General features: G+C 65.6%; 58 protein-coding genes, 2 tRNA genes, 2 rRNA genes and 2 pseudogenes (1 of these 64 cut by a window edge). 35 read left to right on the top strand and 29 right to left on the bottom strand.

Annotated elements, in window-relative coordinates:
* Both MU521_RS19135 and MU521_RS21950 read right to left on the bottom strand, forming a co-directional pair.
* Positions 1-357, bottom strand: the start of a protein-coding gene (locus MU521_RS19135; protein WP_092694859.1) for a DUF5794 domain-containing protein. Its footprint begins 495 nt before the window's first position; 357 of the gene's 852 nt are visible here — the first part of the coding sequence; it begins with the start codon at positions 355-357; the stop codon falls past the left edge of the window.
* Positions 358-555: a DUF8099 family protein gene (locus MU521_RS21950; protein WP_490166458.1), complete on the bottom strand. Its 198-nt coding sequence runs from the start codon at positions 553-555 to the stop codon at positions 358-360. It abuts the gene before it with no gap.
* A 239-nt stretch (positions 556-794) separates the two neighbouring features.
* On the opposite strand from MU521_RS21950, the gene guaB reads away from it, so the two are divergent.
* Entirely contained in the window at positions 795-2,276 is a 1,482-nt protein-coding gene (gene guaB, locus MU521_RS19130) for an IMP dehydrogenase (protein WP_092694857.1), read from the top strand.
* Positions 2,277-2,333: 57 nt separating this feature from the next.
* Here the strand turns inward: guaB and MU521_RS21530 are convergent, their stop codons facing one another.
* The gene (locus MU521_RS21530; RefSeq protein WP_281187067.1) at positions 2,334-2,462 is read right to left on the bottom strand and encodes a hypothetical protein; all 129 of its coding nucleotides are present in this window, start codon (positions 2,460-2,462) and stop codon (positions 2,334-2,336) included.
* Positions 2,463-2,588: 126 nt separating this feature from the next.
* Here MU521_RS21530 and MU521_RS19125 point away from each other — a divergent pair, with 126 nt between their 5' ends.
* Both MU521_RS19125 and MU521_RS19120 read left to right on the top strand, forming a co-directional pair.
* A complete protein-coding gene (locus MU521_RS19125; protein WP_175452929.1) occupies positions 2,589-3,032 on the top strand; it encodes a hypothetical protein in 444 nt (147 codons plus the stop codon).
* Between the two features lie 27 nt (positions 3,033-3,059).
* Positions 3,060-3,533, top strand: a pseudogene (locus MU521_RS19120) (sensor histidine kinase); the annotation flags it as partial.
* 122 nt (positions 3,534-3,655) lie between these two features.
* Here MU521_RS19120 and MU521_RS19115 read toward each other — a convergent pair.
* The 3 genes from MU521_RS19115 to MU521_RS19105 form a co-directional block, all read right to left on the bottom strand.
* Complete coding sequence (locus MU521_RS19115; RefSeq protein WP_092694851.1) at positions 3,656-4,969, bottom strand: PQQ-dependent sugar dehydrogenase; 1,314 nt, start codon at positions 4,967-4,969, stop codon at positions 3,656-3,658.
* A 44-nt stretch (positions 4,970-5,013) separates the two neighbouring features.
* Entirely contained in the window at positions 5,014-6,138 is a 1,125-nt protein-coding gene (locus MU521_RS19110) for a DUF7978 family protein (protein WP_139171176.1), read from the bottom strand.
* A gap of 431 nt (positions 6,139-6,569) precedes the next feature.
* Positions 6,570-6,643, bottom strand: a tRNA-Lys gene (locus MU521_RS19105).
* Between the two features lie 135 nt (positions 6,644-6,778).
* Here MU521_RS19105 and MU521_RS19100 point away from each other — a divergent pair.
* Entirely contained in the window at positions 6,779-8,233 is a 1,455-nt protein-coding gene (locus MU521_RS19100; RefSeq protein WP_092694846.1) for a DHH family phosphoesterase, read from the top strand.
* 6 nt (positions 8,234-8,239) lie between these two features.
* Here MU521_RS19100 and MU521_RS19095 read toward each other — a convergent pair whose 3' ends face one another.
* On the bottom strand, positions 8,240-8,536 hold the full coding sequence (locus tag MU521_RS19095) for a PRC-barrel domain-containing protein (protein WP_092694844.1): 297 nt from the start codon (positions 8,534-8,536) through the stop codon (positions 8,240-8,242).
* 135 nt (positions 8,537-8,671) lie between these two features.
* Here MU521_RS19095 and MU521_RS19090 point away from each other — a divergent pair, with 135 nt between their 5' ends.
* On the top strand, positions 8,672-9,190 hold the full coding sequence (locus MU521_RS19090) for a metalloprotease family protein (RefSeq protein ID WP_092694841.1): 519 nt from the start codon (positions 8,672-8,674) through the stop codon (positions 9,188-9,190).
* Between the two features lie 12 nt (positions 9,191-9,202).
* Here MU521_RS19090 and MU521_RS19085 read toward each other — a convergent pair whose 3' ends face one another.
* The 3 genes from MU521_RS19085 to MU521_RS19075 are packed head-to-tail and all read right to left on the bottom strand — an operon-like array spanning position 9,203 to position 13,275.
* The gene (locus MU521_RS19085; RefSeq protein ID WP_092694838.1) at positions 9,203-10,537 is read right to left on the bottom strand and encodes a metallophosphoesterase; all 1,335 of its coding nucleotides are present in this window, start codon (positions 10,535-10,537) and stop codon (positions 9,203-9,205) included.
* A 48-nt stretch (positions 10,538-10,585) separates the two neighbouring features.
* Positions 10,586-12,781, bottom strand: coding sequence for an LUD domain-containing protein (locus tag MU521_RS19080; RefSeq protein WP_092694836.1), 2,196 nt, complete (start codon positions 12,779-12,781; stop codon positions 10,586-10,588).
* Positions 12,778-13,275 carry a LutC/YkgG family protein gene (locus tag MU521_RS19075; RefSeq protein WP_092694834.1) on the bottom strand — a complete coding sequence of 166 codons (498 nt, stop codon included), beginning with the start codon at positions 13,273-13,275 and terminating at the stop codon, positions 12,778-12,780. The genes MU521_RS19080 and MU521_RS19075 overlap by 4 nt, the downstream gene beginning before the upstream one ends.
* Positions 13,276-13,403: 128 nt before the next feature.
* Between MU521_RS19075 and MU521_RS19070 the strand changes: the two genes are divergently transcribed.
* Both MU521_RS19070 and trxA read left to right on the top strand, forming a co-directional pair.
* Positions 13,404-13,697 (top strand): HalOD1 output domain-containing protein, encoded by a 294-nt coding sequence (locus tag MU521_RS19070; RefSeq protein ID WP_092694832.1) that lies wholly within the window; start codon positions 13,404-13,406, stop codon positions 13,695-13,697.
* A 127-nt stretch (positions 13,698-13,824) separates the two neighbouring features.
* A complete protein-coding gene (trxA, locus tag MU521_RS19065) occupies positions 13,825-14,229 on the top strand; it encodes a thioredoxin (protein WP_092694830.1) in 405 nt (134 codons plus the stop codon).
* Here the strand turns inward: trxA and MU521_RS19060 are convergent.
* From MU521_RS19060 to MU521_RS19045, 4 genes are all read right to left on the bottom strand, one after another.
* Positions 14,226-14,762, bottom strand: coding sequence for a DUF7504 family protein (locus MU521_RS19060; protein WP_092694828.1), 537 nt, complete (start codon positions 14,760-14,762; stop codon positions 14,226-14,228). The two genes, trxA and MU521_RS19060, sit on opposite strands and share 4 nt — an antisense overlap.
* A gap of 79 nt (positions 14,763-14,841) precedes the next feature.
* Positions 14,842-15,276, bottom strand: a complete 435-nt coding sequence (locus MU521_RS19055) for a hypothetical protein (protein ID WP_092694826.1) — start codon at positions 15,274-15,276, stop codon at positions 14,842-14,844.
* Positions 15,273-15,566, bottom strand: a complete 294-nt coding sequence (locus tag MU521_RS19050) for a hypothetical protein (RefSeq protein ID WP_139171175.1) — start codon at positions 15,564-15,566, stop codon at positions 15,273-15,275. Before MU521_RS19050 ends, MU521_RS19055 begins: the two co-directional genes overlap by 4 nt.
* Before the next feature lie 61 nt (positions 15,567-15,627).
* Entirely contained in the window at positions 15,628-16,386 is a 759-nt protein-coding gene (locus MU521_RS19045; protein ID WP_092694821.1) for a sensor domain-containing protein, read from the bottom strand.
* Between the two features lie 160 nt (positions 16,387-16,546).
* Between MU521_RS19045 and MU521_RS19040 the strand changes: the two genes are divergently transcribed.
* From MU521_RS19040 to bioD, 8 genes are all read left to right on the top strand, one after another.
* Positions 16,547-16,843, top strand: a complete 297-nt coding sequence (locus MU521_RS19040) for a winged helix-turn-helix domain-containing protein (protein WP_092694819.1) — start codon at positions 16,547-16,549, stop codon at positions 16,841-16,843.
* A complete protein-coding gene (locus MU521_RS19035) occupies positions 16,840-17,169 on the top strand; it encodes a hypothetical protein (RefSeq protein ID WP_217630189.1) in 330 nt (109 codons plus the stop codon). The genes MU521_RS19040 and MU521_RS19035 overlap by 4 nt, the downstream gene beginning before the upstream one ends.
* Positions 17,166-17,435: a DUF7521 family protein gene (locus MU521_RS19030; protein ID WP_092694817.1), complete on the top strand. Its 270-nt coding sequence runs from the start codon at positions 17,166-17,168 to the stop codon at positions 17,433-17,435. Before MU521_RS19035 ends, MU521_RS19030 begins: the two co-directional genes overlap by 4 nt.
* 85 nt (positions 17,436-17,520) lie before the next feature.
* Positions 17,521-18,252 carry a sensor domain-containing protein gene (locus MU521_RS19025; RefSeq protein ID WP_092694815.1) on the top strand — a complete coding sequence of 244 codons (732 nt, stop codon included), beginning with the start codon at positions 17,521-17,523 and terminating at the stop codon, positions 18,250-18,252.
* A 108-nt stretch (positions 18,253-18,360) separates the two neighbouring features.
* Positions 18,361-19,488 (top strand): biotin synthase BioB, encoded by a 1,128-nt coding sequence (gene bioB / locus MU521_RS19020; protein ID WP_092694813.1) that lies wholly within the window; start codon positions 18,361-18,363, stop codon positions 19,486-19,488.
* A gap of 11 nt (positions 19,489-19,499) precedes the next feature.
* Positions 19,500-20,618: a (S)-8-amino-7-oxononanoate synthase BioU gene (bioU, locus tag MU521_RS19015; protein ID WP_092694811.1), complete on the top strand. Its 1,119-nt coding sequence runs from the start codon at positions 19,500-19,502 to the stop codon at positions 20,616-20,618.
* Positions 20,618-21,871 carry an aminotransferase class I/II-fold pyridoxal phosphate-dependent enzyme gene (locus MU521_RS19010; protein ID WP_092694809.1) on the top strand — a complete coding sequence of 418 codons (1,254 nt, stop codon included), beginning with the start codon at positions 20,618-20,620 and terminating at the stop codon, positions 21,869-21,871. Before bioU ends, MU521_RS19010 begins: the two co-directional genes overlap by 1 nt.
* Entirely contained in the window at positions 21,868-22,554 is a 687-nt protein-coding gene (gene bioD, locus MU521_RS19005) for a dethiobiotin synthase (protein WP_092694807.1), read from the top strand. The genes MU521_RS19010 and bioD overlap by 4 nt, the downstream gene beginning before the upstream one ends.
* 161 nt (positions 22,555-22,715) lie before the next feature.
* On the opposite strand, the gene MU521_RS19000 is transcribed toward bioD, so the two are convergent.
* The 3 genes from MU521_RS19000 to MU521_RS18990 form a co-directional block, all read right to left on the bottom strand.
* The gene (locus MU521_RS19000) at positions 22,716-23,783 is read right to left on the bottom strand and encodes a phosphotransacetylase family protein (RefSeq protein ID WP_092694805.1); all 1,068 of its coding nucleotides are present in this window, start codon (positions 23,781-23,783) and stop codon (positions 22,716-22,718) included.
* The gene (locus tag MU521_RS18995; RefSeq protein WP_092694879.1) at positions 23,780-25,885 is read right to left on the bottom strand and encodes an acetate--CoA ligase family protein; all 2,106 of its coding nucleotides are present in this window, start codon (positions 25,883-25,885) and stop codon (positions 23,780-23,782) included. The genes MU521_RS19000 and MU521_RS18995 overlap by 4 nt, the downstream gene beginning before the upstream one ends.
* An 81-nt stretch (positions 25,886-25,966) precedes the next feature.
* Positions 25,967-26,560 (bottom strand): protein sorting system archaetidylserine decarboxylase, encoded by a 594-nt coding sequence (locus MU521_RS18990; protein WP_092694803.1) that lies wholly within the window; start codon positions 26,558-26,560, stop codon positions 25,967-25,969.
* Positions 26,561-26,642: 82 nt separating this feature from the next.
* On the opposite strand from MU521_RS18990, the gene MU521_RS18985 reads away from it, so the two are divergent.
* On the top strand, positions 26,643-27,014 hold the full coding sequence (locus tag MU521_RS18985) for a DUF8048 family protein (RefSeq protein WP_092694801.1): 372 nt from the start codon (positions 26,643-26,645) through the stop codon (positions 27,012-27,014).
* Positions 27,015-27,116: 102 nt separating this feature from the next.
* On the top strand, positions 27,117-27,662 hold the full coding sequence (gene dpsA / locus MU521_RS18980; RefSeq protein WP_092694799.1) for a DNA starvation/stationary phase protection protein DpsA: 546 nt from the start codon (positions 27,117-27,119) through the stop codon (positions 27,660-27,662).
* A 48-nt stretch (positions 27,663-27,710) separates the two neighbouring features.
* On the opposite strand, the gene MU521_RS18975 is transcribed toward dpsA, so the two are convergent.
* Together MU521_RS18975 and MU521_RS18970 are read right to left on the bottom strand one after the other, a co-directional pair.
* A complete protein-coding gene (locus MU521_RS18975; protein WP_175452928.1) occupies positions 27,711-27,881 on the bottom strand; it encodes a DUF7331 family protein in 171 nt (56 codons plus the stop codon).
* A gap of 40 nt (positions 27,882-27,921) precedes the next feature.
* A complete protein-coding gene (locus tag MU521_RS18970; RefSeq protein ID WP_092694797.1) occupies positions 27,922-28,506 on the bottom strand; it encodes a DUF7504 family protein in 585 nt (194 codons plus the stop codon).
* Between the two features lie 137 nt (positions 28,507-28,643).
* On the opposite strand from MU521_RS18970, the gene MU521_RS18965 reads away from it, so the two are divergent.
* The 3 genes and pseudogenes from MU521_RS18965 to MU521_RS21885 all read left to right on the top strand — a co-directional run bounded on the left by MU521_RS18965 (position 28,644) and on the right by MU521_RS21885 (position 30,406).
* The gene (locus MU521_RS18965; protein ID WP_092694795.1) at positions 28,644-29,216 is read left to right on the top strand and encodes a DUF7547 family protein; all 573 of its coding nucleotides are present in this window, start codon (positions 28,644-28,646) and stop codon (positions 29,214-29,216) included.
* 117 nt (positions 29,217-29,333) lie between these two features.
* Positions 29,334-29,834 (top strand): HTH domain-containing protein, encoded by a 501-nt coding sequence (locus MU521_RS18960; RefSeq protein WP_092694793.1) that lies wholly within the window; start codon positions 29,334-29,336, stop codon positions 29,832-29,834.
* 90 nt (positions 29,835-29,924) lie between these two features.
* Positions 29,925-30,406, top strand: a pseudogene (locus MU521_RS21885) (HTH domain-containing protein).
* Here MU521_RS21885 and MU521_RS18955 read toward each other — a convergent pair.
* Both MU521_RS18955 and MU521_RS18950 read right to left on the bottom strand, forming a co-directional pair.
* Positions 30,348-30,719 (bottom strand): Zn-ribbon domain-containing OB-fold protein, encoded by a 372-nt coding sequence (locus tag MU521_RS18955; protein ID WP_092694790.1) that lies wholly within the window; start codon positions 30,717-30,719, stop codon positions 30,348-30,350. The pseudogene MU521_RS21885 and the gene MU521_RS18955 sit on opposite strands and share 59 nt — an antisense overlap.
* Positions 30,719-31,873 carry a thiolase family protein gene (locus tag MU521_RS18950; protein WP_092694788.1) on the bottom strand — a complete coding sequence of 385 codons (1,155 nt, stop codon included), beginning with the start codon at positions 31,871-31,873 and terminating at the stop codon, positions 30,719-30,721. Before MU521_RS18950 ends, MU521_RS18955 begins: the two co-directional genes overlap by 1 nt.
* A 120-nt stretch (positions 31,874-31,993) precedes the next feature.
* On the opposite strand from MU521_RS18950, the gene MU521_RS18945 reads away from it, so the two are divergent.
* From MU521_RS18945 to MU521_RS18935, 3 genes are read left to right on the top strand one after another with little or no spacing between them, the layout of a single operon-like run.
* Positions 31,994-32,458 carry an MOSC domain-containing protein gene (locus MU521_RS18945; RefSeq protein WP_092694786.1) on the top strand — a complete coding sequence of 155 codons (465 nt, stop codon included), beginning with the start codon at positions 31,994-31,996 and terminating at the stop codon, positions 32,456-32,458.
* A 44-nt stretch (positions 32,459-32,502) separates the two neighbouring features.
* The gene (locus MU521_RS18940) at positions 32,503-33,312 is read left to right on the top strand and encodes a YqcI/YcgG family protein (RefSeq protein WP_092694784.1); all 810 of its coding nucleotides are present in this window, start codon (positions 32,503-32,505) and stop codon (positions 33,310-33,312) included.
* Positions 33,299-33,874, top strand: a complete 576-nt coding sequence (locus tag MU521_RS18935) for a cysteine hydrolase family protein (protein WP_092694782.1) — start codon at positions 33,299-33,301, stop codon at positions 33,872-33,874. The genes MU521_RS18940 and MU521_RS18935 overlap by 14 nt, the downstream gene beginning before the upstream one ends.
* Before the next feature lie 30 nt (positions 33,875-33,904).
* On the opposite strand, the gene MU521_RS18930 is transcribed toward MU521_RS18935, so the two are convergent.
* Genes MU521_RS18930 through MU521_RS18915 form a run of 4 tightly spaced genes read right to left on the bottom strand, consistent with a single transcriptional unit; the run spans position 33,905 to position 36,721 of the window.
* Positions 33,905-34,081 carry a hypothetical protein gene (locus MU521_RS18930; protein ID WP_175452927.1) on the bottom strand — a complete coding sequence of 59 codons (177 nt, stop codon included), beginning with the start codon at positions 34,079-34,081 and terminating at the stop codon, positions 33,905-33,907.
* A gap of 3 nt (positions 34,082-34,084) precedes the next feature.
* Positions 34,085-34,399, bottom strand: coding sequence for a DUF8022 family protein (locus MU521_RS18925; protein WP_245681222.1), 315 nt, complete (start codon positions 34,397-34,399; stop codon positions 34,085-34,087).
* A complete protein-coding gene (locus tag MU521_RS18920) occupies positions 34,396-35,979 on the bottom strand; it encodes an acyl-CoA carboxylase subunit beta (RefSeq protein ID WP_092694780.1) in 1,584 nt (527 codons plus the stop codon). The genes MU521_RS18925 and MU521_RS18920 overlap by 4 nt, the downstream gene beginning before the upstream one ends.
* 1 nt (position 35,980) lies before the next feature.
* Positions 35,981-36,721 (bottom strand): beta-ketoacyl-ACP reductase, encoded by a 741-nt coding sequence (locus MU521_RS18915; protein WP_092694778.1) that lies wholly within the window; start codon positions 36,719-36,721, stop codon positions 35,981-35,983.
* Between the two features lie 231 nt (positions 36,722-36,952).
* Here MU521_RS18915 and MU521_RS18910 point away from each other — a divergent pair, with 231 nt between their 5' ends.
* The 6 genes from MU521_RS18910 to MU521_RS18885 are packed head-to-tail and all read left to right on the top strand — an operon-like array spanning position 36,953 to position 44,790.
* Complete coding sequence (locus tag MU521_RS18910; RefSeq protein WP_092694776.1) at positions 36,953-38,116, top strand: alpha-1 4-glucan-protein synthase; 1,164 nt, start codon at positions 36,953-36,955, stop codon at positions 38,114-38,116.
* Between the two features lie 42 nt (positions 38,117-38,158).
* Complete coding sequence (locus tag MU521_RS18905) at positions 38,159-39,367, top strand: extracellular solute-binding protein (protein WP_092694774.1); 1,209 nt, start codon at positions 38,159-38,161, stop codon at positions 39,365-39,367.
* A 23-nt stretch (positions 39,368-39,390) separates the two neighbouring features.
* Positions 39,391-41,016 carry an ABC transporter permease gene (locus tag MU521_RS18900; RefSeq protein WP_349356965.1) on the top strand — a complete coding sequence of 542 codons (1,626 nt, stop codon included), beginning with the start codon at positions 39,391-39,393 and terminating at the stop codon, positions 41,014-41,016.
* On the top strand, positions 41,016-42,173 hold the full coding sequence (locus MU521_RS18895) for an ABC transporter ATP-binding protein (RefSeq protein ID WP_092694875.1): 1,158 nt from the start codon (positions 41,016-41,018) through the stop codon (positions 42,171-42,173). Before MU521_RS18900 ends, MU521_RS18895 begins: the two co-directional genes overlap by 1 nt.
* A complete protein-coding gene (locus MU521_RS18890) occupies positions 42,154-44,184 on the top strand; it encodes an ArnT family glycosyltransferase (protein WP_092694770.1) in 2,031 nt (676 codons plus the stop codon). Before MU521_RS18895 ends, MU521_RS18890 begins: the two co-directional genes overlap by 20 nt.
* Before the next feature lie 24 nt (positions 44,185-44,208).
* Positions 44,209-44,790 (top strand): twin-arginine translocation signal domain-containing protein, encoded by a 582-nt coding sequence (locus tag MU521_RS18885; protein ID WP_092694767.1) that lies wholly within the window; start codon positions 44,209-44,211, stop codon positions 44,788-44,790.
* A gap of 6 nt (positions 44,791-44,796) precedes the next feature.
* Here MU521_RS18885 and MU521_RS18880 read toward each other — a convergent pair whose 3' ends face one another.
* Positions 44,797-45,507 carry a dolichyl-phosphate hexose transferase gene (locus MU521_RS18880; protein ID WP_092694765.1) on the bottom strand — a complete coding sequence of 237 codons (711 nt, stop codon included), beginning with the start codon at positions 45,505-45,507 and terminating at the stop codon, positions 44,797-44,799.
* A gap of 121 nt (positions 45,508-45,628) precedes the next feature.
* Between MU521_RS18880 and MU521_RS21880 the strand changes: the two genes are divergently transcribed.
* On the top strand, positions 45,629-45,730 hold the full coding sequence (locus MU521_RS21880) for an ArsA-related P-loop ATPase (protein WP_394327231.1): 102 nt from the start codon (positions 45,629-45,631) through the stop codon (positions 45,728-45,730).
* Between the two features lie 20 nt (positions 45,731-45,750).
* Here the strand turns inward: MU521_RS21880 and MU521_RS18870 are convergent, their stop codons facing one another.
* Positions 45,751-46,182, bottom strand: coding sequence for a universal stress protein (locus MU521_RS18870; protein WP_092694763.1), 432 nt, complete (start codon positions 46,180-46,182; stop codon positions 45,751-45,753).
* 169 nt (positions 46,183-46,351) lie between these two features.
* Here MU521_RS18870 and MU521_RS18865 point away from each other — a divergent pair, with 169 nt between their 5' ends.
* Together MU521_RS18865 and budC are read left to right on the top strand one after the other, a co-directional pair.
* Positions 46,352-46,606, top strand: coding sequence for a CBS domain-containing protein (locus MU521_RS18865; RefSeq protein WP_217630188.1), 255 nt, complete (start codon positions 46,352-46,354; stop codon positions 46,604-46,606).
* A gap of 113 nt (positions 46,607-46,719) precedes the next feature.
* Positions 46,720-47,451, top strand: a complete 732-nt coding sequence (gene budC, locus MU521_RS18860; RefSeq protein ID WP_092694760.1) for a meso-2,3-butanediol dehydrogenase — start codon at positions 46,720-46,722, stop codon at positions 47,449-47,451.
* Positions 47,452-47,482: 31 nt separating this feature from the next.
* Here the strand turns inward: budC and MU521_RS18855 are convergent, their stop codons facing one another.
* Both MU521_RS18855 and MU521_RS18850 read right to left on the bottom strand, forming a co-directional pair.
* Complete coding sequence (locus tag MU521_RS18855; RefSeq protein ID WP_092694757.1) at positions 47,483-48,955, bottom strand: protein kinase family protein; 1,473 nt, start codon at positions 48,953-48,955, stop codon at positions 47,483-47,485.
* A 401-nt stretch (positions 48,956-49,356) separates the two neighbouring features.
* Positions 49,357-50,301: a PfkB family carbohydrate kinase gene (locus MU521_RS18850; protein WP_092694755.1), complete on the bottom strand. Its 945-nt coding sequence runs from the start codon at positions 50,299-50,301 to the stop codon at positions 49,357-49,359.
* A gap of 502 nt (positions 50,302-50,803) precedes the next feature.
* Here MU521_RS18850 and MU521_RS18845 point away from each other — a divergent pair.
* From MU521_RS18845 to MU521_RS18835, 3 genes are all read left to right on the top strand, one after another.
* Positions 50,804-52,276: ribosomal RNA gene (locus MU521_RS18845) — 16S ribosomal RNA — on the top strand.
* Positions 52,277-52,395: 119 nt separating this feature from the next.
* A tRNA-OTHER gene (locus tag MU521_RS18840) sits at positions 52,396-52,460 on the top strand.
* Between the two features lie 170 nt (positions 52,461-52,630).
* Positions 52,631-55,222: ribosomal RNA gene (locus tag MU521_RS18835) — 23S ribosomal RNA — on the top strand; the annotation flags it as partial.

Below are 55,222 nucleotides of genomic sequence, written 5' to 3'. Positions count from 1 at the left end.
GAGGCCGGCGAACCGCTCGAACACCGCGAGGTCGAGAAACCCGGCGATGGTCGGGGCCAGCGCCGCCTCGACGACGGCACCGACCACGACGACACTCCCGACGAGCAGGACGGATTTGGCCTGCTCCCGGGGGCTTCCGTCCATGTCGGCCAGGACGACCGCGACGGTCGCGCTCCCGCCGAAGATCAACAGGCCGACCTCCAGAATGCCAGTCGGTTCGGACAGCGCACCGGCGAGCACGAGCGCCGGGAAGATACCGTCCAGTAGCGGGAGACACATGACGGTCGCGAGCAGGCGCGTCGCACCGCCGACGCGCTGCTCGATGCGGAGCGCGACCGGATGCTGAGACTGGCTCATTCAGTGCGAACGGCCCTCTCCCGTGGCCATCGGGTGGTGTACACGATATACCGGGGCGCGTCGGCGCGGGTCGCCGTCGCCCGCCGTGGCCGATTTCCCCGCCAGATTGAATGTGCGACCGTCGCAGAATGTGTTGTCGCCACTCGCTGGCGACGGCTCGCTCGCGACACGCACGTTCGATTGGCTGGCGGAGTCCATACTCGTAACAAGTATTGTCGGAGACATAAGCGTTGTGTGGTATACGACCCCATACCCCGCGAATCGTCCAGTCTTGCAGTCGGGAACTGTGCGGTCGTATCACTTCTTGCTCATTGCCGAGACGAACACTCACTTCTGGCCGGGCACGCGGCCAGACCGTGACGAGTCGGCCGGTGTGACCCGGCCACGAAGACGGGCCGTCTCGCAACGTTTTTCCCCGGCCCGGTTCCACGGTTTACATGGCGAACGACAACGAGTTTTTCTCGGAGAAACTCCGGGTTCCAGAGGCGCTGACGTTCGACGACGTACTCCTCCGACCCAAGGAGAGCCGCGTCGAACCGGACGAAGCCGACACGACGACACGCGTCTCGAAAAACGTCGAACTCACGGTGCCGGTCCTCTCGGCAGCGATGGACACCGTCACGGAGAGCGACATGGCCATCGCGATGGCTCGACAGGGCGGACTGGGTGTCCTTCACCAGAACATGACCATCGACGAGATGGTGACCGAGATCGAGCGTATCAAGCGCGCCGACGAACTCATCATCCGCGACGTGGTCACGGCCAACCCCGAGCAGACGGTCAGGGACGTCGACGAGATGATGGAGCGTGCAGGCGTCTCCGGTGCCCCCGTCGTCGACGACGACGAGAAGGTCCTCGGCATCATCTCCGGCACCGACATCCGGCCGTACCTGGAGGTCGGCGACCGCGACGAGGTCAAGGAGGCCATGACCGACGAAGTCATCACGGCCCCCGAGGACGTGACCGCCCGCGAAGCGCTCGAACTGATGTACGACCACAAGATCGAGCGCGTCCCCATCGTCGACGCGGAGGACCGCCTCGTCGGCCTCGTGACGATGCAGGGCATCCTCCAGCGCCGCGAATACGACGACGCCGCCCGCGACGAAGCCGGCAAGCTCCGCGCCGGCGTCGCGGTCGGTCCCCACGATACCGAGCGTGCGACCGCCGCCGACGACGCCGGTGCCGACGTACTCTTCATCGACTGCGCCCACGCCCACAACCGCAACGTCATCGAGAGCGCCCGCGACATCAAAAACCGCGTCGAGGCCGACGTGGTCGTTGGCAACATCGGCACCCGCGAGGCCGCCGAGGCCGTCGTCGACTTCGCCGACGGCGTCAAGGTCGGGATCGGCCCGGGTTCGATCTGTACCACCCGCGTCGTCACCGGTGCGGGGATGCCACAGATCACCGCCGTCGCGCAGGTCGCCGACGTGGCCAGCCAGCACGACGTGCCCGTCATCGCAGACGGTGGCATCCGTTACTCCGGCGATGCGATCAAGGCCATCGCGGCTGGTGCCGACGCAGTGATGCTCGGCTCGTACTTCGCCGGCACCGCCGAGGCTCCGGGCCGGGTCATCACCATGAACGGCAAGAAGTACAAGCAGTACCGCGGGATGGGGAGCGTCGGCGCGATGAAGTCCGGCGGCGGCGAACGCTACATGAAGGAGGAAGACGAAGACGATAATCTCGTTCCCGAAGGCGTCGAGGCCGCCACGCCGTATCAGGGGCCGCTCGAAGACGAAGTCCACCAGCTCGTCGGCGGCATGCAGAGCGGCATGGGGTACGTCGGTGCCGAGACGATTCCGGAGTTCAAAGAACGCGCCGAGTTCGTCCGTGTCTCCTCGGCCGGCCAGCAGGAGAGTCACCCCCACGACGTGGTCATCACAGACGAAGCGCCCAACTACAGTCCCGAGGAGTAACTGGTGAAAAATGCGACGTGGGCCGATGTGCGATTCCGGTTCGCCCGCTACCGACAGCTATCGGAGTCCCTTCCCGTCGGTTTCACAGGCTGGACTGCAGTACGTGTTCGCTGCGGCGTTCGAGCTCGGGTGCGCACTGAACTCCTCGTTACAGCTGTCACAGGTGTAGGTCTCGAACTCCGACATCACTACACACTGTACGAGGCCGACAGAAGAAGCCTTCGGACAGTCAGAACACATATCCCGGTCCGGACCCGCTGTGGAGCCACAGTTGGCGACGGCACGGCTCCGGTCGACAGGTTCGTCGAGGCAGTGCCACCAGCGATTGCCGTCTACGCGCTCGCGCTCTTGTTGCTCGCGATCTCCGTGATGAATTTGATCCGCGAAATCGGTACCATCGGGCTCGGACTCGGTCCCGTCTTCGCGGTCTCGATCAACGCAGCGCTCTCCCTGGGTGTCTGTCAAGCGGGCCAGAGGCTCTCGACGTCGTCGCTCGCTCCGGGTCGAAAGCCAGTCGTCGCGATGTGGTGTCTCGGGGGCACGGGGACGGCCGTCCTCGTCGTCTGGTTCACCGTCTTCGTCCGTGAACTCGAAGGCCGGACCGAACCGGAGTCAGTGTTCGCGCTGGTCGTCATCACCGCCCTCGGAGGCCTGTTCGGCGGCCGGATCGGGTTTCTCTACGAGAGCCAGAGAGAAGAGGTAGCCCGAGCCAGCGAGGTGCGTGACACGATGGCCTTCACCAACAGCCTGCTCTGACACGACGTGCTCAACGGACTCCAGATCATGCAGGGCCACGCCGAAATCGTCGAAGCGACCGACGACGACCTCGTCAGCGAGTCCGGCCGAGCCCTGACGAAACAGGTCGACACGCTCACCGAACTCCTCGAAGAAGTCCGTGCCGTCTCGAACGTCCTCCTCGACGAGGCCGAACCAGAGCCAATCGACCTGCTGCCGGTGCTCGACGACGCGGTCGAGACTGCCAACGAATCGCTACTCGACGCGACCGTCGAGACTGACCTCCCGGACACCCTCGAAGCCGTTGACACCCTCGCGCTCAAACCGGTCTTCACGACCCTCCTGAACAACGCGGTACAACACTCCGCCGACGATCCGACAATTCGTGTCACCGGCCACCGCGACGGCGACCGGGTCGTGGTCACTGTCGCCGACGACGGCCCCGGCGTCCTGCCGGTCGAGCGCGACCGTATCTTCGAGCGTGGCGTCACGTCGGACGGTGGCGACGGCGGCCTCGCCTCCACATCGTCGCGACGATTCTCGGCTGTACCGACGGTGCCATCCACATCGAAGACAGCGATCTCGGCGGCGCGGCCTTCGTCGTCTCGCTCCCCGCCGGCGAAAACTGACCGACTCGTCGCCGCCTACACTGCTACGAGCCGGTGTACTGCGCCGGAGGCCCCCTCCGGCCCGCCCGATCCGGTCGTCAACACGTACAACCGGCCCTCGGTGTCTCGCCCGAACGCGAGCAGATTCGGGCCCGGTGGATCACCGCTGGCCGTCTCCAGATTCACGCGCGAGAGATTCCACAGTCCGCCGTCGTCGGGTTCACTCGCCGTGAAGATCGTCCCCTCCGCCCGGTAATCACCGAAGACGTACCGACCCGCGAGCGGCCCGATCCCACCGGTATAGTAGTACCCGCCGATGACCGAGATTCCGCTCACGCCGTCGCCGTCGTGGGGATACTCCACGATTGGCTCCTGCAGAGGCGTCCCGTCGTCGGTCTCGGTGGGACAACTCTCCGGCGGTGCCCCCGGGTCGTCCGTACTGAAACAGTGGGCCCCTTCCCGGACGTTCCAGCCGTAGTTCCCGCCGCGGTCGACGATGCTGACCTCCTCGAATCGGTTTTGTCCCACGTCCGCGACGAACAACCGGCCATCGGTGAAGGAAAACCGCCACGGATTCCGGAACCCCCACGCGTAGTGTTCGTCCAGTCCCCCGCGCCCGACCAGGGGATTGTCGTCGGGGATTCCGTACGCCCGGCCGTTCCCGCCAGCACCCTCGCGCACGTCGATGCGGAGGATACTCCCGAGCAGGTTCTCGGTCACGTCCTGGCCGTTCCCGCCGTCGTTGCGGTCGTACCAGTCCGAGACGTGCCCCCGTCCCACGTCGTTGCCGCCCCCGCCGTCGCCCACGCCGACGTAGAGGAAGCCGTCCGGCCCGAACGTGATCGATCCGGCGTTGTGGTTGGCCTGTGGCTCCGCGATCTCCAGGACGATCCGCTCGCTCGACGGATCCGCCTGGAAGCTCTCGTCCACGGCAAACGACGAGAGGACGAAGGTGTGACTGTACCCGTCGGGCATCCCCGGCCGGAGCGGCGCGCTGTACCGGACGAACAACCGCCGGCGCTCGGCGAAGTTCGGCCCGACTGCGATCCCGAGCAACCCGCGCTCGTCGTAGCCCGGGTTCAGGGTCACCATCCGGTCCCGCAGGTCGAGGACCGGCCGTGACCGCTGGCCATCGGCGTCGACCTGGTACACCTGTCCGGACTGGTCCGCGATCAGGAATCGACCGTCGCCCACCGTCTCCATCCCGAGCGGCGCAGTGAACCCCGTCGCCACCGGCTCGGTCCCGACCGACTCGGAGGGTTGCGTCCCGCTCTCCAAGAACGAACACCCCGCAAGCGCCCCGCCGACCGCCACCGCACCGGTCCGGAGGACGTCCCGTCTGCGTGTCATGGCCGCTCTATGGACGGCCCCCTGATAGGCGTTTGTCCGTTGGGTCACCGCCGGACCGTCGCGACGACGGCCCCGGCCGAACCGAACAGGATCGGATACGCAAGCCCCGCCAGCAGGACGCTCGACGTGAACTCCGGCGCGGCGGCGAGCGTGTATGTCCCCCCGGCGAGTCCGGCCCGGCGCACCGTGTACTCGAAGGAGAAGACCGACTGCCCGACGACAGTGAGCAAAAGGTACCCCGCCGACAGCGTCGCCCCGAGCGCCACACCGGCCGCCGTTCCGCTGACGCCGGTCCCAGCATCTTCGGCGTTGCCGACCAGCAGGTACCCCGCGCCGGCGAGGACGATCACCGGCACGAGGTGGTAGACGATCCCGGGCACCGTCAGGGCCAGTCCGTCGAACGGAGAGGGGCTCCCGAACACTTCGAGCGTCCGCGTCGCCGACACCCCCTGGCGCGCGCCCGACGCTTCCAGCGGGACGGTGTGTGTCCCGTAGAACACCCAGCCGTTGGCGCGAAACGGCGTAATCCCGCCGGGATACTCGTAGTTGTCGAGCATACCGAGGAGAAAGACCACGAGGTACCCGAGTACCCACGCCCCCGCGCCGTGGAGCCCCCCACGCGTCAGGTTCCCCCGGACGACCTCGACGATCCCCGAGGACTGCACCGCTGTCCCGTCGCCACCGCTTGGTTCGGCTCGCTCTGCGCCGGTCACCGCTGGCGTCGCGTCCGGGTCGTCCGATTCGGTCGGTGCCGTCGACTCTTTGTCCGGAAAAGAGAGGTCGTCGACGGCACCCTCGTCCAGTTCGGACCCGCCGCGAACGTCCTCGCCGTCGATCAGTCGAATCCCGTGTTCGGCACAGAGGTCCTCGATACCGTCGTCGGTCCCGTTCCGGGCGTGGGCGAACGCCACGTCGGCGTCGTACTTCCGAACCGCCTTCCGGAGATACTTCACGTGTTCCCGACCGAGTTCGTCGCCGGCACCGGTGGCGACGATGACGACGCCGCGGCGGTCGGTGCCGTCGTTGGCCGTGGTCGTCCCGCCGAACAAAAATACCGTCTCGGCCACCTGGGTCAGATCGAGCGTCCATCCGCGTGTCGTCAGGTAGTCTTGCACGTCGGCCAGATACTCCTGTGGCGACGCGTCGTCGTCACCACTGGGCGTCGACATACTCGTATCTGCGAGGACGACCATTTCAAACTATTGTGAGTTTCACTTGCTCGATGTTCCGAACCGGAATCGCCAGGCGGTACTCGCGGTGTCATTCATCAGAGAAGCGGGCCGAAAGGGATTTGAACCACGGTCGTTCCGCTACGCTCCACTCCCTGATTCAAATCTCTTCGGTCGCATACCCAGCGCTCACGGGTTGTGAGCGCCGTGAGAGACGGGCCGAAAGGGATTTGAACCACGGTCGTTCCGCTACGCTCCACTCCCTGATTCAAATCTCTTCGGTCGCATACCCAGCGCTCACGGATTGTGAGCGCCGTGAGAGACGGGCCGAAAGGGATTTGAACCACGGTCGTTCCGCTACGCTCCACTCCCTGATTCAAATCTCTTCGGTCGCATACCCAGCGCTCACGGATTGTGAGCGCCGTGAGAGACGGGCCGAAAGGGATTTGAACCCTTGACCGACGGCTTAAGAGGCCGTCGCTCTGCCGGACTGAGCTATCGGCCCTCGCGGCGACTCAACGTAACGGGGTGGTATTAAAATACGTTTCCTTTCCCTCGTCGTGCGGTTTCCGATCACCCCAGTTCGAAGACGTGACGGGAAGGTGTGTTATAAGTAGCTCCCGGCACGAGCGCCTCTAGCATGAGCAGCGCCATTACGATGGCCTCGATGTCTACGTATGCGATTCTCGGGTGCGGGAGTGTGGGCCACGCGGTCGCGGAAGAACTCGAAACGGAGGGCAAAGACGTTCTCATTCTCGACAAGGACGAGGGCCGCGTCGAAGCTCTCCGCGACCAGGACCTCGACGCTCGCACCGCCGACATTCGCGAGTCGACGACCGCCGAGGCAATCGAGGACCGGGACGTCCTCCTGATCCTCTCCTCGGACGTGGAGGCCAACATGGCCGCCGTCCAGAACGTCCGGGACCGCGGCGGCGAACAGTTCATCGTGGCCCGGGCCTCCGACCCCGTCTCCGCCGACGAACTCACCGAGGCCGGGGCCGACGTGGTCATCAACCCGTCGGCCGTCATCGCCGACTCCGCGCTCCGGGCGCTGGAAACCGGCGAACTGGAGTACAAGGCCACCCAGCTCGCCGAGGTCATCGGCGACACCGACGAGCGCATGGCCATCCTCATCCACCGCAGTCCGGACCCCGACTCCATCGCCAGCGCCGCCGCCCTCCAGTTGATCGCCGACAGCCTCGACGTGGACGCCGACATCATCTATCAGGGCGAAATCGGCCATCAAGAGAACCGGGCGTTCGTCAACCTCCTGGGGATCGAACTCCAGCAGCGGACCGACGTGGACCTCGAAGGCTACGACACCTTCGCGATGGTCGATCACGCCAAGGGCGGCGAACCCGAAGTCGAACACGAGGTCGACGTGGTGATCGACCACTTCGAGCCCGAACACGACCACGACGCCGCCTTCGTCGACGTGCGCCCCAACGTCTCCGCGACTTCCACGATCCTCACCAAGTACATCCAGGAACTCGACCTGAGCCTCGACGGCAACGTCGCGACCGCGCTGCTCTACGGCATCCGCGCCGAAACGCTCGATTTCAAACGCGACACGACACCCGCCGATCTGACCGCCGCCGCATACCTCTACCCCTTCGCCGACCACGACACGCTCGAACAGGTCGAGTCGCCCTCGATGTCGCCCGAGACGCTGGACGTGCTCGCCGAGGCCATCCGGAACCGCGAGGTCAAGGGGTCCCATCTCATCTCCAACGCCGGCTTCATCCGCGACCGCGACGCGCTCTCACAGGCCGCCCAGCACCTCCTCAATCTGGAGGGGATCACCACGACCGCCGTGTTCGCGCTGGCCGACGACACGATCTATCTGGCCGCGCGCTCGAAGGACATCCGGATGGACATCGGTGCAGTGCTCGAAGACGCCTTCGACGAGATCGGCGAGACCGCAGGTCACTCCACGGACGCCAGCGCGGAGATCCCGCTGGGCATCTTCACCGGCATCGAGACCAACGAGGACAACCGGGACACGCTGCTGGAACTGACCGAACAGGCCGTCAAGCAGAAGCTCTTTCAGGCGATGGGCGTCGACGGCAGTGAAGGCGGTAGTAACGGGAGTTAGAGAGCGTCAGGCCGTAATCTCTTCTTCCTGCTCTTCCTCGGGGGTGCGGAGCCGTTCGATGATGTCGCTGACCAGCACGACATCGCCGACGGCCTGCACCCAGTCGTACGGGAGGATGATGCCGCGATTGCCGCGGGCCCGCTCGCCGAACAGGTCGTGGTTGACCTCGTGCAGGGCAAGCCCGGTCACCTGCACGTCGTCCAGGTCCAGTCGCACGTCTTCGACTTCGCCGACGAAGACACCGTTGCTCGAATACACTTCACGCCCCACCAGCGCGGTAATTTCCTGCGTTGGTCCGTCCATACGAACCCCCAACACAGCCTCCCTCTTAACTTTTGGCAGGTGTCTGACGTACGTCAGCCGGTGAGCTGTCAGAACCCGGCGCTCGCGTCGTGACCGATGGACATACGGCGTCTGCACCCGCAGTAGTCACACTGCGTGTCCGACCGTTGGCCCTCCCTCGCGGCCCTGTACTACGCCGCCGAGACCGCCCTGATCGCCCCCGGCATCGTCAGCCACGAAGCCGCCCACCTGCTGGCCTGTCGGCTGGCCGGCGTCGAGGTGGTTGGGGCCTCGATACTGAATCCATTCGCCGCCGACGCGTCTCTCGACCACGAGCGCGTCACGTCGTTTCCCGCCGATCTGCTGATCGCCGTCGCACCACTTCTGCTCAACACGGCGCTCGCGCTTGGCGCGCTCGCTCTGGCTCCGGCCGCCGGCACACCGATCCTGTCGATCCCGCTGTACTGGCTGGGAGCCTGCTTCGCGCTGACGGCCTTCCCGAGCGTCGGTGACACCGAGACGCTGTTCGAGACGGCCGACGCCCTCCCCCGCTCGCTTCGCCCCGTCGGCTATCTGCTCGCTGCGCCAGTTCGCGCGTTCACTGTCGTCCCAGGGTCCGCGGGCGTGGCCGGGTTCTTCCTGCTCCTCGTCCTGTTCGGATTGACCCAATCCTGATCCCGCTCCGGATCACTCCGCCGGCTCGGGAGGTGTCGCGGATCGCCCGTTCGGAATCTCCGCTCGGTCCGGGAGTTCGGGGTCCGGTTTCCGGCCCAGCGTGAGTAGTCGCTCGGTGAGCGTGAGTTCCTCCGTACTCGGACTCGGTTTCCGGATCTCCTCGAACTCGACGGCCACGCTGTCGGCTTCGGCGGCGATCCGGACGGCACAGAGCTGGTAGGAGGGGTAGAACACGGGCGGGAGAACGCCGATGGCACCGTCGCGGCGGTGGAGCCGCTTGAGCCACGTTCCGCTGTTGACGAGGACCCCACCGTCGACCTCGGAGAGTGCCGGTCGGTGGGTGTGTCCGTAGCAGTAGATGGCCGTCTCCTCGTCGGCGGCGAAGCGTTCGCGTGCGGCCTTCTCGTACGGTTCCTCGGCGTCGACCGTGAGTGTGGTCTCGAAGACGCCGAACCGGTCGATGGTCTTCCGTACGTCCCGCCGGAGGAAGTAGAGTGGGATACCCACGAGCAAGAGGAGGCCGGCGATGGCGACGTTCACGGCGAGCAGGAACCAGAGCGCCGTGCCGGCGGCCCCGAACTGGCCGAGAAACGCCGTCCCCTCCTCGACCGGCGTGGACCAGATGTCGGCCAGGGATAACCCCGCGAGAACCGCGAGGACGGCACTGACGTTGAACAGCAGGAGGAACGGGACCAGCGCGTACCGCAAGAGCGGGTTCATCTCGCGGTAGAAGTACTTCGAGAGCAGCCACACGGGCATCCGCTCGGTCGGCGTGACGGCCTGGACGTCCTTCAACCAGTTGTACCGACCCCGGTCCGAGAGCTGGCCCGCACGGCTGGTGACGAGCGTGTTGTAGTAGTAGCCCAGCGGCGAGGCGTCGGGGTTCCCCCAGTCCTCGATCCGGTTGTTCGGGTCCTGCTGGTGGCCGTGCTCGAAGTACACGACGCGGTCGCCGACCCGTCTGGTGAACGAGTCGTCCTGTACCAGAGTCACGTTGTACGCCGCGAATCGATCGACGTACTCGTCGTAGGCCGCGAGTTCGTGGTCGTGGTTGCCCGGCAACAGCGTGATCGTGACGTCATCACCGGTCGTGCGCAACTGCTCGAACAGTCGGGGATACGTGTCGGTGAGGTAGTCGAATTTGTCCGTCCCCTCGACGCTGGTAATCTCCCAGAGCCCGAACGCGTCGCCGTTGATTATCAGTTCCGCGTTCTCGTCGGTCCGCTCCAGTCGCTCCAGGAAGGCGAGGAGTTCCGGCAACGCCTCGACCTCGCCCAGTTGCTCGTCGCCGCCGACGTGCAGGTCGCTGATCACGTAGTACACGCGGTCGTCGGCGTCTGTCGGCACTGTCACCGTGTGACGGCCCAGTTGGCATAGGCCTTGTTCTTTCGGCGGTCACTGCGGCGCGATCAACTCGACGGGATGGGGTACCTCACGCTCGTAGAGCACGTCCAGTTGCTCCTGGCAGGACGTGCCGCTGGCGACGAGCGCCCGCTCCTCGATATCGCCGAGGTCGTCGTGCAGGTGCTCGCCCACGTCCATGCTGACCTCGTAGTACTCGCTCTTGTAACCGAAGCTCCCGGCCATCCCGCAACACTCCACGTCTGAGGTCCGGACGCTGTAGCCCAGGTCCGACAGGACAGACTCGGTGTACTCGTCGACGTCCATGGTGCGTTGCTGGCAGTGGCTGTGGTAGGCGACGCCGGCGTCGCCGTCGTCGCCAGGTACGTCCAGCGCGTCCCCGTCGGCTCCGTTGTCCAGCAGACCGTAGGCGTACTCTAGCACGTCGTACGTGTTCTCGGCCAGTCGCTCTGCCGACCGCTCGGGCAGGAGGTGCTCGTAGTCGCGCCGGAACATCGCCAGGTCGCTGGGTTCGATCACCACCACGTCCCGCCCGTCGTCGATGTGGGTCACCAGCGCCCCGTGGACTGCCTCGGCCTGGTCGCGGGCCGTGTCGATCATCCCCTGGGAGATCGGAGCCCGACCGCTCTCCGGCACCGCTGGAATATGAACACGGACGCCCAGCGCTTCGAGGACACGCACGGCCGCCTTGCCCCGGTCGGGATCGAAGTAGTCCGTGTACACGTCGGGGTACAGCACCACGTCGCGGTCGGGATCTGACACCTGCGCACCGCGAGCGCCGTACCACTCCCGCAACGTCTCGTCGGCGAACTCGGGGAGGTCACGGCGTGGATCGACGCCGAACGCCTGCTCCAGTACCCACTTCCCGGCCCGACTCCCCGCGACGGCGTTGCTCAGGCCGGGCGCGAGCGAGCCGACCTTCGCGAGCGTCTCGACGTTGCCGAACAACCGTTTCTGGAGGTCCAGCCCTGCCGGTTCCTCGTCGGGCGTCAGTCCCTCGACGAGGAAGTCGAAGTCGTCGCCCTCGCCCTGGTGGTTGATCCGGTCGCGGACGACCGTGTTGATCCACGGGATGTCGATCTCGACCGGACATTTGGGTTCACAGCGAGAACACCCAGTACAGAGGTCGTTCATCTCGCCGGCGCTGTCGAGGTCGTGGACGCCGGCCTCCCAGCCGGTGCCGATGCCGCCGGTGTAGGTCTCGCCGCCGAAGCCGTGGCCGCCGACGGCCTGGAAGTTCGAGCAGGCGTTCGAGCAGGCCCCACAGCGGATGCAGTACAGCGTCTCCCGGAGGTCGTCGTCCTCGCGCATCCCCATCCGGCCGTTGTCGAGCAGGACGAGGTGGAAGGCCCGGTCGTCGGCGGGTCGCATCTCGTCGGCCTCGAAGTCAGGAATCGGGGAATCGACGGGGGGTGTCAACAGCGAGACGTAGGACGTGATGTCCTGGCCCGTCCCTGTCCGGGCGATGAGTTCCGTGAACGGCTGGAGGTCCGCCAGACTGGGGACGAGCTTCTCGATACCCGCGACGGCGACGTGGGTGTCGGGCGTCACCGCCGTCTTCCGGGCGTTACCTTCGTTGGTGACCAACATGAGGGTCCCGGACTCGGCGACGACGAAGTTCGCGCCCGTCATGCCCACGTCGGCCTCGCGGATGTGTTTCCCGACCCGCTCGCGGGCGAACTCGGTGAGTTCGTTCGGGTCCCCCGACAGATCCTCCGCCAAGTCGAACTCGCTGTTGAACAGGTCGGCGATGTCCTCGGGTGTTCGGTGCATCGCCGGCCCGATCAGGTGTGAGGGCGCTTCGTCGGCGATCTGGATGACGTACTCCCCGAGGTCCGTCTCGACCACCTCGTACCCCTCGTCTTCGAGGTGGTCGTTCACGTCGATCTCCTCGGTCGTCATCGACTTGCTCTTGACGAGTTTCTCGGCCTCGCGGTCGGCCATGATCGACTCGACGATCCGGTTGGCGTCCGCCGCGGTCTGGGCGACGTGGACCTGCCCGCCGTTCGCTTCCACGGCTTCGGTGACCTCGTCGATGAGTTCGGGAAGGTGCTCGATGGCCGACTCCTTGATCTCACGGGCCGCATCGCGCAGGTCCTCGTAGTCGTCGAACCCCTGGATGGCGTAGTCCGAGAGCTGGTTGACGGTGCGCGTGTTCTGTGCGACGGCGTCGCCTTCCGTCGCCATGAGCCGCCGGAGTCGCTCGGCGGTGTCGCGACGGGAACTCATCGGTCCTCCAAGACGACGACGTGCGTTTCCGAGGGGCCGTGAACGCCCTGGACGAGCGTCCCCATGTCGGCGGTCGCGCTCGGACCGGTCGCCAGAATCTGCGTGTCCATTCCGGCTGCGAAGTCCTCGCCGAGCCGCTCGTAGGCCGTCGGCATGTCCGGCACGATATCGCTGGCGGCGACGACGGCGACGTGGCGGGGCGTGTACAGACTGACCAGTTCGTCCCCAGCCGCACCCGAGGGAATCGTCACGGTGCCGTAGTCGGCGATGCCCAGCGCCGCGGGTGTCACGCCGGTCGCGGCCGTTTCGAGCGCCGACGGCGACGGGTCGGTGTCGACGGCGTCGGCGAGCGACACCTCGTCGTAGGGCAACGCGGTTCCGACGGCCGGTTCTTCGATAGCCTCGGAGAGGGTGGCGTCGGCGTCCGCGGCTGTGGTCCGGTGGACCGGCCCCGGAACTGACGACTCGAACGTCGAGAGCGACTCGGAACTCATGTCACGTGGTGTCTGGTACCAGGTACCTAATTGCTTTGCCCTCGCGCGGCCCGAACCCGGACCTGAGCGTATTCAGAGCCTGAAATTGCTGGTAGGTTTATATAAGGGTATGGGATATATGGGGTTATATGGGTGCAAACGACGGTGAGGTCTACATCCTCCGGCCGGACGAGGAGGGTGACACCGACGACGAGGAGGCCTGGGTCAGTCCCCAGCCGGCGAGTCGGGTCGTGTTGGAAGCGGTCGCGGACGCCGTCGACAGCGATGTCGACGATTTCGACGATCTCGACACATACGTCGATCTCGACGATCTGGCCGCCGTGTTCGACGACGAAGACGTGGACGATATCACGTTCTCCGTCGAGGACCACGACGTGACGGTCGATGCAACCGGCGACGTAACGGTCGAGGCCGCCGACTGACCGAACGGGCCGACGTGGGGCCATTCCGGCGGGGTCCGTTCCTGTCACCGACCGAGAGCGACAGCTGACCGTGTCCACAGCGCGCACAGCCAACGCCGTTATACGGCACGCTACCGTACGGAATAGTATGAGTGACGCCAGCGATACGGACGATATCGAGTCGATTCGCGAGCAAAAGAAAGAACAACTGGAGTCGGAGCTATCGGATGGTGCGTCGCCGGACGAACCGGTTCACGTCGAGGACGGCGATCACTTCGCCGACCTCACCGACGACGGTGTCGTCCTCGTGGACTTCCACGCGGACTGGTGCGGTCCGTGCCAGATGCTCGAACCGACCGTCGAGGCCATCGCGGCCGAGACGGACGCGACCGTGGCGAAGGTAGACGTGGACGAACACCAGCCGCTGGCCCAGCAGTTCAACGTCCAGGGCGTGCCGACGCTCGTCCTGTTCGCCGACGGCGAGGCCGTCGAACAGCTGGTCGGTGTCCAGGACGAGGGCACGCTCGTCGATCTGATCGAACAGTACAGCTAAACGCCCCGCACCGTGTCGAAGCGATTCTGAAGCTTGGCGAACGTCTGCTCGCCGATGGCTCCCTCGACGACTGTGTAGGCACCGTTGACTTCCCGCTCGCGAGTTTTCTCGATGAGGTGATCGACGAGTCGATAGACCTGCTGTTCGTCGGCGTACATCAGCAGGACGTTCAGGTTCTCGAACAGCACCCATCCGTGTCCCCGGGTGAGATGTTGGAGTGACCGGGTGAAGGCCATGCTGAGTCCCGTCAGGTCGTTCGGGGAGATCGCGTCGGTCGTCCACAGTGGCCCCTCGTAGGTGTGGGTCGAACCCGAGATCGGGATGAGACCGACGTTCGACACGTCGATCTCTCTGTCCCTGAGTTCCGCCTCGACCTGTTGTGGCGAGTTCGGCGAGATCAACAGGAGATTTTCGAACGCGCCCGTGGGCGGCACCGACAGCGCCGACTCCATCGACGACAGCGCCGCCAGCAGTTGCGTTCCCGGAACGACCCCCTGATCGCTCCCCTGCGTGGCGTTACTCGTACTCGTCATCGCCGATTCTCCCACCGTCCCACCGGTTTGTAGTAGCATGTATTCGCTCCATCTGTGATCCCCCGTCCGTCGTGCGAATTTACTCGCCGTCGTCCGCTCCGAATCCCCCGCTGCCGTCGTAACTTTCGTCGCCGACTAACTTAACGCGTTCGGCAGTATCGACGAACGAACTGGCGAACGCCCAGCAGCCAGCACCGAAACCGACGGCGCTGGCCAGGGCCAGTACCGGCGCGACGACATCCGGGACGGGGACGAACTCCATCGCCCACTGGGCGCTCAGGAGCAGGAAGCCCAGCGCCAGCAGCCCCACGCCGCGGCTGTGAGCCACGTTCTGTGGATGCCGAAGCACCGGGTACACCAGGAACAGGCTAGTCACCAGCAGGAGGACCGTCTGGATGAAGTGCAGGAGCCACTGGAACAGGTCGGCGTACCGCGACAACTGGACAGCACCGAGCCCGACCCACACTGCCGGGTCGCCGATCAGCGGCCCTACCACATTCGCCGGATCGATCATAGCTTTCGCCTCCCGGTCAGGAGCATGAGTGCCTCGAAAGCCATCGCGAACGACGCCGCGACGGCCAGCGACGAGACGACCGTGGAGTACACGACCGGCGGATCGACCGCGAGTATCGTCGGCACGTGCAACGCGACGAGCGCACCGACGATGGCCGGGAGCGGCCGCAGGAGCCGACTGAACGGGGCCTGCCAGTAGCCCCGGACGGCGATCACTGCCAGCGGAAGTGTCCCCGCCAGCACGAACACCGTCGCCAACGAAAGAATCCTCGTGTACATGCGACGACTCACCTGTCGAGGACTCAGGGGGTGAAGAATTAACTCTCACGGTGAGACAGTCAGGCTCCACCGGTCACGCCGCCGCGTCGTCGTGGTCGCTACCGCCGAGCATGTAGCGACTGTACCGGGCCCAGGCACAGGCCAGGCCGTTCGAGAGATTGAGGACGAACACGGCGGCTACGAGGCCCGCCAACGAAACGGGCAGTGCCTCGGGCAGTGTCTCGACCTGCCACGAGGTCACACGAAGCACGGTCTCCACACCGACGGCCAGGTCGTCCCGGGGCAGAGACAGCGACGGAGTCAGTCGAATCGGCTCCGTGAGCTGTACTCCGACGGTCACCCCCGGTTCGTCGTAGTACAGCGGTGTGGCGAGTAAGGTGGCGCTGATCGCCGACGTGACGCTGAGGAGGACGAAAGCGACCGTGCCGTAGAAGAACTTGCTGCCGAGGTAAAGTAGCGTCGTCCAGACGGTCACGTCGGTCACCAGGCTGCTCGCGCGGTCGACCGGCGATCCTTCGAAGAGATAGTCGTAGGAGGGGACCGGAATCGGCACGTCGAGCAGCCTCCCCGTGAGCGCGAGTTCGACCCGACCGAGGACGATCGTCACCAGTAAACACCCCAGCAGGAGCGGACCGCCTACGACCAGGACGAGCAAGCCGGTACTGATCGCGAACGCTGTGACCAAGACAGTGAGATACACGAGGCCGAGCAGCAAGGCGAGCCAGAGGTACAGGGCGTTCTTGTAAGACTGGAGGCGCAACGGTGCGGCGAGAACCGACCGAACCGACGGAACCGAGAGGGTGGGCGTCCGTGCGATTATATTCGGTGCCATCTGACATCCTCTGCTGTCGCACGCGCGATGTAAATGCCACTTGTTGCAGCGCCTGCGACAGTGGCTGGGCCGTCTCGATCCCGGGCATCGAACCGGCGGGCATGTACCGTCTTCCCGGCCGGTCGGGTTTTTGCGGAATCCCCGAGAACGCCGGACGAAGATGAGCCAGAGCGACGGCGAGGGCGAGGACGTGCTGGCGGTCCTCGACGACGAGTACGCGACGGAGATCCTCGTCGAAACCTACACCGAGCCGCGCTCGGCCTGCCGTCTCGCCGAACTTTGCGACGCCTCGCGCTCGACCGTCTATCGCCGGATCGAACGACTCCAGACACACGACCTGCTGGAGACGCGCCAGCAACTCGACCCCGACGGTCTCGAAGTGAGCATCGACCACACCGAGGAGGACGCGGCGAGTCGTTTCACCGGACTGTACGAGGAGTTCACGGGGGAATCATGATCGGGACGCGACCTCTCTCGGCCGGCGGGATCAGCGCCACCGGTGGGTCGACCGCGTTTGCACTCTTCGCCGTCCTGCTGTTCGGCGTGGCGCTTGTGCTGTCCGTCGTCGTGACGTACTACTTCGTCCGGGGGTACCGGCGGACTGGCCGGCGGCCTATGCTGTTGCTGGCTGTCGGCCTGTTCCTGTTGGCGGCGGCGCCGATGTTCGTCAGACTGGTGCTGGGGAACGTCGCGGTTACGACCGCGGACGGCCGGCGACTCACGGTGGCCGTCATCGAACTTTGCGGGCTTCTGACTGTCCGTTACGTGGTGTTCGACCCATGATCGGGACGCTCGCGGACCTCGCCACGGCGGTCACCGCGGTCGTCGGCGTGTTCGTCGCCGCCCTCGCGTTCAGGGGCTACCGACAGAACGCCAGCAGTGTCATGCTGGCACTGGCCGTGGGCGTCGTGGCGATCACCGTCGTCCCGTTTCTCGTGATGGGACTGCTCGGCCCGTTACCGGCACTTTCCGACGCGCAGGCGCTCGTCGCGATACTGCTTGCTCACACGTTCGGGTTGGTGGCTATCCACCGGACGTTCCGCAACTGATACTTATATCTTCGGGCCGTGTCCCGGACTCGGCGACGCTGGCTCGGAGTATATGGATCTGCCGACCCGACGGCTCCACGTAGCGATGATACGGATTGCCGCACCTGACCGATCCCTCACGGACAGCCTCCGGGGCTTTTTCGGCGTCCCCTTCCGGGGACAGACCTACCGAAGCCTCGCGTACCTCCTGCTGGCCTTCCCGCTCGGCATCGCGTACTTTGTCGCCGTGACCGTCGGCGTCGCCACCGGTGTCGGACTGTTGGTCACGCTCGTCGGTGTTCCGATCCTGCTGGTGACGCTGTACGGCGTGACGCTGATCGCCGGGTTCGAGGCGTCGCTGGCGCGTCACCTGCTGGGGATGGACGTTCCCGCCCCCGAACTCCTCCGGCGGACTGGCGATAGCGGCGGGACGAATCTGGAGTCCCTTCTGGCCTGGTCACGCACTGTCGTGACCGCACCGACGACCTGGACGGCACTGGTCCTCGTCGGCGTGAAGTTCGTGTTTGGACTGATGGCGTTCACCGTCCTCTCCGTCGCGGCGTCGGCCTCGCTCGTCCTGCTGGCTGCCCCGGTCGCAGTCCTCACCGACGGACCCCTGCATGTCACCTCGACGACCGATGGACTCACGATGGGCGTCGTCACTGGTGGTGAACCGCTCTTGGTGGTCGATACCCTCCCGGAAGCCGCGGGACTGGCCGTCGTCGGTGCCTTCGCGACGCTTCTCACTCTCCACCTCGTCAACGGCCTCGCCACGTTCGGTGGTCTCTCCACGGCCGCGTTGCTGGACGTTGACGACTCTGACGGATCAGCGGTGTAGCGGCGGGCCGGCTCGCCGGTTGAGCCCGGAGCCCACGCAGTCGCCGGGCCGTCACCCGTCGGTCACGTCACCCCTAGTTTTATATTCTCGTCAACTGCCTATGCAGTCGTGGTTTACGATACCGGAAACCGGACGATAGACGACGCCGTCGAGCGGGTGCTGGCGGGCGAGCGACTCGACCGCCGTGACGGGCTCGCGCTGCTGGCACAGCCGGTCGAGGAACTCGCGGCCGGGGCCGACTACGTGCGCTCACAGCTGGGCGACGACACGGTCGACGCCTGTTCCATCGTGAACGCGAAGGCGGGCAACTGCGCCGAGGACTGTGGGTTCTGTGCGCAGTCGGTCCACTTCGACACCGGCATCGAGACGTACGGGTTCCTCGACCCCGAAGAGATTCTGGAGGCGGCCAAACGCGCCGAACGCGACGGTGCCCAGCGGTTCGGCATCGTCGTCGCGGAGAAAGGCGTCTCCAAGGAGAAGCGCCCCGAGGAGTGGGAAGAAGTCCTCCGTGCGATCCGGCTGGTCCGCGACGAGACCGACGTCGAGGCTGACGCCAGCCTCGGTATCCTCACGCGCGAGGAAGCCGAAATCCTCGCTGACGAGGGCATCAACCATTACAATCACAACATCGAGACCTCGCCGAACTTCTTCCCGGAGATCGTCGACACCCACTCCTTCGAGGACCGGGTGAAAACGCTCGAACTCGCCAAGGACGTGGGTATGGACCTCTGTGCCGGCGTCATCCTCGGGATGGGCGAGTCCCCGACGGATCGGGTCGACGCGGCCATCGCGCTCCAGGACATCGGCGTGTCCTCCCTGCCCGTCAACATCCTCAATCCCGTCGAGGGGACGGCACTCGGGGAGAAACTGGGCGATTCGGCGGCCATCAGCACCGAGGAGATCATCGAGACCATCGCGGTCTACCGCCTGCTCCACCCCGAGGCCAGGGTGCGGCTGACCGGCGGGCGCGAGGTCAACCTCGACCAGGACGAACAGCACCTGCCCTTCGAGGCGGGTGCCGACGGCATCCTGACCGGCGACTACCTCACGACCGGCGGGCAGTCGCCCGGCGACGACATCGAGGTGATGGAGGAAGCCGGGATGGAGCCGAACATGGACGCAAACGAGTTCGACAAGGAGGCGGTCAAGGCCCGCGCCGGCGAGGACCCGGCGGACGCCGACGACGTGGAGACAGCGGCGGGCACAGCCACGAGCAACGCGGAACTGGACGATTGATTTCGATACCTATGGATAACGTAAACTTCGCGGTACTGGGATGCGGTGGCATCGGCCGACGGACACTGGAAGTCTCGAAAGACATGGACCACCTCACGCCCGTCGCGGCGTGTGATCGCAACGGCGTCGCCGTCGATCACGACGTCCTGGAATCGCGACGAGATTCCAGTGGCTCGTCGGGCACGCGAAGCGTGTCCGACGGTGGATTGGACGTGGACGAACTGCTCGCGGCGACGGAGGGCAACATTGCCAGTGACGGTGGCACCACAGCGGCGAGTGGCTCAGGTGCGGACTCCGACGGCGTCAAGCAGACCGGCGAGAACGCCGGCGTCGCGGCCTCGGTCCAGGCCGACCCGACCGAGGAACCCATCGCGGAGATCGTCGAGGCCAGCGACGATATCGACGCCGTCCTGATCGCGCTCCCGAACTTCGAGCACGATTTCATTCCACGGGTCGCTGATCGCTTCGCCGACGCGGGCTACGAGGGTGTCCTCGTGGACGTGCTGAAGCGCTCGCGGGTGATCGACATGCTCGACGACCGGACCGACGAGTTCGAACAGCAGGGAATCACGTTCGTCTGCGGCGCGGGCGCGACGCCCGGGTTCCTCACCGGCGCGGCGGCCATCGCCGCCCAGTCGTTCGTCGAGGTCCACGAGGTCGAGATCTGGTGGGGCGTCGGGCTGAAATCCGGCTACGAGGACAACCGCGGCACCGTTCGTGAGGACATCGCACACCTGCCCGAGTACGACATCGACGACGCCCGGGAGATGAGCGACGCGGAGATCGAGGCCGTCATCGACGAGTACGACGGCGTCATCGAGTTCGAGGACATGGAACACGCCGACGACGTGCTTCTAGAGCGGGCCGGCATCTGCGATGCAGAGGACGTGACCGTCGGCGGAATCCTCGACGTAACCAGCGACGAGAAACCGACGACGACGACGGTCCGGGTCACGGGAACGACCTTCGACGGCGAGACCGGGACGAACACCTTCGAGTTGGACGACGCGACGAGCATGGCGGCCAACGTCAACGGCCCGGCGCTGGGCTACCTGAAGGCCGGCGTTCGCCGCAACCGGGCCGGCGAGTACGGCGTGTTCGGCCCCGCCGACCTGATGCCCGGATTCTGATGGCCAGCGACCCCTCACTGGACGAACGGACGGAGCGGCGCGGCACTGCCGACCGCGGCTTCGATCCCGCCGGCCGGCTCGCCGAACGCGACCGGCGTGGCCTCCGTCGGGACCTCACACCCGTCGCGGAGGTGGCGGCACGAAGCCCCATCGCCGACGATCCGGGGGCGGACGAACCGGTCTTCGACGGCCCCGAGCAGGTAATCTTCGCCGCGAACGACTACCTCGGGCTGGCCGGCGACGAGCGCGTCCAGCGGGCCGCGGCCCAGACCGCCCGCGAGGTCGGTACCGGTGCGGGTGCGAGTCGGCTCGTGACCGGTGACACCCCGGCCCACCGCGCACTGGAACGGGACCTGGCCGACACCAAGGACGCCGAGCGCGCCCTGGTGTTCTCGTCGGGGTACGCCACCAACGTCGGTGTGATCGCGGCGCTTTCCCCCGACGTGGTGTTCTCCGACGAACTCAATCACGCGAGCATCGTCGACGGGTGTCGGCAGGCCGGTGCGGAGACAGTGGTGTACGACCACTGCGATCCGTCGGCCCTGCGGGCGAAGATGGACGAGCGGGCGGCCGAGGGGACCGCCGACGAGTCCTGGCTCGTCCTCACCGACTCGGTGTTCAGCATGGACGGCGACGTGGCACCCTTTGAATCCATCTGTGACGTGGTCGAGGACTTCGGCGCGTGGCTGATGGTCGACGAGGCCCACGCCACGGGTCTCTACGAGGGGGGCGGCGGCATCGTCCAGCGCGAGGGCCTCTCGGATCGCGTCCACGTCCAGATGGGGACGCTCTCGAAAGCCCTCGGGAGTCAGGGCGGCTACGTCGCCGGCAGTGAGGCCCTGATCGAACACCTGCTCAACGCCGCGCGGTCGTTCGTCTTCTCGACCGGCCTCGCACCGCCAGCGGCGGGTGCGGCGCGGGAAGCGTTGCGGATCGCTCGTGAGGACGACGCCCACCGCGAGCGACTGTGGGAGAACGTCGCCCGACTTCGGGACGGACTGGAAGACGCCGGCTACGAAGTCTGGGGGGAGACACAGATCCTGCCGGTCGTGGTCGGCGACCGCGACGACGCGATGGCGCTGGACGACCGACTCCGTGACCACGACATCGTCGCCCCCGGCATCCGACCACCAACCGTGCCGGAGGGAACGAGTCGCATTCGCGTCGCACCGATGGCGACCCACACGGAGAGCGAGATCGACCGTTGTCTCGCGGCGTTCCGCGAGGCTGGGCGGGAACTGGAGCTGGTATGAGCGACGAAATCCAGGACCCCACCGACTTCGCCGTCGTCGGTACCGACACCGGCGTCGGCAAGACCGTCGTCACCGCGGGCCTGGTCGGCTGGCTCCGGGAATCCGGGGTCGACGCTCGCGCGGTCAAGCCCTGCCAGACCGGCTATCCGCCCGACGACGACGCCGGATTCGTCGCCGATGCCTGTGGCGACGACGCGGCAGCCACCTGCCTCCGGCGGCTCGAACCCGCACTCGCGCCCGCCGTCGCGGCCGAGCAGGTCGACGCGGCCCTCTCCTACGAGTCCATCCTGTCGGGCTGTCGTGACGCGATAGCCGAGGCCGAGGTCGGCGTGGTCGAAGGGATCGGCGGCCTGCGTGTTCCGCTCGCGAACGGGCGGGAAGTGGTCGACCTCGTCGCCGACCTCGACGTGCCGGCCCTCGTCGTGGCACGCTCGGGACTCGGGACGATCAACCACACGGCCCTGACCGTCGAGACCCTGCGAGCGCGGGGCGTCACGGTCGCAGGCATCGTTTGCAACGAGTACGCGGGCGAGACCACGGCGGAACGCACCAATCCGGACGTAATAGCCGGGATGACCGGTGTGTCCGTCGAGACGGTGCCGCCCCTCTCGCTCGACGAGCCCGGCGATGCGGTGGCAGGCGTCAGCGACGCGCTGTCGCGTTCGGTCTTCCCGACGGAGTGACAGTGCAGCCGCTCGTCGGTCGATAGTCCAGGGAAACCAGGGGGCGTGTGCCCCCGGCGTGTGACACTACGGAGCCAACTGGCTCCACACAGAGGTTGGGCGCGAATCTGTATAAACTTATAGTCTTTATATTTCGGTGACAGAAACGGGTAAACTACGCCTCAGTCGCCGATCGACGGCAGTGCGCCCAGATCGACGGCATCAGCCAGCAACTCGCCCATCCGTTCGACGGTCTCGGGGTCGCGGGTGCGGCCGCTCCGGATGACCGATTCAGCGCGGTCGATGGTCGTCCGGGTGTCGCCCTGCACGAGCAGGATGGGTTTGCCCGCCTCCTCGGCGCGGCCGACGACGGCACCGCTGGGGCGGTGGCCGCCGGTGAGGAGAAGGCACCTGATCCCGGGAGCGCCGAGCGCGGCCGTCTGGATGTCCGAGCGGTCGCCGCCGGTGATGACCGCGGCCTCGCGCGCCCGTCGGAAGCCCGAGAGCGCGGCGTCACGCCCCATCGCCCCGACGAGGAACCGTTCGACGTAGGCGTCTGTCGGCGCGTCGCTGGTCAACACGTCTGCGCCCAACTCGTCGGCGAGTTCGCCGACGGTGACGCCGGACAGTTCCTGCACCTGTGGGATCGCGCCGTAGACGGTCACGTCGCGTTCCGCCAGAAACGGGATCACGTCTTCGGTGAGTTCGTCGAACTCGTCGTCGGAGACGCCGTTGAACAGGACGCCACCCAGTCGCTCGCCGAAGGCGTCGGCCGCCGCCAGCACGTCGTCCAGGTCCGAGGGCTCGTCGTAGTTCGCGATCAGCAGGACCCGGGCGTCGAGCAGGTCCGCCAGATCCGGGTCGGTCAGGTCGATGATGCCGCCGGTCCGGTACTCGCCGGCACCCTCGACGACGACGGCGTCTTTGTTCCGGGCGATCCGCTCGTAATTGTCCGTGACGCTCTCGTGGAGCGCGTCGAGGTCCTCGCGGCCGCGGACGGCCTCCTGGACGAACGTCGGCGAGTAGACGATCGGCTCCATCTCGTGCATCTGCTCGTCCAGGCCGAGGATCTCGCGGGCCAGCATCGGATCCTGGTCGAGGGTCTTCCCGACGGCGCTTTGCAGGCGGGTGCCCTTCGGTTTCATGTAGCCGACCGACTCGCCCTCGTCGGCGGCGTGGCGGGCCAGCGCGAGCGCGACGGCCGTCTTGCCTGTACTTGCCTCGGTCGAACTGACGAGTAGCGGGTTCATAGTTGCTCCTGGTCGATAGTGAGTCGCACGTCGACCGCCGAGACGCCGGACGGCGTCGCGACGAGCGGGTTGATGTCCAGTTCCAGTATCGCGGGGAAGTCCGTCACCAGCTGTGAGAGGCGCTGGATGGTCTCGACGACACCAGCTTCGTCGACCGGCTCGCGACCCCGCGCCCCCCGCAACAGCGGCGCGGACTCGATCTCGTCGATCATCGCTCGGGCCTCGGGTTCGCTGACCGGCGCGACCTTCACCGTGGTGTCCTCCAGCACTTCGACGAAGATGCCGCCCAGTCCGAACAGGACCAGCGGACCGAACTGCGGATCGCGGTTCATGCCCACGATGGTCTCGGTCGCGGCGTCCAGATCGAGCATCTCCTGGATCTGGACGCCCAGGATCGTCGCGTCGGACTGGTAGTTGCGCGCCCGGGTGACCAGATCCTCGTAGGTGTCGGCCACCTCCTCGGCCGGGACGCCGACCTCGACGCCGCCGATGTCGGACTTGTGGAGGATGTCCGGACTGACGATCTTCATTACGACGCCGTCGCCGTGGTCGATCCGTTCGGCGGCCTCGCGGGCCTCCGTCTCCCCATCGACGATCTCGCCCTCGGGGATGGGGATGCCGTACGCCGACAGCAGGTCCATCGCCTCGACGCCGAGGCTGTTGGTGTCGCGGCGCTTCGCGGATTCGAGGACCTCGCGGGCGCGCTCGCGATCCACGTCGAATTCGGTTGGTTCGGCGTACTCGCGGGCCTGAATCTCGCGGAACTCTCTGAGCGCGTCGAGACTCCGGACCGCCCGGGCCGGATCGAAGTACGTCGGGACCCCGGCTTCGGAGAGGGTCGCCTGGGCCTCCCGCGTCGAGTCGCCGCCCATCAGCGACGCCGCCACAGGCGTCCCGTACTCGGCCTGCAACTCGACGGTCGCCTCGGCCAGGGCATCGAAGCTCAGCGTGGCAGTCGGACAGGCCAGCACGATGGCCGCGCCGACGTTCGGGTCCGCCAGCGTGATACGAATCGCTTCCCTGAATCGCTCCACGTCTGCGTCCCCGATCACGTCGATGGGGTTGTAGACGTTGGCTCCTTCCGGAAGGGCCTCGGTCAGGTCGTCGATGGTGTCGTTCGAGAACGAGGCCAGATCGAGGTCGGAGTCGCCGATTGCGTCGGTCGTCATGACGCCCGGGCCGCCGGCGTTGGTGACGATGGCGACCCCGTCGCTCTCGGGCAGCGGTTGGCCTGAGAGGATGCCGGCGTAGTCGAACAGTTCCTGGACCGTCTCCACCCGGAGGACGCCGGCCTGTTCGAGTCCCGCCTCGTAGGCGCGCTCGCTGCCGGCCATCGTCCCGGTGTGGGAAGCCGCGGCGGATGCGCCGGCCTCCGTGCGGCCGGACTTGACCATCAGGATCGGCGTGTCCTGCGTGACCTCGCGGGCGGTCCGGATGAACTGCCCGCCGTTCTCGATCCCTTCGAGGTAGGCCAAGATTACGTCCGTCTCGGGGTCGTCGCCCCACTCCGCGACGAAGTGGCGTTCGTCCAGCACCGCCTTGTTGCCCAGCGAGACGATGTCTTTGAAACCCACGTCGCGGTCGTTTGCCCAGTCCAGCACCGCGGTGACGAACGCACCGGACTGGCTCATGAAGGAGATCGGGCCCGGCTGGGCGTTTTCGGGGCCGAACGTCGCGTTCATGTCGACGCCGGTACTCATGATTCCGAGACTGTTGGGCCCGACGACGTTGAGGTCGTACTCGTCGGCAACCGCCCGGAGGCGGCGCTCGCGGCTCGCCCCGTCACTGCCGGCCTCGCTGAACCCGGCCGTGATGACGACCACGTTCTCGATGCCGACCTCGCCACAGCTTTCGACCACGTCCACGGCGATGGATGCCGGCACCACGACCACTGCCACGTCGACCGCCCCCGGTACCGAGCCGATGTCCTCGTAGCACTGTCGCCCGAGGACGGCCTCGGCGTTGGGGTTGACGGGGACTACCTCGCCGTCGAAATCGGCGGCGAGGTTCGACGTGATGGCGCGGCCGACTGACCCCTCGCTTTCGGTCGCACCCACGACCGCCACCCGGTCGGGCGCGAACATCGTAGCTAGCTCGCCCATCGTGTCGAGGTTGACCACCGTGACGGATATAGTTCGGGAAACCGGCCAGCGTGACCCTAGCGATGCCGGGACGGCGGGCGGTCAGCGGTCGACCAGCCGCGTCTCGCCGGCCGTGACAGTCTCGCCTTTCTCGACACGGAGGTCCTCGCGCTCGACACCGTCGGGCATGACGACATCGACGCGGCTGGAGAAGGAGATGTGCCCGATCCGCTGGCCGCGCTCGACGGTCTCGCCCGGTTCCACGTAGGGGTGGATACGTCGCGCGACCGCGCCGGCGATCAAGACCACGGTGTACTCCTCGAACTCGACGTGGACCTTCTCGTTGCGGTCGGACTCCTTCGTGAACGCAGGCCAGTGTTTCCCCGGCGAGTGAGTCACGGCTTCGACGGTCCCGGACAGCGGTGCCCGGTTGACGTGTACGTCGGTCAGGTTCATGAACACGCCCACCCGGAGGCGGCCGTCCTCCTCACGGACGACCGAGACCGTCCCGTCGGCAGGTGCGAGGAGGCCATCGGCGGGCAGCCGGCGGTCCGGGTCGCGGTGGAACCCCAGGGCCGCACCGCTGGAGAGGAAGGCGACGGCCGCGCCGGCCAGCGAGAACGGCAACAGAAAGAGCCCGAGGAGCGCCGGGGGTGCCGCGTACCGCCAGGACCCGCGGGCGAAACGAGCGCACATACCTCCCGGTTCGGTCCCGAGGGAATGAACCTATCGGACGGTGGCGACGGTGTTTTTATGCCCGCCACTCCTCGTTGGGACGATGACCGAGGACTTGCTCGTTCCGTTCGACGACGACCTGCTCGCGACCGTCGCCGGCCGGCACGACCTAGACGAGGCGACGCTCCGAGACATGCTGACCAGCCACCAGCAACAGGTCCGTGACAATCCGGGCGTTGAGGACATCGTCTACGAGTGGCGCTCGCAGTTCCACGAACAACCGGTTCTCCAGCGGACCGACGACACCTATTATCTGCGCCTGCGCGCGCACGTCTGGGACGAGTTCGCCGACGCGCTCGACATCGCCGAAACCGACCTCCACGCCGTTCTGGACGCACACGAGGAGCAGTGCCGACGCGAAACGGGAGCCGGCATCGGCGAGGACGAGCGAGCGATGGTTTTGAGCCGCCCCTGAACCACCCCGAGGTTTTGGCTACCCAAAATCTGGTTTTGGGATACGAAAGATAGTTTTACGAACCCAAACTTTATCATACCGCGGGACCATCATCTAAACGAGATGAGCACTGAGAAAACCGTCCGGAAAGAGTTCGGTGAGGTAGAGGAGAACGCGCTACGGCTCGACCAGGAGAAAGCAGACCAGATCGTCGAGGCGCTCAACGACGACCTCGCCGACGCGTACGTGCTGTACCATCAGCTCCGCAAACACCACTGGAACGTCGAGGGAGCGGAGTTCCGCGATATCCACATCTTCCTCGGTGAGGCCGCCGAGAACGTGGAAGCTGCGGCCGACGAAATCGCCGAGCGCCTCCAGGCCATCGGCGGTGCGCCCGTCTCGAGCATGCCGAACCTCTCGGAGCGAGCCGGTGTTTCCCCCGAGGACGGTGACGTGTACCCGATCCGCACCTCGCTGAAGAACGATCTGGAGATGTACGGCGAGGTCATCGAGAGCCTCCGGGAACACGTCGAACTCGCGACGGAACTGGGCGACCACGCCACCGCGGAGATCCTCCGCCAGATTCTCGTCGAGACCGAGGACGACGCCCACCACCTCGACCACTACCTCGAAGACGACACGCTCGTGTTCGAGACGAGCGCCGAGTAGAGCGCTCGGGCGAGAAAGAATCGCACCGCGTCGCGAAACCCCGTTTCTTTATTCTCGACACTCGACGGTCAGATCCGTCGCGATCCACCCGTCCGTGTTGCCGTCTTCGGTGAACACGGTGCGCTCGTCGGTCGCTCTGTGGCTCTTGATCACTGGTGCGTCGTCTTCCGGTTCGGCCGTCGGCTCGGCGTCGTCGACGGTATCCGGCGCGTGGCTCATTACCAGGTGTTAGGTGGGCCTAAATCTAAAAGGGTTTTGGTTAGCCTAAATCGATCCAGGCCGTGGTGACCCCGTGGTCGGGGAAGTGCCAGCGCTGGCGGGGGTGGGGATCGGCGTCGACCTCCACGATGGCGTCGACTAGCGGTTCGAGTCGTCGGACGAGGTCGCTCTCGTAGGGTTCGGAGACGTGGACGTGACCGAGCGCGTTCACGCGGCCGAGTTTTTCGAGGACGGCGTCGAGAAAGACCGACTTGGCCTGGAGCGTGTCCGGCGCGACCGGCCCCAGACAGACCCGTAACTCGGCTGGGGCCAGCCCCTGACTGTGAGCGTCGATGGCCTCGGTCACCCGGTCCGCCAGCGACGACGACTGCAGGACTGCACCGGCACGGCAGGCCGTCGTCTGTGCCGGGCGGCCCTGCACAACCGTCGCCTCGTGGTTGGAGTCCGCCGTCAGACAGGAGTCCTCCGTTCCGACGACGACCCGTTCCCGTTTCGGCGATCCGAGCAGTCGGCCACAGAGCCGGCGCTGTTCGTCGGGCACACCTACGACGAGGATTCCACCCCCACGGCGTTTGAGGCCCGACAGCACACCGGGGACCTTCGCCGCCGCGGATTTCGCGCTCATCGAGCTTATTTACGCGTCTAGCGGTATAAGATTTGCACGGGTTTCGACGCTCGAAACCCGTCGGTCTGTCAGTCGTGGTGGCGAGTCGACCGTCGGTGAGGACCCGGGCTTAAGACCCGACGCGCCGTAGGCCAGGTATGAGCGATTCGGCCAGCGAAAAGGACCTCGCGCGACTGGCGGCGGACCTCGCACGGTCGCTTCGGGACCTCCAGCGTGAACTCGAACCGGGCCGGCGACGACGGCTCCGTCCGCCCTCGCCGCGGGAACTGCTCCGGTTCACCGACGAAGTGGCGATCCCGGGTGCCATACTGATTCTGGAGGCGAACGTCCGGGCGCTCCGACTGCTCCAGCGAGCGATCCGACTCGCCGACCCGGATCGGAGCGTGACCGACGGACAGGACACGCCCGTCCGCGACCGGGCAGTCCAGCTCAGTCAGACCACCGTCCAGAAACTCGACGACGTGCTGGCGGACGTACAGGACGCAATCGAGGGACGGCCGACCGACGACGAAGCGGAACGCGTCCTCGAGGAGGCGCGGTCGCTCCGCGACGAGATCGACGACCGGCTCGCCGCCGAGGCGGACGCCGACGAACCAGACCCCGACCCGGAGGCGAGCGCAACGGTTCCGGTCGACGTGGACGCCGAACTCCAGTCGATCAAAGACGACCTCGACGACGGTGACGGCGACGACGGCTCCAGTTCGACGTAGTGCCACCCCACCCGATCCCCGCGACCACCGACACCGGTCCCCTCCCGTGCGTAACAGTGTCAACGAAGCCTAACATAGCAGGTTTTATTTATTTCATACCTCCACTCGATAGTACGAATGAGCGGTAACGGGAGCACCGCCGGGACACGGGTCGAACTGTTCGCTCGGTCCTCGCTGCCCGAGGTCGCGTCGCGGCGACGGGACGAGGTGGCGGGCCGGCTCAAACAACTCGTCGAGGACGGGCACGTCGACGACGTGGCGATTCACACCTGGGAGAAGAAAGTGCCACTGTCGGGCGACCACGACGAACTCACCGAGTACGAGCGCTTTCGGGACTGGGCCGAGGAGACCGGGGTCGTGCTCGACCCCTTCTTCGACACCCGGTCGTGTTACTCGATGGAGACCGGTGAACGCGGCGAGTGGCTGGTCCTGCCCGCGCTCTGTCTCGCCGTCTACCGCGACGGTGACCTCGATGCCGTCTACCCCCACTCGACCAACGACGGCTCCCGCTCCGTCCTGGACTGTCTCCACGCCATCGAAGCCGCCCCGGGTCGCGTCACCGAACCGCTCGAATCCGACGCGACCGAACAGCTCGACCTCGCCGAAGTGTCCGACTGACCACTGCCATTCTCCGCCGGTCGTCCCACTCACCACTGTGTGACCGTTTCCCAAACAGCTAAGCACACGGGCTGTGTCTCCGGTGCATCCATGACACGGGTCACGCGAGCGGCGCTGTACCTCCGCGAGGGTGTGCCGATAGCCGCCAGGACCGAACAGTCCCGGATCTTCGGTCGTCGACAGGCACTGGCGGCCGCCGGTGTCATCCGGTACCTGCAGGTCCGCCGCTGGCCCCGTCGTGTCACCGACGGCGACGTGCGACCCCGACGCGAATTCGCCGTCTGCCGGGAGTTCGATGCCTGGCCGACACACACGGGACGTACCTCGCGCCGGCGTTCGACCGGCACGACTGCCACAACGGCTTCACCGGGAACGAATATACCACGACGACTCGCCCGGTCGTCTGTCCCGCGCTCTGCGACGACGAGCCTCTCGTGGCGATCTACTCCCACACCGGTGAAGACGGCATCAGAACGGTTCTCGACGGACTCTCGATGCTCGAAGCCGACGGGCTCAGTCGAGCGGACGGAACTGGAACCCGTCCCACTCCTGATCCGCGTCGGCAGGCTTGAGCCCGACACCCGGCTCGCGCAGTTCCTCGGCGTACACCGGTTCCACCTCGTCACCGGTCTCCACGTCGGCGTTGTCCGCGACCTGGCCGAGTGCGCGCACCGGCGCGCCGTCGACCTCGAATTCGACGAACGCCAGGACGTTCGGCTCGCGGACGCCCGGCGGCGTCGCGGTGCTCTCCGTCCAGGTGACGACCTCGCCCGTCCGGTCGCTCAGGTCGATGGTTTCGACCGGTTCCTCGCCACACTCCGGACAGCGCGGGTGCGTGGGGTACTTCACGTGACCGTTCGGACAGCGGATGGCGTCCATCGACATTATCGTCCCTCCATGATCGTGGTGATGACGCAGTTCCCGAAGCCGCCGACGTTGCAGGCCAGCCCCGTCTCGGCGTCGACCTGCCGCTCGCCGGCCTCACCGACCAGTTGTTCGTAGATCTCGTAGCCCTGTGCGACACCGCTGGCCCCCAGCGGATGACCCTTCGATTTGAGCCCACCGGAGGTGTTGATCGGCCGGTCGCCGTCGATGGCCGTCCGGCCCTCCTCGGCGTGTTTCCAGGCTTCGCCCTGGTCCGCGAAGTCCAGGCCCTCCATCTGGAGGAACTCGAGGATGGTGAACATGTCGTGGAGTTCGGCCACGTCGATGTCGTCGGGGCCGATCCCGGCCATCTCGTAGGCCTCCTCGCCCGAGTCGACGACACCGCCCATCGTCGTCGGATCGTCGCGTTCGTGGACGACGTGGGTATCGGTCGCGCCGCCGACACCCGAGACGACCGCGTAGTCGTCCGTGTACTGTTCGGCCACCTCGACGGGGCAGAACATGAGCGCCGAACTGCCGTCGGTGATCGGGCAGAAGTCGTAGAGGCGGAGCGGATCGGCGATGGTCGGACTCTCCAGGGCCTTCTCCTCCGTAATCGTCTTCTGGAACTGGGCCTTGGGGTTGCGGGTCCCGTTCTCGTGGTTCTTGACCGCGACCTTCGCGAGACTGTCTCTGGGCGCGTCGAACTTTTCGAGATAGTGGCGTGCCGTCATCCCCGCGAAGGAGGGGAGCGTCACGCCGTGTTTGTACTCCGCGGGGTGGGTGATCGACGCGATGATGTCGGTCGCGCCGCCGGTCCCCTTGTGGGTCATCTTCTCGCCGCCCACGAGCAGCGTCATGTCGCTGGCCCCGGACTTGATCGACTGCCAGGCGGCGTACATGCCCGCCCCGCCACTGGAACTGGTCTGGTCGATGCGCTGGCTGTAGGCCGGCAGTAGCCCGAGGTCGTGGGCCACCGCGTTCATGATCCCAGTCTGTCCCTCGAACTCCCCGCTTGCCATGTTCGACACGTAGACGTGGTCGACGGCGTCCGGTTCGACGCCGGCGTCGGTCAGACACGCCTCGCCGGCCTGTGCGAGCAACTCGCGTATCCAGGCGTCTCGCTGGCCGAACTTCGTCATCGACCCGCCGATGATGGCAACCTCCCTGTCCATATCACCTCCAACTGCAACGGGCGGTATTGTAAATCTGGCTGAAAGCGCGGTTTTCGACGGCCCTCCAGCGGAGCGCGGCGTCTCGATACCCTCTTGTAAGCCGATTCACAACTGACGGCTATGACCGGCACTGTCGAGCGCATCCACGTCGCACCGACACCCGGCGCGCCGCCCGAACGGGTCGAAACCGTCCGAGCCGTCGCTGGCGAGGGACTGGAAGGCGACCGCTACTTCGAGGGCGAGGGCACCTTCGGTGGCGGCGAAGACCGCGCCATCACGCTCATCGAGGCCGAAGCCCTCGACGCCGCCGAACGCGACTACGACATCGACCTCGAACCGGGCATCCACCGCCGGAACGTCACGACGCGGGGCGTCGCGCTGAACCACCTCGTCGACACTCGTTTCCGCGTCGGCGACGCCGTCTGCGAGGGCGTGGAACTGTGTGAACCCTGTTCCTACCTCGAACAGCACACCGAATTGCCTGACGTAGAGGAAGCGCTGGTCCACCGCGGCGGCCTCCGGGCCCGCATCGTCGAGACCGGGACCGTCGCCGAGGGTGATCCGATCGGGCCGACGACGGAGTGACGCCGAAACTCAAGTTTCAAAGTTCCGCGGTACCAACACAGAGTATGAACGAACCGGGAGTCGAGGTCCTGCTGGATCAGGAGACACTCGCGGAGCGCGCCGCCGCGGGCGACCTTCCGGACTGGGCGGTCGACCACTGGGAGAGTTTCCGGGACGGCCTGCTCGGTGAACGCAACGGCTCGCCGTTCCCCTGTTTTTTCGGCGTCGAGTCGGTCCAGAACGGCGATCCGCTGTATACTCTCTGTTCGTCGATGACCGGCAAGGACGCGCTCCTGGGCTTTCGGGACACGCTGCTCGAGTACCTCGACACCTATCGGGACCACTCCGAGCAGGCGTCGCTGATCACTTTCTTCAAGCCGCCCGAGGGCCCCCTCTCCGAGCGGGAGTACCACGAACGGCTCTGGCACCTCCTGCAGTTCCTGCACGTCCACGACCCCGAACCCTGGCCCGAGGACGTGCCGACCGATCCCGACGACCCCTACTGGGAGTTCTCGTTCGGCGGCGAGCCGATATTCCCGACCTGCCGTGCGCCCTTCTACGACCAGCGAAAGAGTCGCTACTGCCCCATCGGTCTGGAGATCACTTTCCAGCCCCGGTCGCTGTTCGAGGGGATCACCCACGACACCGACGCCGGTCAGCGCGCCCGCGAGGTCATCCAGGACCGCATCGAGGACTACGACGGCGTCTGTCCCCACGCCGATATCGGCGACTACGGCGTCGAGGGCGACCGCGAGTGGCCCCAGTACATGCTCTCCTCGGACCCGGAGCAGGCCCCCGACGAGTGCCCGATCAACGTGACCCGCGACCACCCGAAAGCCCCGAACACGCTCCCCGACGGCTATGCCGCCGATTGACCAGCGGTCGGCGACCGTCGCCGACGACGCGGTGCTGGTCCTCGTGGACTTCCAGCAGGGCTTCGACGATCCCGGCTGGGGTGAGCGCAACAACCCCGACGCCGAACGGCGGGCGGCCGCTCTGCTCGCCGCGTGGCGGGAGACCGACAGACCAGTGATCCACGTCCGCCACGACTCGGCGGAACCCGACTCGCCGCTCAGAAGTGGTGAACCTGGCTTCCGGTTCAAAGAAGGCCTCCAACCGGTTGACGGGGAGCACGTCGTCACCAAGCGAGTCAACGGTGCCTTCGTGGGCACCGACCTCGACGACTGGCTCGACGAGCGCAGTGCTGAGCAACTCGTCATCGCGGGCCTGACGACCGATCACTGTGTCTCGACCACGACGCGGATGGCCGAGAACCGCGGATACGAGGGCTTGCTGGTGGCGGACGCGACGGCCACCTTCGACCGCGAGTTCGACGACGAGTCGATGCCCGCCGAGCAGGTCCACCGGTCCGCGCTGGCCCATCTCGACGATGAGTTCGCGACGGTCGTGACGGCGGACGCGGTGCTGTCGGGATGAACGAGGCCCACTGACGCATCGGTATCGGTCTCACGCGTCGTGCATCCAGCGGTTTACGAGAACGATAGCGATGCCGCACGCGGCTACGGACAGTACGTTCGTCCAGCGAAACTGATCGAACAGAAGCAGGTCGATACCCACGTCGACCGCGACGGACACACCGACCATCGTTCCCGCGTACGTGGCTGACTCCGGAGCGAGTCCCACGATTTACAGCGACCGGGACGCCGCCCGCCACTCGCCGCCGCGTTCGACGTTCCGGGGGCGTCGCCGGTGCGTGACGCCGTTGGAACGCAGGCGACCGTCGAGTGTCCACTCGGGAATCGTCTCCGGGTCGCTCTCGGTGGCGGCTTCGGCGGCCGCGACCGCCCGATCCGTCCGGTGAGTGGCGATGGCCGCCGCGACGGCCGCCGCTTCCCGCTGGGTCGGCACGGTCCTCTCGAACTCCAGGCTGGCGAGCAGGGCGTCCAGATCGACTTCGAGGAGAGCGTCCTCGCGGTCCGTGTCGAGTCCGGCCGGGCTCATAGCGGGATGTTGCCGTGGTCTTTGGGCGGCGTGTCCTCGCGTTTGCGTTCGAGCAGTTCCAGATCGTCGATCAGGCGCTTGCGCGTGTTCTGGGGCTCGATCACGTCGTCGAGGTAGCCGCGTTTGGCCGGCCCGTAGGGATGGGCGAACTCCTCACGGAAGTCGTCCATCAGCTCCTGGCGTTTGGCGTCGGGGTCGTCGGCGTTGGCGATCTCTTTCCGGTAGAGGATGTTGACCGCGCCGCGTGGCCCCAGCACGGCCATCTCCGCGCCGGGCCAGGCGTAGTTCACGTCCGATCCGAGGAACTTCGAGGACATCACGATGTAGGCCCCGCCGTAGGCCTTCCTGACGACGACCGACATGAGCGGGACGGTCGCCTCGGCGTAGGCGTAGATCAGCTTCGCGCCACGGCGGATGATGCCGTTGTGTTCCTGGTCGGTCCCCGGCATGAACCCGGGCACGTCCACCAGGGTTACGATGGGGACGTTGAACGAGTCACAGAAGCGGACGAACCGGGCGGCCTTCTCGGAGGCGTCGATGTCGAGCGTCCCGGCCGAGACCCGGGGCTGGTTGGCGACGACGCCGACGACACGACCGTCGAGGCGACCGAAGCCGGTGACGACGTTGCGTGCGAACCCGTCGTGGACCTCGAAGAAGGAATCTTCGTCGACGATCCGGCCGATGACATTGTTCATGTCGTAGGGTTTGCGCGGTTCCTCTGGCACGATGTCGACGAGTTCGTCGCAGGTCCGGGTCGGATCGTCCCACGGCTGGACCCGCGGCGGGTCCGCCATGTTGTTCTGCGGGAGGTAGGAGAGCAGTTTGCGGATGTCGTCCAGCGCTTCCTCCTCGGAGCGCTCCGCGAAGTGGGCAACGCCGGACTTGGTGGCGTGGGTCTTCGCGCCGCCGAGTTCCTCCTTCGAGACCTGCTCGCCCGTGACCGTCTCGATCACGTCCGGCCCCGTGATGAACATGTGGCTGGTGTCTTCCACCATGAACGTGAAGTCGGTCAGCGCGGGCGAGTAGGTCGCACCGCCGGCACAGGGCCCCATGATCGCCGAGATCTGCGGGATCAGGCCCGATGCTTCGGTGTTGCGGTTGAAGATCTTCGCGAACCCGACGAGCGAGTCCACACCCTCCTGGATCCGCGCGCCGCCGGAGTCGTTGAGACCGACGACCGGGACACCGCTCTCGATTGCCTTGTCCATCACCTTGCAGATCTTGTCGGCGACGACTTCGCCGACCGAGCCACCGAGGACGGTGAAGTCGTGGGCGAAGACGAACAGTTTCCGGCCGTTGACTTCACCGTAGCCCGTCACCACTGCATCGCCGGGGAACGTCTTCTCGTCCATCCCGAACGACTGGGCGCGGTGTTCGACGAAGGGGTCGACCTCGCGGAAGGTCCCGTCGTCGAGCAGGTAGTCGACCCGCTCGCGGGCGGTCATCTTCCCCTTCTCGTGCTGGCGTTCGATGCGCGCCTCGCCGCCGCCGAGTTCCGCCTCGCGGCGCCGTTCGCGGAGTTCCTCGACCGGTGACTGTTCGTCCGCCTGGTCGGACGCTTCTTCCTCTTGCTGGCTCATGTTACCACTCCATACCACCGTTGACGGCCAGCACTTGTCCGGTCATGTAACTGGAGTCTCGGCTCGCGAGGAATCGGACGATCCCGGCGATGTCCTCGACCTCGGCGAACCGGTTCAGCGGGATCCGGTCGATGATCTTCTGCTGGACGCGCTCTGGCACGTCCTCGAGCATATCGGTCTCGACGAACCCGGGGGCGACGCAGTTGGCCGTCGAGCCGGTCGAGGCGAGCTCCAGCGCCAGCGTTCGGGTGAACCCGAAGAGGCCGGACTTCGTGGCGGCGTAGTTGGCCTGGCCGTAGTTGCCCTGCTGGCCCACGACCGAGGAGATGTTGACGAGTCGCCCCTCGTCGGCGGCCTTGATGTCCTCGAAGAAAGCGTTTGTCGCGTTGAACACGCCCCCGAGGTTCACGTCCATCACCGTCTCCCAGTCCTCCTTGGTCATGTTCTCGAACTTCTTGTCGATGGTGATGCCCGCGTTGCTGACCAGCACGTCGGCGGATCCGTACAACTCTCCGACCCGCTCGGCCATGGCGTCGACCTCGTCCTGATCGGCCACGTCGGCCTGCAACGGGACGGCGTTTCCACCCTCCGATTCTACCTGGTCGGCGACCTCGTGGGCCGCCGCCTCCGAGGTCCGGTAGTTGACGACGACGTTCGCCCCGTGACGGCCCAACTCCTCGGCGATGCCGCGGCCGATACCTCGTGATGCACCGGTTACCACACAGGTCTGATTTTCGAGCATGGTTAGATAGTCGTGGTGTGACCAGCGTCCGACCCTCTCCGTCGACTTCCCAACTGTGTATGGCCACACCCCTGTCTTCACGTAATCCTGCCCAGGTACTGGCAGATAATAGTTCCCCTTATACTACGTTAATCAAAATCGGTAGTGTATAATGTACTATTGGCTGGCCTTCCCACGCGTCGGAAAGACACGACAGGTATTTTTGGGTGGCCTAAAGAGAACGGGTAAGAAATGAGTGGAGACGTTTGTGTGATCGTGCCGACGATTCGGGAGTTCGAGTGCATGCGGACGTACTTCGAGAACGCGCGCGACCACGGGTTCGACCTCGATCGACTCCACGTGGTCCTGGTCACAGAGGACTTCTGTGACACCGACGAGATGCAGGCGATGCTCGACGAGGAAGGCGTCGAGGGTCGCGTCTTCGACGGCACCGCACGCGAGGAGTGGTTCGAGGCGCAGGGCGTCGCGGAGTACAACCACCTGATCCCGGAAGCCAGCCACGCGCAGACGAGTTTCGGCCTGCTGTACATGTGGGCTCACGACTTCGAGTACGGCTTCTTCATCGACGACGACACGCTGCCGCATCCGGACTTCGACTTCTTCGGGACCCACTTCGACAATCTCGCCTACGAGGGCAGTATCGAGTCGGTCGGGTCGAACGAGGACTGGGTGAACGTCCTCTACCAGAACGTCGACGAACACGGGCTCTACCCACGTGGCTATCCCTACAGCGCGATGGACGAGGAGGTCGAGACCGACGAGATCGAGGTCGACGACGTGGTGGCCTCGCAGGGCCTCTGGACGAACGTCCCCGACCTCGACGCGGTGCGCATCCTGATGGACGGCGACCTGCAGGGCCAGGCCCAGACTCGCACGTCGACCGACGATTACGAGGGCAACTTCGTCGCCGAGCGGGGCAACTACCTGACCGTGTGTTCGATGAACCTGGCGTTCCGTCGGGAGGTGATCCCGGCGTTCTACCAGCTCCCGATGGACGAGAACGAGTGGGACGTGGGTCGGTTCGACGACATCTGGAGCGGCCTGTTCCTCAAGCGGGCCTGTGACGTGCTGGACAAGCGGATCGTCAACGGCTACCCGCTCTGTGAACACAACAAGGCCCCGCGCTCGACGTTCTCGGACCTGAACAACGAGGTTCCCGGACTGGAACTGAACGAACACGTCTGGGAGATCATCGACGAGGTGGGCGACGACGCCGACACGTACGCCGGTGTGTTCGCCGCGATGGCCGACGCGATGGCCGACGGCGACTTCGACTACGAGAACGCCGCGTTCCTCAACTACTGTGGTGAGTTCATGGGGGACTGGCTGTCCTGTCTCGAGGCGATTCGACCGGGATCGGTCTCCGACCACGCGCCCGCGGCTGCAGACGACTAGAACCGGCAGGTATAAGTGTTTTAGGCGGGCCTAAATTGAGATATGGAGGACGAAGTCGACTCTCGCGAACGGAACGTATCACGACGGCGGCTCCTGCAGAGTGGGGCCGTTCTCGGGACTGCGTCCGTAGCTGGCTGTTTCGGGATGTTAAACAACGGCGACGGGAATACTACGCCCCAGAACGCGAACGTCTCGGACTTCCGCGGGACCGGCCCGCTCGTCGAGGGCAACTTCCGTGGCTCCGGTCGGCTGGCACAGGGTCGGCCCTATCCTGGCGGCACGTCGATCAACGACCTGCCGGACCTCGAGGGTGACCTCGCCCTCTACATCGGCGGCGGCGAGGGTGGCATCTACATGGACCTGATCGACAAGCTCGAGAGCATCTACCCGGACTTCTCGGTCGAGCCACAGAGCGCCGGCTCGGCGTCGCTCGCCCAGACCATCGTCAACGAGGCCGAATCCGGCGTTAGCCGGGGTGACGTGTTCTGGTCCATCGACGCCAGTTCGCTGGGCTACGTCGCGGACAACGACGCCTACGAACCGCTCTCTGACGAGGCCGTCGCGCCCGTCGGCAACCCCCAGTTCGTCGGCGACGACAACGCCTGGGCAGGCGTCGCGGGTCGCGCACGAGCCGTCCCGTACAATACGAACAGACTGAGTGCGTCGGACATCCCGAGCAAGGTCCAGCAGTTCCCCGAGACGAGTGCCCTCCAGGGCACCATGGGCTGGGCACCGACCTACGGCGCGTTCAAGTCCTTCGTGACCGCGATGCGGCTCATCCGCGGGGACGAGGCGACGCGGCAGTGGCTGGTCGACATGCGCGAAGCCGGCACCGAACGCTACGGCAACGAGTACGCCATCTCACAGAACGTCGCCAACGGGTCGCTGGCGGCCGGCTTCGCGAACCACTACTACGCGCTCCGGGTCAAGAACCAGCGTCCGAACGCGCCCCTGGAACTCGCGTTCACCGAGGGCGACGCGGGTGGTCTCGTCAACATCTCCGGCGCGATGAAAATCAAGGGCACCGACAAGGGTGACCTGGTCGACAACTTCGTGCGCCACCTGCTGTCGGCGGAGGCCCAGGAGTTCTTCGCGACGGTGAGTTTCTCGTATCCGATGATCAAAGGGGTCAAGCCCGTCGCGGGCCTGCCGACGGTCGACGAGCTCAGCCCGCCGGACATCCAGCTCTCGCGGCTCTCGAACGTGCAAGAGACCATCGAGTTGATGGAATCGGCCAACGTTTCCCCATGAGCAGCGAGGAGGACCTCGAGCGGATGCGCGGACGCTCCGCAGACAGGTCCTCCACTGTCGATACCGGTCTGGTCCTGCTCGCGGCGGCTCTCGCCGCGGTTCTGGTCCTGCCCATCGCCTGGCTCGCCGTCGACGCGGCCGGCCTGGGGTGGACGGCGGTCGAACTCGCCATCGACTCACGGACCACCGCGGTACTGATTCGGAGCGTCGCGCTGGTGGCGGTCGTCACCGGCGCGAGCATCGTACTGGGTGTGGCACTCGCCCTGCTGACGGTGCAGGGCGACCTGCCCTTCCCGCGGTTCTGGACGATCCTCTGTGCGCTCCCGCTGGCGGTGCCCAGTTACCTCGGTGCCTTCGCGTTCGTCTCGGCGTTCGGGCCGAACGGCGCGCTCGCCGATCTCCTGGCCCCGCTCGGCGTCGAATCGCTTCCCTCGGTGTACGGCTTCACCGGCGCGGCGTTCGTGCTGACGCTGTACACCTATCCCTACGTCTTCCTGACGACGCGGGCGTCCTTGCTCTCGCTCGACGGGACGCTCGTCGAGGCGGGCCAGACGCTCAACTCCGGCCGTCTGGAGGCGCTCAAGCGAGTCACGATCCCCCAGATCCTCCCGGGGATCGCCGCCGGGTCCCTGCTGGTGGCGCTCTACACACTGGCGGATTTCGGGACGCCCAACATCATGCGGGTCGAGGTGTTCACGCAGTTCATCTACGCGCAGTACAACGCCTTCGCCCGGGACTACGCGGCCGTCCTCTCGCTCCAGTTGCTGGGTGTCACGGCCGTCATCCTGGCCATCGAGTCCCGCATCGGTGCCGACGAGTCCGGTGCCTACGAGAGCGGGGGCAACCGCGGCGGGGTCGACCTCGATCTGGGCGCGTGGCGCTATCCGTCACTCCTGATCCCGGTCGCCGTGTTCACGCTCGCGATTCTCGTGCCCATCGGCATCTTCGGCATGTGGCTCACTCGCGGTGGCCCGGGGTACACGGCCGGTCGAATCCCGTTTGCCTGGGAGTTCGCCTGGAACTCGGCGAACCTGGCGCTGCTGGCCGCCGTGGCCTCCGTGCTCGTGGCCTTGCCCATCGCCATCGCGTCCGCTCGCCCGGACTCCCGGCTGTCGGGGCTGGCCGACCGCGCCTCCTACGTCGGGTACGCGACGCCGGGCATCGTGCTGGCCATCGCCCTGCTCAGTTTCAGCCTCGACCTCTTGCCGACCCTCGCGGACCTGACGGGTGTCGACGTGGTCGGTTTGTTCTACAAGACCATCCCGATGCTCGTGTTCGCGTACGTCGTCCGGTTCATGCCCCAGGCTATCGGGTCGATCAGGACTTCGACACTCCAGGTCGACCGGGAACTGTTCGAGGCGGCACAGACGCTGGGCCGGTCGCGCCTGAGCGCCTTCCGATCGGTGACGCTCCCGTTGATCCTTCCCGGGGTCGCCGCCGGCGCGGCGCTGGTCTTTCTGACGACGATGAAGGAGTTGCCCGCGACACTGTTGCTCAGACCGCTGGGTTTCAATACGCTCGTGACGTACATCTGGACGGTACAGGAAGCAGGCTTCTACGGGCAGGCGGCGGTGCCGGCACTCATCCTCGTCGTCGTCTCCGGTCTCTCGATGGCCGTCATCCTCTCACAGGAAACAGGTGACTCATGATGAACGAATCAACGCAGACACAGGCACGGACGGAACGGGTCGTCGCTGCGGATTTCGACGACGGGAACGAATCACGCGAGACGGTCCTCGAACTCGACGGCGTGACACGGACTTTCGGTGACGAGCGCGCCGTCGCCGACTTTTCGCTGTCGGTCTACGAGGGCGAACTGCTCACCTTGCTCGGCCCGTCGGGCTGTGGCAAGACGACGACGCTACGCCTGCTGGCAGGCCTCATTCGCCCCGACAGCGGCACCATCACCGTCAACGGTGACCTCGTCGCTGGCAACGGACAGTTCATCAACCCCGACCAGCGCGACGTGGGCCTCGTGTTCCAGGACTACGCCCTCTTTCCCCACCTCTCGGTCGGGGAGAACGTCGCCTACGGGATCGACGACTGGGACAGCGACGCACAGGACGCACGGGTCGACGAACTCCTCGATCTGGTTGGACTGGCCGACTACCGCGGGGCGAGTCCCGACGACCTCTCGGGCGGCCAGCAACAGCGGGTCGCGCTGGCACGCTCGCTGGCTCCGGAGCCGGACGTGCTCCTGCTCGACGAGCCGTTCTCCAATCTGGACGTGTCTCTCCGCAAACAGATGCGCGAGGAGGTCCGCCGCATCCTGAAAGAAGCCGGCGTCACTGCGCTGTCGGTCACGCACGACCAGGAGGAAGCGCTCTCGATCAGCGACCGCGTGGCGGTCATGTCCGAGGGCCAGATCGAGCAGGTCGGCCGGCCGGAGGTCGTCTTCCAGCAACCCGAATCGCGGTTCGTCGCGGAGTTTCTCGGGCAGGCCGGGTTCGTCTCCGGCCGTCTCGACGAACACACCATCGAGACGGGGCTGGGAACGCTCGACACCGATATGATCCAGGGGCTCGGGCCGGAGTACGACGGCGCGGAGGTCGACGTGTTGGCCCGTCCCGACGACCTGCGGGCGATCCCGACCGAGGAGACCGCCGGCGACGGGCAGATCGTCGAGCGCGAGTACACCGGCCCGTCGTTCGTCTACACCGTCGAACTCGACTCGGGTGACGTGGTGTACTGCGAACACAACCACTCCGATCACCTCGATCTGGACCGTCGCGTCAGAGTCGACCTCGTCGCCGACCACCGGCTCGCCTGGTTCCCCACCGAGAGCGATGGCCTCCGGGACGACTGACCTTCGCTCGCGAACGTGGCGCGTCGGCGTCGTCGCCGTCGCCGCGGTCGCCGCGGTCGCGGTCTGGCTCCTGGCCACGCGGCTGTTTCCGTACCACTCGCTGAACCACGACGAGGCGGTCTACCTCCAGCAGGCGGCGATGTTGCTCGAGGGACAGCTGTTTCTCTCGCCGCCGGTCGCGGATGTCTTTCACCCCTGGTTTTTCGTCGTCGACGGGAGCCAACTGTACTCGAAGTACTCGCCGGTAGTGCCTGCCCTGTTCGCCGTCGGCCAGTTGCTGGGCGCGGTACGGCTCGCGCTGGCCGGCATCGCCGCGGCGAACGTCGCGCTGGTGGCGCTGGTCGTCCGGGAGCTGTTCGACCGCCGGACGGGGCTCGTCGCCGCGCTGTTCGTCCTCGCGTCGCCACTCTTCCTGATCGACTCGGCGGTGTTCCTGCCGTACGCGCCGACGACGATGCTGAACCTCACCTTCCTCTACGCGTACCTCCGGGCGGACCGGACCGGGGGCCGTCGCTGGGCCGGGGCTGCAGGCGCGGCCGTGGGACTCGCCTTCTTCGCCCGACCGTACACGGCGGTGCTGTTCGCGGCCCCAGTGATCGGACACGCACTGTGGACGCTCTATCGGGATCGCCGCGACGCGCTCCCGCGACAGATCGTGACCGCGGTGTTCGGACTTGTCGGGGTCGCTCTCTCGCTCGGGTACAACGCCGTGATAACCGGCTCGCCGCTGGTGTTCCCGTATCAGGAGTTCGCGCCGGAGGACGGACTGGGCTTCGGCCACCACGAGATCCTCGGCCACGAGGTCAACTACACCGTCGGCCTCGCGCTCCGGTCGAACGCCCTGGTGCTGGAACAGCTGACGACGACCTGGCTCGCGGGCGGACTGCTCGGAGTCGGGGTCGCACTCGGCGGCATCGCGGTCGCCGTCAGGCGCGGGCTCTCTGCCCGGCAGGGGATCATCGTCGGCCAGATCGGCACCATCGTCGGCGGGAACGTCTACTTCTGGGGCAACTACAACATCCTCGGCGTGCTGGATCGGACCGGCGACGGGCTGATCGCCTCCCACGGCCCCTACTACCACTTCGACCTCCTCCTGCCGTTCGGTGCCTTCGCGGCCGTGGGTGGGCTGGCACTCCTCGACGCAGTCCGGCGGGTGGCGGACGAGCGGGGAGAGCCGCGAGCGGTGCGTGCGGTGGTCGTCGCCGTGGCGCTGGTGAGCGTCGCGATGCTGGGGGGCGTGACGGCGACGAACGCCGAGCGGCCGGTGGAGATGAACGCGCTCGCGACCGAGACGTACGACCGGGCGTACCACCCCTTCGAGGAGCGGTCCTTCGACGACGCGCTGGTCTTCCTCCCGACGCCGTACGGTGACTGGCTCAATCACCCCTTCCAGGCGCTCCGGAACGACCCGGGATTCGACGGGCCGGCGGTGTACGCCATGGACGAACGCCCCTTCGCGGTCGTGGACGCCTACCCCGACCGGACGCTGTATCGGTACACCGTCCGCGGTGAGTGGGAACCGTACAGCGGCGCGCCACGCGGCGCGCGGATCCAGCCCGTCGATCACGCCGCCGGCGAGACCGTCACGCTGAACGCGACCGTCGGCCTCCCGTCGACCTACCGGTCGGTGTCGGCGACTCTCACCGCCGACGAGGAGAGCTTTACCGTCGTCGCACGCAACGCGACCGATCCGACGACCGCCCGGATCCGCTTCGACGACGGCCGCGTCCGACTCGGCGGCCCGAACTGGCCGACCCACTCGGTCCCGTACGACGAGCGCGAGGAGGTGTCGCTGACACTGTTCGTCGACAAGGGGCCCGGCGCGAGCTTTAGCTATCGGTTCGAGACGCCCGTCAGTCACGAGGGGGGTCGCGTCCGCGCGCTGACGCCGCGGATCGAACGCTGTGTCGCCATCGGCGAGTGCGGCGGGGACGCCGGCTACGTGCCCGATATCGCTCCCGACTGGGCGACGGTCCGGACCGACCTCACGGCCCGAGAGGACAACCGATAAGCCCGTGAGCGCCCAGCCTCCGGTATGGAGCTGACTCGACGAGACGCCATCGCGGCGCTGAGTGCGGTCGGCGTCGCCGGCGGCGCACTGGCCGTGTCGCAGTCGGACGGATCCGACACCAGTGAGGGCGGCGACCCGACGCCGACGCCCACTGCGTCCGAGGAGGAACCAGGCCTCTCGGACCACGACCTCGATACCGCGGTGGCCGTCGCGGAGGCGATCTATCCGTCGGCCGTCGAGAACGTCGAGGGGTTCGTGACGGACTTTCTTCGCGGGCGCGTCGCGGACGACCCGGAGCGGGCGACCGAGATCGGCGAGACGGTCTCCTACCTCGACGACTACGTAGCGACGTGGTACGACGTGGACGGGTACCGCTCGCTCCCGCCGGAGACCAGAGCCGAGGTCTTCGAGGACATGAACGCGAACACGGTCGACCCCGAACCCGAGGGCGGGGACGTACAGCGCGTGCGCTACTACCTGATCAACGATCTGCTGTTCGCCCTCTACGCGTCTCCGACCGGCGGGGAACTGGTCGGCATCGAGAACCCGCAGGGCCACCCCGGTGGGACAGCCAGTTACCAGCGTGGACCGCGGCCCCAGAAGTAGCCGCGGTCAGCGCAGTCGTTCTTCGGCCGCGACCGTGACGATGGACTTCGCGATGGCGTAGCCCCCACTGATCGGGTCGAGTTTCGTCTCGCCCGCGCGCTCGCCGTATTCGATGGGGATCTCACACACGTCGTACTCCCGCATGAGCGGCCTGATCAGAAGTTCCGCCGACAGGCCCGTGTTCTCGGTCCAGTCGATCTTCTCGATCACTTCACTCCGGTAGGCGCGCATCCCGGTGGTCGTGTCGTGGACCCGTTCGCCGAGCAACCCACTCGCGAGTGCGGCGAAGGCGTGGTTCCCGAACCGGTTGAATGCCGGCATCGTGTCGGCCCCGTGGTAGAGCCGGTCGCCGCTGACCACGTCGTAGCCCTCGTTGATCCGGTCGAGGAAGTCCGGCAGTCGATCCATCGGGTAGGTGTCGTCACAGTCGGTCGTGACGACGACTGGGGTGTCCGCGGCCTGCAACGCCGCCTCGACCGCGACGCCGTAGCCCTGGGGCTCCTGTTCGATGACCCGGGCACCGTGTTCGCGGGCGATTTCCGGCGTCCGGTCGTCGGACCCGTCGACACAGACGACCTCGGCACGGCCGCCGGTCACGTCGTCGATGTCTTCGAGTACCGTCCCGATCGCCGCTTCCTCGTTGTACGTTCCCATGACGACACTCAAATCGTCGAACGTGAATCGCTCGCTCTCCGTACGCGCCTGCTGAAGACTCATTGCGTACCCGTCAGTACGTGTGCCCCTTGAACTTTTAGGTTCGCCAAAAACAGGTGGCGTTTGGTAACCTCGGTCCTCTCGTCGTCGTCATTTTCCCGTTCCTCGCCTCGTCGGTATAATCGTGCCGAAATTCGTCCTCTACGGAGGGAAGGGTGGCGTCGGCAGGACGACGTGCGCGGCCGCGACCGCGCTCGAACGCTTAGCGGACCGGATCGATGTGTGATCGGCCCTTCGCGCCACGGCTCAGTCGGCCGGCTCCGAACCGACGGTGAGAACCGCGACGGGTGCCGCCCGGACGATCTTCTCCGTCACGCTCCCGAGGAAGAGACGATCCAGCCCGGTCCGGCCGTGGGTCCCCATCACGACCAGGTCGATCCCGTTCGCGTCGATGTAGTCGAGGATGGCCTGGTGGGGTGCGCCCTCCGCGACCATCCCCTCGACGGTCCTCACGTCGGCGGCTTCGGCGGCGTCGATCACGTCCTGGATCGCTCGTTCACCGGCCGTTTCGAGCGATTCGAGGACTTCCGGACCAGCGGCCTCGTCCATCGGCGGTTCCTCGACGACGTAGAGGGTGTGCAACGCCGCGTCGTACCGTTTCGCGTGGTCGATGGCGTGATCGACCGCTGCCTGTGCCGTGTCACTCCCGTCGGTCGGGACGAGTATGGAATCGTACATACCGACGCTTCAACGGCCCCAAATAAATGCATACCGCGAGTTCCCGCCGGTCTGGAACCGCGGGGACGAACGTACCAGTTCCCAGTTGCTGGTAAGATAGGTGGACTCCTTCTCGTTCGAAGTGAAATTTACAAACGTATCATGCCCGGTAAAAATCGCTGTAGAGCCTGTGACCGCCCGACCGGACACACCCGTACCCAATCTCGCACAGACCATGCTGGACGAAGAACGGGGTGACCTGGTGATCGCCGAGGACGAGAGGCCGGTCGGTATCGTGACTGATCGCGACATCGCTCTCGCGGTCGCGGGAGACGCGGACCTGGGGGTACTCGGCCGGCACGGGCTCCCGGACACGGGCCACCACATCGGTAGCGTCTCGGACCGCGTCGTCGACAATTCCACCCAGCCGGTCTACCTGCTGTGAACTGACACCACGAGAGCCGCCTTTCGGTGACCGAAACTGTGGTCCTGCCGGCGATTGTTACGTATCGGGAATCGGCGACGTGTCTTTTGTGTTGGCTGTCGAACCGATAGTCGATGCAACTGGACGGGAAAACAGCGATCGTTACTGGCGGTTCGTCGGGGATCGGGAGGGCAATCGCCGAAGCGTACGTGGAAGCCGGTGCGTCCGTGGTCATCGCCAACCGGAGCGAGGACGAGGGTAGAGCCGCGGCCGACGAACTCGGGTGCCGGTTCGTCCGCACCGACGTCACCGAGTACGAGGCCGTGGAAGCGCTCGTCGAGACCACCGTCGACGAGCACGGAGCGCTCGACGTAGTCGTCAACAACGCCGGCATCGGGAGCGAATCCAGCGTCGGCGAGATGGACCTGGAGGAGTGGGCGAACGTCGTCTCGGTGGATCTCGATGGCGTCATGCACGGGACGAAAGCGGCGCTCCCACACCTGCTGGACAGCGAGGGGTGTATCGTCAACGTCGCCTCTATTTACGGGCTGGTCGGGGGACGTGGTGCCGCCGCGTACTCGGCGGCCAAAGGCGGCGTGGTAAACTTCACCCAGCAGGTCGCCGTCGACTACGCCGCCGAGGGCGTCCGCGTCAACAGCATCTGTCCCGGATTCGTCGAAACGCCGATGACCGAACCGTTGCTCGAAACCGAGCAGTTCTACAACTACGTCCGGGACAATACCCCCATGAACCGACCGGCCCAACCCGAAGAGATCGCGCCACTGGCCGTCTTCCTCGCCTCAGACGCCGCCTCCTACCTCACCGGCGCGAACATTCCCATCGACGGCGGCTGGACGGCTCACTGACCGGTCACGGATGCGAGTGTCGGGTAGTGCGTCACTGCACGTGTGACACACCCAGACGCCGGGCGAGTTCCCGGACGAAGGCCGCACCAGTCCGATAGCGCGCGCCCGGTTCCGTATTCATGGCTTTCCCGATGCACTCGCTCACGTCCGACGACAACTGGGCCACCTCGTGCGCTGGCGTGAGGTCGGCGTTCCTGATCGCGGTCGTGAAGTCCTGGCGTCGGTGGAACGGTTCCGTCCCCGTCAGGAGCCAGTACGCGACGGCCCCGAGTCGGTACACTGGCGTCGTCGGCATCGCCTCCTGGCGAAGTTGCTCGGGTGCCATGTACCGACTCGCGTCGTACTCGTTCACGGCCGCGCTCACTCGCCGCTGGACACCGAGTCCGGTGACACTAGCGGACAACGTCGAGTCCGACGTATCGCTTCGTCCGTCGTCGCGACCGGCGTCCGTAGCCTCGGCTGTGGCGACTCCGATCCGGTCGGGTTCGAGATCGGTCCGGTAGATGCCGCGCCGCTGTGCGGCCGTAATCGCCGACCCGAGCCCCGAGAGGATTCGAACCCGCTTGCTGGTCGACGCGTTCTCCCGGAACTCCACGAGCGTCGCGCCGGGCATGTCGAAGACGACCCACGTTGCCGGTTCGGGACCGACCTCGTGGATCGTGGCGACGTGCTCGTGGGTCGCCAGTTCCTGCCAGGACTCGATCGCGTCCCCGAACACGTGTTTGAGCGTCCGGTGATCCTGCTGTTCGGGGTTCAGTATCCAGACGTGCGCCCGGCCGCCGTCCCAGGGAGTCCGATACCGATACACGGGCCCGTCGACGTCGAGAGCCGTCAGTTCGGCGATGTCCGGAATGACCGACGCCAGTGTGTTGATCACTTCCGTCGCGCCACCGCTCGACCCCTCGCTCGATTCGGACTCCGTCTGGGTGGCTGCCTCCGGGGGTGGTGCCGGTCGCTCGACGCTCGCAGGCAACTGCCCGCGTTTGAACCGGACGCCGGACTTCGTGATGTCGTGCCGAAGAAAACGGTGCTCGCGCTCCGTCTCGAGGGTTCCGTCGCGCGCATAGAATTCGGCCGTTTTGAAGTCGTACTGTTCCAAGACCAGTTTCCCGAGCTGATACGCGCCGTCGGTCGAGTCCGCAGCCTGGAACACGAAGTGGTCGTCTTTCGCCGTCACGACCCACGACCGGAGCAGGTCGCTGTACTCGACGGTGAGCCCCTCGAAGGCTGGGTTCCAGTAGAGCCCACCGACACTCCGTTCGGTGTCCCACCGCAACAGACAGGGATGACGGCGTCGCTGTAGAATTCGCTGGCCGTCCCGCATCGCGTCGATTCGCGAGTCGTACGTCCCGAAGCTGAAGACGCCGTCGTCGGGGTCGTCGGTCCGGCGATAGTACTCGCGAACGATCCACTCCCCGTCGCGTTCGATTGCCTCCAGCGGTCGCTTGCAGGGCGGCGCTTCGACAGCGCCGATCCGCACGCCGGACGTCGTCTCGTCACCCATTCTGCCGATACCGTCAGTTCGGAATCGTGCGACTTAGTCGTTCGTGACGAAACGAGTTCCCGAGTCGACAGGGCTCGTCGATGGTCGGCGCGTTCTGTCCGCGAAGACGAACGGCGTCGCGCCGCCGAACGGGGCGTCAGTGCGTCCGGGATGGTCTCCCGGCAGTGTTCGCGGCTCGTCCCGTCGACTGTGATGATCGCGGTCGCGTGTACACGTGCCGACGAGTGGTACGATTCCCCCTTCGAGCGCGGTGTCGGATTCTCGGTCGAATTCGGCCTCGAAGACGTGTCACTCGCCGGGCTCGCCTTCCGAAGGGACCCGTAGACGACGGCCACTCCGGCCGGGACGGGCGCGTCCACTCGTCGGCCACCGTCGCCGTCCGCTCCGGCCGAGCGACCCGCTCATCCGTCGAATCCGTGTCGCCGGTACGAACGAACGGTTTCGGTCGTCGGAACGCCGCTTCGAGCGCCCGCCTTCCGGGTCGAGAGCGAACCCGCTATCGTCCCGAGTTCGACCGCTTCGCGCAACGACGCTCCCGCCGCGAGTGACGCTGCGAGGAACCCGTTCAATACGTCGCCGGCACCGGTGGTATCGACGGCGTCGACCGAGGGGGGCGTTACCCTGAACTGTCGGTCGGCTTCGACGACGACGTCGTCACCGCCTCGTTTGCGGACGAGAACGCCGTCGAACGCGTCCAGATCGGGCTGTAACGCCTCGTATTCGGTCTCGTTCGGTGTGAGATAGTCGATCGCCTCGCAATCGAGGAGTGCCTCGGCCCCGCCCGCGGGCGCGGGGTCGAACACGACGGTCGGGCGGTCCGGCTCGGCGGCGAGGGCCGTAAGCAACCGCTGCATCGGCCCGACGGGAATCTCGTTTTGCAGGAGGAGACAGGCGGCGGATCGGATCCGCTCGTACTGCTCGTCGACGTACGTCGCGTCGACCGCTCCGTTGGCTCCCGGCCGGACGACGATCCGGTTGTCGCCGTCCGGATCTACGAACACGTATGCCGTCCCGGTCGGGTCCGGGGCCGTCTCGATCCGGTCGACACCGACACCGGCGTCTGCGAGTCGGCCACGAACGTCCGCCTCCCCGCTGGAACCGACCTTCCCCAGCATCTCCGTGGCCGCGCCCGCGCTGGACGCGGCGACGGCCTGGTTCCCACCCTTGCCACCGTGCCTGATTCGATCGGCGCCGGTGGGGAATTCGGGTGGCAGTTCCGCGACTGTGACTGTCCGCCCGCGGTCGGGAAACCAGTCGTACCGGTCCGCGAGCGCCGCGAGTTCCGTCCCGGACAGGTGTCGTATCCTGTCGACGTTGATGCTTCCGAGGCTGACGACGTCGACCATGTGGCACTGGACGCCGAGTCGGTGTGTAGTTCCTGTGGTCGCTTCGGACCCTTGTCGACGGGATTCGTTGTCGTCGCCGGGGTGTCCGTGTCCCCCGTGGCAGAATCGCCGCTGACCGGAGAGACGGGTCCCGTATTGTGGTCTCAGTTCGCACACGGGCCACTCTATCGACGGGTATTTATGTACCACCCTCATCGGATGGAATGCACACGACGGATGGCGGCGAGCGGGGGTCGCCCGCTACGCCATCCACACCCTAGACGAGTTTCCTCGTCGATGATGGCGATGTGAGCGAGATCCCACACAGTGGTGTCTCGCTCCCCACGACAGTTCGTGGGGCTCGCGAAAGTATGAGGATTCCACCCCTGCGGCCTCGCCGTACAGATGGTATCTGATGTGAGCCTTGACAGTTCGGTGATACACTATCGAATATCTCGATACCTTGTCACCGAATGACGGACACATAGCGTGTCTCCGCCAGCCCCCCATGATTGGGGAATGCATTCCGGTTGATCCTGCCGGAGGCCATTGCTATCGGAGTCCGATTTAGCCATGCTAGTCGCACGAGTTCAGACTCGTGGCAGATAGCTCAGTAACACGTGGCCAAACTGCCCTACAGATCGCAATAACTTCGGGAAACTGAGGCTAATAGCGAATACGGCTCTCACGTTGGAGTTGCAGGGAGCCGGAAACGCGTTAGTGCTGTAGGATGTGGCTGCGGCCGATTAGGTAGACGGTGGGGTAACGGCCCACCGTGCCGATAATCGGTACGGGTCGTGAGAGCGAGAGCCCGGAGACGGAATCTGAGACAAGATTCCGGGCCCTACGGGGCGCAGCAGGCGCGAAACCTTTACACTGCACGACAGTGCGATAAGGGGACTCCGAGTGCGAGGGCATACAGTCCTCGCTTTTGTACACCGTAAGGTGGTGTACGAACAAGAACTGGGCAAGACCGGTGCCAGCCGCCGCGGTAATACCGGCAGTTCGAGTGATGGCCGCTCTTATTGGGCCTAAAGCGTTCGTAGCCGGCCACGCAAGTTCGTCGGGAAATCTGCCCGCTTAACGGGCAGGCGTCCGGCGAAAACTGCGTGGCTTGGGACCGGGAGACTCGAGAAGTACGTTCGGGGTAGGAGTGAAATCCCATAATCCCGAACGGACTACCGATGGCGAAAGCATCTCGAGAGCACGGATCCGACGGTGAGGAACGAAAGCTGGGGTCTCGAACCGGATTAGATACCCGGGTAGTCCCAGCTGTTAACGATGCCCGCTAGGTATGGCACAGGCCACGAGCCTGTGCTGTGCCGAAGTGAAGACGCAAGCGGGCCGCCTGGGAAGTACGTCTGCAAGGATGAAACTTAAAGGAATTGGCGGGGGAGCACTACAACCGGAGGAGCCTGCGGTTTAATTGGACTCAACGCCGGACATCTCACCAGCACCGACAGTGTGCAGTGAAGGTCAGGTTGATGATCTTACTGGAGCCACTGAGAGGAGGTGCATGGCCGCCGTCAGCTCGTACCGTGAGGCATCCTGTTAAGTCAGGCAACGAGCGAGACCCGTGTTCCTAATTGCCAGCAGCAACCACGTGTTGGCTGGGTACATTAGGAAGACCGCCACGGCTAACGTGGAGGAAGGAACGGGCAACGGTAGGTCAGCATGCCCCGAATGTGCTGGGCAACACGCGGGCTACAATGGCCGAGACAAAGGGTTGCTACCCCGAGAGGGGACGCTAATCTCCGAAACTCGGTCGTAGTTCGGATTGCGGGCTGAAACCCGCCCGCATGAAGCTGGATTCGGTAGTAGTCGCGTGTCATTAGCGCGCGGCGAATACGTCCCTGCTCCTTGCACACACCGCCCGTCAAAGCACCCGAGTGAGGTCCGGATGAGGCCACCATGCGGTGGTCGAATCTGGGCTTCGCAAGGGGGCTTAAGTCGTAACAAGGTAGGCCTAGGGGAATCTGGGCCTGGATCACCTCCTACAGACCGGGACTGGGGCGACGCCCCAGCCCACTCGTCCTGTCTTCGGACAGGAATGGTGACAGCCAGCCGCTTCGGCTGGCCACTGAACTGTCAAGGTTCACACCCTCTCACGAGGGCAGACCGATAGCTCAGTGGTAGAGCACCGCATTGCGGTTGCCCCGGTTCGATTCCGGGTCGGTCACTACCGCGGACGGCGATCCCGTCCGCGCAACCGATGCACCATCCCGCGAAAGCGTGGTTGGGAAGGGTACGATGTCGCACGCACAACCGCCGCGTGTGAACGATGACGACCGTGTGTACGTGCAATCCAGACGTCAACTGGACCCGTTTCATCGTGGAACGTGTGTCCGACATCAATTGGCTACTATGCCTCTTGGTGGATGGCTCGGCTCGAGCGCCGACGAAGGACGTGCCAAGCTGCGATAAGCCTGAGGGAGCCGCACGGAGGCGAAGAACTCAGGATTTCCGAATGGGAATCCCCACCGCAATTGCTTCGCGCAATGGGGAACGCCGGGAATTGAAACATCTCAGTACCGGCAGGAAGAGAAAACGAATGTGATGTCGTCAGTAACCGCGAGTGAACGCGACACAGCCCAAACCGAAGCCCTCACGGGCAATGTGGTGTTTGGACTGACACTCATCGTCTGACGGTCTTCACGAAGTCTCCTGGAACGGAGCGTGAAACAGGGTGACAACCCCGTAGTGAAGACCAGTACGACGTGCGTCAGCTCCGGAGTATCGGGGGTTGGAAATCCCTCGTGAACATGGCAGGCATCTACTGCTAAGGCTAAATACGACTCGAGACCGATAGTGGAAAAGTAGCGTGAGCGAACGCTGCAAAGCACCCTCAGAAGGGAGGTGCAATAGGGCCTGAAATCAAGTGGCGATGGAGCGACGGGGCATGAAAGGCCTCACCAGAAACGACCGAAGAGCGATCTTCCAGTAGGACTGGCGAGGAGCCGATGTTCCGTCGTACGTTTTGAAAAACGAACCAGGGAGTGTGTCTACGAGGCGAGTCTAACCCGGTCATCGGGGAAGGCACAGGGAAACCGACATGGCCGCAGTGCTTTGCACCAGGGCCGCCGTGTTCAAGCGCGGGGAGTCTCGTGGACACGACCCGAAACCGGATGATCTACGCGTGGGCAAGGTGAAGCGTACCGAAAGGCACGTGGAAGCCTGTTAGGGATGGTGTCCTACAATACCCTCCCGTGACCTACGTGTAGGGGTGAAAGGCCCATCGAATCCGGCAACAGCTGGTTCCGACCGAAACATGTCGAAGCATGACCTCCGCCGAGGTAGTTCGTGAGGTAGAGCGACCGATTGCCGTGTCCGCCCTCGAGAGAGGTCGGCGCGGCTGTCAAACTCCAAACTTACGGACGCTGTCGACGCGGGGAGTCCGGTATGCGGGGTAAGCCTGTGTACCGTGAGGGAGACAACCCAGAGCTGGGTTAAGGTCCCAAAGTGTGGATTAAGTGCGATCGAAGGTGGTCTCAAGCCCTAAACAGCCGGGAGGTGAGCTTAGAAGCAGCTACCCTCTAAGAAAAGCGTAACAGCTTACCGGCCGAGGTTTGAGGCGCCCAAAATGATCGGGGCTCAAATCCACCACCGAAACCTGGCCGCAGGAGTCACATCCTGACCGCGTAGGTCGGCGATCCGATTGGGTGGAAGCACGGGCGAGAGTTCGTGTGGACCGATTGGATACGAAAATCCTGGTCACAGTAGCAGCGATAGTCGGGTAAGAATCCCGACGGCCTTACGAGCAAGGGTTCCTCGGCACTGTTCGTCAACCGAGGGTTAGTCGGTCCTAAGTCACACCGTAACTCGAATGTGACAAAAGGGAAGCTGGTTAATATTCCAGCACCATCACACACTCAAAGTCGACGCTTTGGGGCAATCCGGTCCGGGCCATCGCCCGGACGAATCATCGAACCTCGTGGAAGCCGTAATGGCACGAAGCGAGCGAAGGGTGAGATAGCGCAAGCCGGACGTACCTAGAGCCCGTGAAAAGACGAGTGTGATGTCCGTACCGAGATCCGACACAGGTGCTCGTGGCGGCGAAAGCCAAGGCCTGTCGGGGACAATCGACGTTAGGGAATTCGGCAATCTAGTCCCGTACCTTCGGAAGAAGGGATGCCTGCCTCGGAAAGAGGCAGGTCGCAGTGACTCGGGGGCTCGGACTGTCTAGTAACAACATAGGTGACCGCAAATCCGCAAGGACTCGTACGGTCACTGAATCCTGCCCAGTGCGGGTATCTGAACACCTAGTACAATAGGACGAAGGACCCGTCAACGGCGGGGGTAACTATGACCCTCTTAAGGTAGCGTAGTACCTTGCCGCTTCAGTAGCGGCTTGCATGAATGGATCAACCAGGGCCCCGCTGTCCCAACGTCGAGCCCGGTGAACTGTACGTTCCAGTGCGGAGTCTGGAGACCCCCAAGGGGAAGCGAAGACCCTATAGAGCTTTACTGCAGGCTGTTGCTGGGACATGGTCGCTGATGTGCAGAGTAGGTAGGAGACGCCACACAGGTGCGTGCGCCAGCACGTCGCCGAGTCACACATGAAACACTACCCGTCAGTGACTGTGACCCTCACTCCGGGAGGAAGACACCAATAGCCGGGCAGTTTGACTGGGGCGGTACGCGCTTGAAAAGATATCGAGCGCGCCCCAAGGCCATCTCAGCCGTGTCGGAGACGCGGCGAAGAGTGCAAGAGCAAAAGATGGCTTGACAGTGTTCTGCACAACAAGGAACGCTGACGCGAAAGCGTGGTCTAGCGAACCTATGCGCCCGCTTGATGCGGGCCATAGATGACAGAAAAGCTACCTTAGGGATAACAGAGTCGTCACTCGCAAGAGCACATATCGACCGAGTGGCTTGCTACCTCGATGTCGGTTCCCTCCATCCTGCCCGTGCAGAAGCGGGCAAGGGTGAGGTTGTTCGCCTA

The sequence above is a fragment of the Halorientalis regularis genome, from assembly GCF_023698535.1.
Taxonomy (GTDB): Archaea; Halobacteriota; Halobacteria; order Halobacteriales; family Haloarculaceae; genus Halorientalis; species Halorientalis regularis.
This window is presented reverse-complemented; position numbering and strand designations above follow the sequence as displayed.

Coding starts and splice junctions, on each gene's coding strand:
- MU521_RS21950 (WP_490166458.1), bottom strand. CDS start 555: ATGGACTCCGCCAGCCAATCGAACGTGCGTGTCGCGAGCGAGCCGTCG.
- guaB (WP_092694857.1), top strand. CDS start 795: ATGGCGAACGACAACGAGTTTTTCTCGGAGAAACTCCGGGTTCCAGAG.
- MU521_RS21530 (WP_281187067.1), bottom strand. CDS start 2,462: ATGTCGGAGTTCGAGACCTACACCTGTGACAGCTGTAACGAGGAGTTC.
- MU521_RS19115 (WP_092694851.1), bottom strand. CDS start 4,969: ATGACACGCAGACGGGACGTCCTCCGGACCGGTGCGGTGGCGGTCGGC.
- MU521_RS19110 (WP_139171176.1), bottom strand. CDS start 6,138: ATGTCGACGCCCAGTGGTGACGACGACGCGTCGCCACAGGAGTATCTG.
- MU521_RS19100 (WP_092694846.1), top strand. CDS start 6,779: ATGAGCAGCGCCATTACGATGGCCTCGATGTCTACGTATGCGATTCTC.
- MU521_RS19095 (WP_092694844.1), bottom strand. CDS start 8,536: ATGGACGGACCAACGCAGGAAATTACCGCGCTGGTGGGGCGTGAAGTG.
- MU521_RS19080 (WP_092694836.1), bottom strand. CDS start 12,781: ATGAGTTCCCGTCGCGACACCGCCGAGCGACTCCGGCGGCTCATGGCG.
- MU521_RS19075 (WP_092694834.1), bottom strand. CDS start 13,275: ATGAGTTCCGAGTCGCTCTCGACGTTCGAGTCGTCAGTTCCGGGGCCG.
- MU521_RS19070 (WP_092694832.1), top strand. CDS start 13,404: ATGGGTGCAAACGACGGTGAGGTCTACATCCTCCGGCCGGACGAGGAG.
- trxA (WP_092694830.1), top strand. CDS start 13,825: ATGAGTGACGCCAGCGATACGGACGATATCGAGTCGATTCGCGAGCAA.
- MU521_RS19060 (WP_092694828.1), bottom strand. CDS start 14,762: ATGACGAGTACGAGTAACGCCACGCAGGGGAGCGATCAGGGGGTCGTT.
- MU521_RS19055 (WP_092694826.1), bottom strand. CDS start 15,276: ATGATCGATCCGGCGAATGTGGTAGGGCCGCTGATCGGCGACCCGGCA.
- MU521_RS19045 (WP_092694821.1), bottom strand. CDS start 16,386: ATGGCACCGAATATAATCGCACGGACGCCCACCCTCTCGGTTCCGTCG.
- MU521_RS19040 (WP_092694819.1), top strand. CDS start 16,547: ATGAGCCAGAGCGACGGCGAGGGCGAGGACGTGCTGGCGGTCCTCGAC.
- MU521_RS19035 (WP_217630189.1), top strand. CDS start 16,840: ATGATCGGGACGCGACCTCTCTCGGCCGGCGGGATCAGCGCCACCGGT.
- MU521_RS19030 (WP_092694817.1), top strand. CDS start 17,166: ATGATCGGGACGCTCGCGGACCTCGCCACGGCGGTCACCGCGGTCGTC.
- MU521_RS19025 (WP_092694815.1), top strand. CDS start 17,521: ATGATACGGATTGCCGCACCTGACCGATCCCTCACGGACAGCCTCCGG.
- bioU (WP_092694811.1), top strand. CDS start 19,500: ATGGATAACGTAAACTTCGCGGTACTGGGATGCGGTGGCATCGGCCGA.
- MU521_RS19010 (WP_092694809.1), top strand. CDS start 20,618: ATGGCCAGCGACCCCTCACTGGACGAACGGACGGAGCGGCGCGGCACT.
- bioD (WP_092694807.1), top strand. CDS start 21,868: ATGAGCGACGAAATCCAGGACCCCACCGACTTCGCCGTCGTCGGTACC.
- MU521_RS19000 (WP_092694805.1), bottom strand. CDS start 23,783: ATGAACCCGCTACTCGTCAGTTCGACCGAGGCAAGTACAGGCAAGACG.
- MU521_RS18995 (WP_092694879.1), bottom strand. CDS start 25,885: ATGGGCGAGCTAGCTACGATGTTCGCGCCCGACCGGGTGGCGGTCGTG.
- MU521_RS18990 (WP_092694803.1), bottom strand. CDS start 26,560: ATGTGCGCTCGTTTCGCCCGCGGGTCCTGGCGGTACGCGGCACCCCCG.
- MU521_RS18985 (WP_092694801.1), top strand. CDS start 26,643: ATGACCGAGGACTTGCTCGTTCCGTTCGACGACGACCTGCTCGCGACC.
- dpsA (WP_092694799.1), top strand. CDS start 27,117: ATGAGCACTGAGAAAACCGTCCGGAAAGAGTTCGGTGAGGTAGAGGAG.
- MU521_RS18975 (WP_175452928.1), bottom strand. CDS start 27,881: ATGAGCCACGCGCCGGATACCGTCGACGACGCCGAGCCGACGGCCGAA.
- MU521_RS18970 (WP_092694797.1), bottom strand. CDS start 28,506: ATGAGCGCGAAATCCGCGGCGGCGAAGGTCCCCGGTGTGCTGTCGGGC.
- MU521_RS18965 (WP_092694795.1), top strand. CDS start 28,644: ATGAGCGATTCGGCCAGCGAAAAGGACCTCGCGCGACTGGCGGCGGAC.
- MU521_RS18960 (WP_092694793.1), top strand. CDS start 29,334: ATGAGCGGTAACGGGAGCACCGCCGGGACACGGGTCGAACTGTTCGCT.
- MU521_RS18955 (WP_092694790.1), bottom strand. CDS start 30,719: ATGTCGATGGACGCCATCCGCTGTCCGAACGGTCACGTGAAGTACCCC.
- MU521_RS18950 (WP_092694788.1), bottom strand. CDS start 31,873: ATGGACAGGGAGGTTGCCATCATCGGCGGGTCGATGACGAAGTTCGGC.
- MU521_RS18945 (WP_092694786.1), top strand. CDS start 31,994: ATGACCGGCACTGTCGAGCGCATCCACGTCGCACCGACACCCGGCGCG.
- MU521_RS18940 (WP_092694784.1), top strand. CDS start 32,503: ATGAACGAACCGGGAGTCGAGGTCCTGCTGGATCAGGAGACACTCGCG.
- MU521_RS18935 (WP_092694782.1), top strand. CDS start 33,299: ATGCCGCCGATTGACCAGCGGTCGGCGACCGTCGCCGACGACGCGGTG.
- MU521_RS18925 (WP_245681222.1), bottom strand. CDS start 34,399: ATGAGCCCGGCCGGACTCGACACGGACCGCGAGGACGCTCTCCTCGAA.
- MU521_RS18920 (WP_092694780.1), bottom strand. CDS start 35,979: ATGAGCCAGCAAGAGGAAGAAGCGTCCGACCAGGCGGACGAACAGTCA.
- MU521_RS18915 (WP_092694778.1), bottom strand. CDS start 36,721: ATGCTCGAAAATCAGACCTGTGTGGTAACCGGTGCATCACGAGGTATC.
- MU521_RS18910 (WP_092694776.1), top strand. CDS start 36,953: ATGAGTGGAGACGTTTGTGTGATCGTGCCGACGATTCGGGAGTTCGAG.
- MU521_RS18905 (WP_092694774.1), top strand. CDS start 38,159: ATGGAGGACGAAGTCGACTCTCGCGAACGGAACGTATCACGACGGCGG.
- MU521_RS18900 (WP_349356965.1), top strand. CDS start 39,391: ATGCGCGGACGCTCCGCAGACAGGTCCTCCACTGTCGATACCGGTCTG.
- MU521_RS18895 (WP_092694875.1), top strand. CDS start 41,016: ATGAACGAATCAACGCAGACACAGGCACGGACGGAACGGGTCGTCGCT.
- MU521_RS18890 (WP_092694770.1), top strand. CDS start 42,154: ATGGCCTCCGGGACGACTGACCTTCGCTCGCGAACGTGGCGCGTCGGC.
- MU521_RS18885 (WP_092694767.1), top strand. CDS start 44,209: ATGGAGCTGACTCGACGAGACGCCATCGCGGCGCTGAGTGCGGTCGGC.
- MU521_RS18880 (WP_092694765.1), bottom strand. CDS start 45,507: ATGAGTCTTCAGCAGGCGCGTACGGAGAGCGAGCGATTCACGTTCGAC.
- MU521_RS18870 (WP_092694763.1), bottom strand. CDS start 46,182: ATGTACGATTCCATACTCGTCCCGACCGACGGGAGTGACACGGCACAG.
- budC (WP_092694760.1), top strand. CDS start 46,720: ATGCAACTGGACGGGAAAACAGCGATCGTTACTGGCGGTTCGTCGGGG.
- MU521_RS18855 (WP_092694757.1), bottom strand. CDS start 48,955: ATGGGTGACGAGACGACGTCCGGCGTGCGGATCGGCGCTGTCGAAGCG.
- MU521_RS18850 (WP_092694755.1), bottom strand. CDS start 50,301: ATGGTCGACGTCGTCAGCCTCGGAAGCATCAACGTCGACAGGATACGA.